The organism is Vibrio sp. Makdt (assembly GCF_027587015.1).
Lineage (GTDB): Bacteria > Pseudomonadota > Gammaproteobacteria > Enterobacterales > Vibrionaceae > Vibrio > Vibrio chagasii_B.
The window spans coordinates 115,344-173,014 of sequence record NZ_JAPPTH010000012.1 but is presented as its reverse complement, the minus strand read 5'-3'; the positions used below and the strand labels follow the sequence as shown (position 1 = coordinate 173,014).

General features: G+C 44.0%; 56 protein-coding genes and 1 pseudogene (2 of these 57 cut by a window edge). 22 read left to right on the top strand and 35 right to left on the bottom strand.

What is annotated here, in order from left to right; all coding sequences use genetic code 11:
* The 3 genes from OH460_RS16315 to OH460_RS16305 form a co-directional block, all read left to right on the top strand.
* Positions 1–79 carry the 3' end of a hypothetical protein gene (locus tag OH460_RS16315; RefSeq protein WP_269998665.1) on the top strand. It extends 785 nt beyond the left edge of the window, so the window shows 79 of its 864 coding nt (coding positions 786–864); the start codon falls outside the window, past its left edge; the stop codon is at positions 77–79.
* A 107-nt stretch (positions 80–186) separates the two neighbouring features.
* Positions 187–732 (top strand): hypothetical protein, encoded by a 546-nt coding sequence (locus OH460_RS16310; RefSeq protein WP_269998663.1) that lies wholly within the window; start codon positions 187–189, stop codon positions 730–732.
* Positions 733–870: 138 nt separating this feature from the next.
* Positions 871–1,068, top strand: a complete 198-nt coding sequence (locus OH460_RS16305; protein ID WP_269998661.1) for a hypothetical protein — start codon at positions 871–873, stop codon at positions 1,066–1,068.
* A 222-nt stretch (positions 1,069–1,290) separates the two neighbouring features.
* Here OH460_RS16305 and OH460_RS16300 read toward each other — a convergent pair whose 3' ends face one another.
* On the bottom strand, positions 1,291–2,247 hold the full coding sequence (locus tag OH460_RS16300; protein WP_269998659.1) for an IS110 family transposase: 957 nt from the start codon (positions 2,245–2,247) through the stop codon (positions 1,291–1,293).
* A gap of 415 nt (positions 2,248–2,662) precedes the next feature.
* Here OH460_RS16300 and OH460_RS16295 point away from each other — a divergent pair, with 415 nt between their 5' ends.
* The 10 genes from OH460_RS16295 (at position 2,663) to OH460_RS16250 (ending at position 7,215) form a co-directional block, all read left to right on the top strand.
* On the top strand, positions 2,663–3,079 hold the full coding sequence (locus OH460_RS16295) for a hypothetical protein (RefSeq protein ID WP_269998658.1): 417 nt from the start codon (positions 2,663–2,665) through the stop codon (positions 3,077–3,079).
* Positions 3,080–3,234: 155 nt separating this feature from the next.
* Positions 3,235–3,690 carry a GNAT family N-acetyltransferase gene (locus OH460_RS16290; RefSeq protein ID WP_269998656.1) on the top strand — a complete coding sequence of 152 codons (456 nt, stop codon included), beginning with the start codon at positions 3,235–3,237 and terminating at the stop codon, positions 3,688–3,690.
* A 73-nt stretch (positions 3,691–3,763) separates the two neighbouring features.
* Positions 3,764–4,318 (top strand): nucleotidyltransferase family protein, encoded by a 555-nt coding sequence (locus tag OH460_RS16285; protein WP_269998654.1) that lies wholly within the window; start codon positions 3,764–3,766, stop codon positions 4,316–4,318.
* Between the two features lie 30 nt (positions 4,319–4,348).
* Positions 4,349–4,483 (top strand): hypothetical protein, encoded by a 135-nt coding sequence (locus OH460_RS16280; RefSeq protein ID WP_269998652.1) that lies wholly within the window; start codon positions 4,349–4,351, stop codon positions 4,481–4,483.
* Positions 4,484–4,586: 103 nt separating this feature from the next.
* The gene (locus tag OH460_RS16275) at positions 4,587–5,225 is read left to right on the top strand and encodes an RraA family protein (RefSeq protein ID WP_269998650.1); all 639 of its coding nucleotides are present in this window, start codon (positions 4,587–4,589) and stop codon (positions 5,223–5,225) included.
* Between the two features lie 164 nt (positions 5,226–5,389).
* The gene (locus OH460_RS16270; protein ID WP_269998648.1) at positions 5,390–5,812 is read left to right on the top strand and encodes a hypothetical protein; all 423 of its coding nucleotides are present in this window, start codon (positions 5,390–5,392) and stop codon (positions 5,810–5,812) included.
* Positions 5,813–5,856: 44 nt separating this feature from the next.
* Positions 5,857–6,264, top strand: coding sequence for a hypothetical protein (locus OH460_RS16265; RefSeq protein ID WP_269998647.1), 408 nt, complete (start codon positions 5,857–5,859; stop codon positions 6,262–6,264).
* Between the two features lie 70 nt (positions 6,265–6,334).
* Positions 6,335–6,583, top strand: coding sequence for a hypothetical protein (locus OH460_RS16260; RefSeq protein ID WP_061034089.1), 249 nt, complete (start codon positions 6,335–6,337; stop codon positions 6,581–6,583).
* Positions 6,584–6,609: 26 nt separating this feature from the next.
* Complete coding sequence (locus tag OH460_RS16255) at positions 6,610–6,942, top strand: YnfA family protein (RefSeq protein ID WP_269998643.1); 333 nt, start codon at positions 6,610–6,612, stop codon at positions 6,940–6,942.
* Positions 6,943–6,999: 57 nt separating this feature from the next.
* The gene (locus OH460_RS16250; RefSeq protein WP_128160630.1) at positions 7,000–7,215 is read left to right on the top strand and encodes a DUF6434 domain-containing protein; all 216 of its coding nucleotides are present in this window, start codon (positions 7,000–7,002) and stop codon (positions 7,213–7,215) included.
* 86 nt (positions 7,216–7,301) lie between these two features.
* Here the strand turns inward: OH460_RS16250 and OH460_RS16245 are convergent, their stop codons facing one another.
* The 21 genes and pseudogenes from OH460_RS16245 to OH460_RS16145 form a co-directional block, all read right to left on the bottom strand.
* Positions 7,302–8,804, bottom strand: coding sequence for an efflux transporter outer membrane subunit (locus tag OH460_RS16245; protein WP_269998640.1), 1,503 nt, complete (start codon positions 8,802–8,804; stop codon positions 7,302–7,304).
* Positions 8,805–8,816: 12 nt separating this feature from the next.
* Complete coding sequence (locus OH460_RS16240; RefSeq protein WP_269998638.1) at positions 8,817–11,927, bottom strand: efflux RND transporter permease subunit; 3,111 nt, start codon at positions 11,925–11,927, stop codon at positions 8,817–8,819.
* A 9-nt stretch (positions 11,928–11,936) separates the two neighbouring features.
* Positions 11,937–13,078, bottom strand: a pseudogene (locus tag OH460_RS16235) (efflux RND transporter periplasmic adaptor subunit).
* A 99-nt stretch (positions 13,079–13,177) separates the two neighbouring features.
* Positions 13,178–14,056, bottom strand: a complete 879-nt coding sequence (locus OH460_RS16230; RefSeq protein WP_269998636.1) for a LysR family transcriptional regulator — start codon at positions 14,054–14,056, stop codon at positions 13,178–13,180.
* A 217-nt stretch (positions 14,057–14,273) separates the two neighbouring features.
* Complete coding sequence (locus OH460_RS16225; protein WP_269998634.1) at positions 14,274–14,933, bottom strand: sugar transferase; 660 nt, start codon at positions 14,931–14,933, stop codon at positions 14,274–14,276.
* A gap of 9 nt (positions 14,934–14,942) precedes the next feature.
* Positions 14,943–16,130: a glycosyltransferase family 2 protein gene (locus OH460_RS16220; RefSeq protein ID WP_269998632.1), complete on the bottom strand. Its 1,188-nt coding sequence runs from the start codon at positions 16,128–16,130 to the stop codon at positions 14,943–14,945.
* On the bottom strand, positions 16,127–17,227 hold the full coding sequence (locus tag OH460_RS16215; protein WP_269998630.1) for a glycosyltransferase: 1,101 nt from the start codon (positions 17,225–17,227) through the stop codon (positions 16,127–16,129). The genes OH460_RS16220 and OH460_RS16215 overlap by 4 nt, the downstream gene beginning before the upstream one ends.
* Before the next feature lie 279 nt (positions 17,228–17,506).
* On the bottom strand, positions 17,507–18,931 hold the full coding sequence (locus OH460_RS16210; RefSeq protein WP_269998628.1) for a GumC family protein: 1,425 nt from the start codon (positions 18,929–18,931) through the stop codon (positions 17,507–17,509).
* The gene (locus OH460_RS16205) at positions 18,928–20,046 is read right to left on the bottom strand and encodes a glycosyltransferase (protein ID WP_269998626.1); all 1,119 of its coding nucleotides are present in this window, start codon (positions 20,044–20,046) and stop codon (positions 18,928–18,930) included. The genes OH460_RS16210 and OH460_RS16205 overlap by 4 nt, the downstream gene beginning before the upstream one ends.
* Positions 20,039–20,824 carry an acyltransferase gene (locus tag OH460_RS16200; protein ID WP_008217838.1) on the bottom strand — a complete coding sequence of 262 codons (786 nt, stop codon included), beginning with the start codon at positions 20,822–20,824 and terminating at the stop codon, positions 20,039–20,041. Before OH460_RS16200 ends, OH460_RS16205 begins: the two co-directional genes overlap by 8 nt.
* A gap of 93 nt (positions 20,825–20,917) precedes the next feature.
* The gene (locus OH460_RS16195) at positions 20,918–22,291 is read right to left on the bottom strand and encodes an O-antigen ligase family protein (protein WP_269998623.1); all 1,374 of its coding nucleotides are present in this window, start codon (positions 22,289–22,291) and stop codon (positions 20,918–20,920) included.
* A 197-nt stretch (positions 22,292–22,488) separates the two neighbouring features.
* Positions 22,489–23,619, bottom strand: coding sequence for a glycosyltransferase family 4 protein (locus OH460_RS16190; protein ID WP_269998622.1), 1,131 nt, complete (start codon positions 23,617–23,619; stop codon positions 22,489–22,491).
* Positions 23,600–25,108 carry a sigma-54-dependent transcriptional regulator gene (locus OH460_RS16185; RefSeq protein WP_269998620.1) on the bottom strand — a complete coding sequence of 503 codons (1,509 nt, stop codon included), beginning with the start codon at positions 25,106–25,108 and terminating at the stop codon, positions 23,600–23,602. Before OH460_RS16185 ends, OH460_RS16190 begins: the two co-directional genes overlap by 20 nt.
* Before the next feature lie 205 nt (positions 25,109–25,313).
* Positions 25,314–25,718, bottom strand: a complete 405-nt coding sequence (locus OH460_RS16180; RefSeq protein WP_269998618.1) for an Hpt domain-containing protein — start codon at positions 25,716–25,718, stop codon at positions 25,314–25,316.
* A gap of 372 nt (positions 25,719–26,090) precedes the next feature.
* Entirely contained in the window at positions 26,091–27,323 is a 1,233-nt protein-coding gene (locus OH460_RS16175; protein WP_008217849.1) for a quaternary amine ABC transporter ATP-binding protein, read from the bottom strand.
* Positions 27,316–28,215, bottom strand: coding sequence for an ABC transporter permease (locus OH460_RS16170; protein WP_008217852.1), 900 nt, complete (start codon positions 28,213–28,215; stop codon positions 27,316–27,318). Before OH460_RS16170 ends, OH460_RS16175 begins: the two co-directional genes overlap by 8 nt.
* A gap of 154 nt (positions 28,216–28,369) precedes the next feature.
* Positions 28,370–29,362 (bottom strand): ABC transporter substrate-binding protein, encoded by a 993-nt coding sequence (locus OH460_RS16165; protein WP_269998615.1) that lies wholly within the window; start codon positions 29,360–29,362, stop codon positions 28,370–28,372.
* Positions 29,363–29,892: 530 nt separating this feature from the next.
* Positions 29,893–30,582: a chromosome partitioning protein ParA gene (locus tag OH460_RS16160; protein ID WP_269998613.1), complete on the bottom strand. Its 690-nt coding sequence runs from the start codon at positions 30,580–30,582 to the stop codon at positions 29,893–29,895.
* The gene (locus OH460_RS16155) at positions 30,582–32,681 is read right to left on the bottom strand and encodes an SLBB domain-containing protein (RefSeq protein WP_269998611.1); all 2,100 of its coding nucleotides are present in this window, start codon (positions 32,679–32,681) and stop codon (positions 30,582–30,584) included. Before OH460_RS16155 ends, OH460_RS16160 begins: the two co-directional genes overlap by 1 nt.
* Complete coding sequence (locus OH460_RS16150; protein ID WP_269998608.1) at positions 32,678–33,511, bottom strand: OmpA family protein; 834 nt, start codon at positions 33,509–33,511, stop codon at positions 32,678–32,680. The genes OH460_RS16155 and OH460_RS16150 overlap by 4 nt, the downstream gene beginning before the upstream one ends.
* 63 nt (positions 33,512–33,574) lie before the next feature.
* Positions 33,575–33,904, bottom strand: coding sequence for an STAS domain-containing protein (locus OH460_RS16145; RefSeq protein WP_061034070.1), 330 nt, complete (start codon positions 33,902–33,904; stop codon positions 33,575–33,577).
* Between the two features lie 331 nt (positions 33,905–34,235).
* Between OH460_RS16145 and OH460_RS16140 the strand changes: the two genes are divergently transcribed.
* Complete coding sequence (locus OH460_RS16140; protein WP_269998604.1) at positions 34,236–35,081, top strand: DNA ligase; 846 nt, start codon at positions 34,236–34,238, stop codon at positions 35,079–35,081.
* A gap of 132 nt (positions 35,082–35,213) precedes the next feature.
* On the opposite strand, the gene OH460_RS16135 is transcribed toward OH460_RS16140, so the two are convergent.
* Positions 35,214–36,584 carry an MATE family efflux transporter gene (locus OH460_RS16135; protein WP_269998602.1) on the bottom strand — a complete coding sequence of 457 codons (1,371 nt, stop codon included), beginning with the start codon at positions 36,582–36,584 and terminating at the stop codon, positions 35,214–35,216.
* A 142-nt stretch (positions 36,585–36,726) separates the two neighbouring features.
* Here OH460_RS16135 and OH460_RS16130 point away from each other — a divergent pair, with 142 nt between their 5' ends.
* A complete protein-coding gene (locus tag OH460_RS16130; RefSeq protein WP_269998600.1) occupies positions 36,727–37,335 on the top strand; it encodes a riboflavin synthase subunit alpha in 609 nt (202 codons plus the stop codon).
* A 105-nt stretch (positions 37,336–37,440) separates the two neighbouring features.
* On the opposite strand, the gene OH460_RS16125 is transcribed toward OH460_RS16130, so the two are convergent.
* Both OH460_RS16125 and OH460_RS16120 read right to left on the bottom strand, forming a co-directional pair.
* Complete coding sequence (locus OH460_RS16125) at positions 37,441–37,644, bottom strand: CPXCG motif-containing cysteine-rich protein (RefSeq protein WP_008217868.1); 204 nt, start codon at positions 37,642–37,644, stop codon at positions 37,441–37,443.
* Between the two features lie 58 nt (positions 37,645–37,702).
* Positions 37,703–38,569 (bottom strand): fructosamine kinase family protein, encoded by an 867-nt coding sequence (locus OH460_RS16120; protein ID WP_061034066.1) that lies wholly within the window; start codon positions 38,567–38,569, stop codon positions 37,703–37,705.
* Between the two features lie 506 nt (positions 38,570–39,075).
* Between OH460_RS16120 and OH460_RS16115 the strand changes: the two genes are divergently transcribed.
* Entirely contained in the window at positions 39,076–39,420 is a 345-nt protein-coding gene (locus OH460_RS16115; protein WP_008217871.1) for a DUF3802 family protein, read from the top strand.
* A gap of 114 nt (positions 39,421–39,534) precedes the next feature.
* Here the strand turns inward: OH460_RS16115 and OH460_RS16110 are convergent, their stop codons facing one another.
* Positions 39,535–40,020, bottom strand: a complete 486-nt coding sequence (locus OH460_RS16110) for a C40 family peptidase (RefSeq protein WP_269998596.1) — start codon at positions 40,018–40,020, stop codon at positions 39,535–39,537.
* 104 nt (positions 40,021–40,124) lie between these two features.
* On the opposite strand from OH460_RS16110, the gene OH460_RS16105 reads away from it, so the two are divergent.
* Positions 40,125–42,170 carry a methyl-accepting chemotaxis protein gene (locus OH460_RS16105; protein WP_269998594.1) on the top strand — a complete coding sequence of 682 codons (2,046 nt, stop codon included), beginning with the start codon at positions 40,125–40,127 and terminating at the stop codon, positions 42,168–42,170.
* Positions 42,171–42,285: 115 nt separating this feature from the next.
* On the opposite strand, the gene OH460_RS16100 is transcribed toward OH460_RS16105, so the two are convergent.
* Entirely contained in the window at positions 42,286–43,095 is an 810-nt protein-coding gene (locus OH460_RS16100) for a sterol desaturase family protein (RefSeq protein WP_269998592.1), read from the bottom strand.
* A 68-nt stretch (positions 43,096–43,163) separates the two neighbouring features.
* Between OH460_RS16100 and OH460_RS16095 the strand changes: the two genes are divergently transcribed.
* Positions 43,164–43,910 (top strand): tRNA-uridine aminocarboxypropyltransferase, encoded by a 747-nt coding sequence (locus tag OH460_RS16095; protein ID WP_269998590.1) that lies wholly within the window; start codon positions 43,164–43,166, stop codon positions 43,908–43,910.
* 163 nt (positions 43,911–44,073) lie between these two features.
* A complete protein-coding gene (gene nagK, locus OH460_RS16090) occupies positions 44,074–44,982 on the top strand; it encodes an N-acetylglucosamine kinase (RefSeq protein ID WP_008217891.1) in 909 nt (302 codons plus the stop codon).
* Between the two features lie 128 nt (positions 44,983–45,110).
* On the opposite strand, the gene OH460_RS16085 is transcribed toward nagK, so the two are convergent.
* The 6 genes from OH460_RS16085 to OH460_RS16060 all read right to left on the bottom strand — a co-directional run bounded on the left by OH460_RS16085 (position 45,111) and on the right by OH460_RS16060 (position 50,405).
* Positions 45,111–45,377, bottom strand: a complete 267-nt coding sequence (locus tag OH460_RS16085) for a DUF2960 domain-containing protein (protein ID WP_061034061.1) — start codon at positions 45,375–45,377, stop codon at positions 45,111–45,113.
* A gap of 217 nt (positions 45,378–45,594) precedes the next feature.
* The gene (locus OH460_RS16080) at positions 45,595–47,412 is read right to left on the bottom strand and encodes a bifunctional molybdopterin-guanine dinucleotide biosynthesis adaptor protein MobB/molybdopterin molybdotransferase MoeA (RefSeq protein ID WP_269998585.1); all 1,818 of its coding nucleotides are present in this window, start codon (positions 47,410–47,412) and stop codon (positions 45,595–45,597) included.
* Complete coding sequence (gene mobA / locus OH460_RS16075) at positions 47,412–47,996, bottom strand: molybdenum cofactor guanylyltransferase MobA (RefSeq protein ID WP_017112061.1); 585 nt, start codon at positions 47,994–47,996, stop codon at positions 47,412–47,414. The genes OH460_RS16080 and mobA overlap by 1 nt, the downstream gene beginning before the upstream one ends.
* Positions 47,974–48,693 carry an energy-coupling factor ABC transporter ATP-binding protein gene (locus tag OH460_RS16070; protein WP_008217897.1) on the bottom strand — a complete coding sequence of 240 codons (720 nt, stop codon included), beginning with the start codon at positions 48,691–48,693 and terminating at the stop codon, positions 47,974–47,976. Before OH460_RS16070 ends, mobA begins: the two co-directional genes overlap by 23 nt.
* Positions 48,694–48,703: 10 nt before the next feature.
* Positions 48,704–49,402, bottom strand: a complete 699-nt coding sequence (locus OH460_RS16065; RefSeq protein ID WP_008217899.1) for an ABC transporter permease — start codon at positions 49,400–49,402, stop codon at positions 48,704–48,706.
* A 196-nt stretch (positions 49,403–49,598) separates the two neighbouring features.
* Positions 49,599–50,405 carry a substrate-binding domain-containing protein gene (locus OH460_RS16060; RefSeq protein ID WP_061034058.1) on the bottom strand — a complete coding sequence of 269 codons (807 nt, stop codon included), beginning with the start codon at positions 50,403–50,405 and terminating at the stop codon, positions 49,599–49,601.
* A gap of 303 nt (positions 50,406–50,708) precedes the next feature.
* Here OH460_RS16060 and OH460_RS16055 point away from each other — a divergent pair, with 303 nt between their 5' ends.
* From OH460_RS16055 to OH460_RS16045, 3 genes are all read left to right on the top strand, one after another.
* Positions 50,709–52,172 carry a sigma-54-dependent transcriptional regulator gene (locus OH460_RS16055; RefSeq protein WP_269998575.1) on the top strand — a complete coding sequence of 488 codons (1,464 nt, stop codon included), beginning with the start codon at positions 50,709–50,711 and terminating at the stop codon, positions 52,170–52,172.
* A complete protein-coding gene (locus OH460_RS16050) occupies positions 52,162–54,189 on the top strand; it encodes a sensor histidine kinase (protein ID WP_269998573.1) in 2,028 nt (675 codons plus the stop codon). The genes OH460_RS16055 and OH460_RS16050 overlap by 11 nt, the downstream gene beginning before the upstream one ends.
* 259 nt (positions 54,190–54,448) lie before the next feature.
* Positions 54,449–56,068: a methyl-accepting chemotaxis protein gene (locus OH460_RS16045; protein WP_269998571.1), complete on the top strand. Its 1,620-nt coding sequence runs from the start codon at positions 54,449–54,451 to the stop codon at positions 56,066–56,068.
* 142 nt (positions 56,069–56,210) lie between these two features.
* Here the strand turns inward: OH460_RS16045 and OH460_RS16040 are convergent, their stop codons facing one another.
* A complete protein-coding gene (locus OH460_RS16040) occupies positions 56,211–57,101 on the bottom strand; it encodes a mechanosensitive ion channel family protein (RefSeq protein ID WP_061034054.1) in 891 nt (296 codons plus the stop codon).
* A gap of 1 nt (position 57,102) precedes the next feature.
* Positions 57,103–57,671: the final stretch of an ATP-binding protein gene (locus OH460_RS16035; RefSeq protein ID WP_269998569.1), read on the bottom strand. The gene runs 1,777 nt beyond the window's last position; only the last 569 of its 2,346 coding nucleotides appear in the window; its start codon lies beyond the right edge, outside the window; the stop codon is at positions 57,103–57,105.

Sequence of the window (57,671 nt, the reverse complement as noted above, 5' to 3'; positions counted from 1 at the left end):
GTTTAAACTAAAGATTAAGGACAAAGAACAACTTACAAGGAAAGAAATTGAATACGACTACTTGAAAGTAATGGGCTAACAAAGCATTTAAGAGTGATTCGTAACGCTTGGCAGTTTCGCTTCACACAAGTATAGCCAAGCGTTGCTCACACGTTAGTCGAGCGTTATACATAGAGAGGATAGAAAGTGATTCGTGCTTTATTAAATTTTGTTAGAAACCCTCAAAACGAACCAATTTCGAGCTGGGTTCAGACATTACTTCTAGCTATCGGTGTTGTTTATGGTCTTGTGCAACTTACATATATATCAGATTCTTACACTCAAAAATTAAACGAGAACTACTTAAAACACTATGAACACTATAACAAGGCGGTATTTGTAAAGTTAACTGAGTTAAGCAATTTTTATTTTTACCTCAAAGACGATGAAAGTAGCGTTAAACGAATAGCCCAGCAGTTTGAGGATATCCTTCAAAAAGAGGATGAAGTTGACCAATTTTTTAATGATATATCGTCTTGTGCAAAGTTTGGTCTATGCCCCCAGGACAAAGTTGATTCTTTGGTTTGTGGTGATGTAAGCCAACTACATGCAGATATAACAAAGGCAATGCCGCAATTAATCCAATACGGTAGTCATAAGTTTCAACGGATACCCTCAAATTATGAAAGATTAATTAATTCACATTGTGGGTTCTTTGATCGTGTATATCACTGGTACTTGAGGAATGTATAACAAGTGCTTTAAATTGACTGCCAAACTATGGCATTTTTAGTACGATTTTCTTCAGTGATTACGGTGGTTTGTTCGAATGTCGTGGCGTTGGCAGCAACTTAAGCAGGCGTTATGTGATATCGATTTTGGAGGTAAGTTTTGAAAGAGGTAGAAATATTGTATTCGCTGTTGGCTAAAGAGATTGAAAGTCTAAATAGTGAATTGAACATTGCGCTAGTCCTAAACCAGCCAGAAAAAGTCAAAAATCACATCAGTTTAAGTGGAGCCAATGTTAGATTATGGGTTTCTCCGTCAAGTGGTGGTTATGATGTTTCAATTAGTGTTGCTTCATTGTAACGGAAACTAATGCCTTTTTTGAAAGCTTATTTTGAAAGCTTATTTTGAAAGCTTATTTTGAAAGAGAGCCTGATGGTTTTAAACAAAAGAACTCAAATAAAGGTTTCTCCCGCCAGCCTTACTGGCGAACTCGGAATTTTGGTGATGTTCAGTATGCTTGCCAACTTTATGCCCAAACTTTCAAATTAAACATCACATAACAAGAGACTATGGCGTCAATAGTTAATTTTTGACGCTATCTTTATCCCACATTGCGCCGTCTCTTAGCATTGAATTGAGTGTCACAACCATCTTTCTCATGCAGGCAACTATCGCTACTTTTTTAGGTTTTCCTGCCGCAAGTAATCGTTCATAAGTAGCCTTAAATACAGGGTTGCATTGGATAGCCGACATCATTGCCATGTACATGACTGTTCTAACTTGAGGTCGACCTCCTTTTATCATCCGTTTGCCTTTGAAGCGTCCGCTCTCTCTTGTTATAGGTGCGACGCCAATGAGAGAAGAGGCTTGCTTGTTAGTGATAAAACCGAGTTCGGGTACATTGCTAATTAGCGAGGCGGCTAGGATCTTTCCTACGCCAGGCATGCTTTGAAGGATGGTGTTCTTAGCTTGATATTCAGGGCAGCTCTCAATCAGCTTTTCTATCTTTGCCTCTACTTTTTTAAGCTGATTTTTTAGAGCGGTTAGAATCGGAGTAATAGTCGATGAGATGTTTTTGGGTAATATTTGTAGTCGGTTTCTTTCCATGGTTTGCATGGTGAGTAGTTGGTTCCGCCTCGTGACTAAGTCACTCATAAGGCGTATGTTTTCGCTTTTTAGCTTGGTAAGTTCGGGCTGAACTCGTTCGGCATAATGTGCGATGAGTTCGGCATCTAAACGATCGTTCTTAGCTCGTTGACCAATGGCTTCAGCAAATCTTTTAATACGTAGTGGATTGGCAACGACATAAGGCAATTTGGCTTTACCACAGGCGAGTATGAAGGGCATTTCTAATCGACCTGTAGCCTCGATGACGACGCGTTGAGGTTTGTGTTTCTTAATGATTTTAATGGCATCGCTGATGCCTTTATCGGTGTTTGGTACGGTGAAGTAAATGTCGAGTGGACGGACATAGATGTCTAATTGTGACTTACCAGTATCAACGCCAACATTAATGTTTTGAAGTGTGTTTGTATTCATAATAAGCTAACTCTTGCTTGCAAATGCGGGCTCGAGACCCAGAAGACTATTCGAGTGTGGTGCTTGGAGTTCTATCTGACGTTCGTACTTGTTACCGGTCTCTCAATCGAGGAGCCATCGTTTAATCGAACTACCAGATAGAAGAACTTTAGTTGCAGCTAAAGTCTGGGTCTCACCTTACCCGGTTGGAGTGCTTATTATCCATACAAAGCGTTTAAGACGGATTCGCAACGCTTGGCATTTTCGGTTTGATTCAACTTTAGTGTTTACGGCACAATGGTTCAAGTAGGATGGTAGCGTTGCTCATAACTTAATTGGGCGTTAGACAATTGTGGAAACTAACTGAGAAAATATGTGTTGTTTTGAAATTTGTAATTGTCGCTGTAGCGATACAGACGAAAGTTTCGATCGTGTATTGTCCACGGAGACAAACTTTGGTTTCAGTCTATCTCAAATATCGAAATCGAATATTGGTTGGTTTACAGACGAAACCATCGCTGATCATCAACTTGAGCTCTGGGGCATTGGAAAACAATCTGGTATCTATATGCTTTGGCATAAAGAAGACTATTGTACCCAGCATGACCGTTATCACATGACATGTCTGTATGTTGGTAAAGGTTACGTCAATTCTCGGTTGCGCTCTCATTGGAAAAAGAAAAACTTCTCAGATGAGATGCTAATTTACTTCTCATATTTTCCTTGCACTAACAGGCAAGCTAAATACATCGAGCAATTGTACCTAGATTTGTACGATCTACCTCTAAATAAGGCCGAGAATGGCGGTGAGCTTATCTTATGTCAACATTGGCCAGAGTGGGACGTTAACTAATTTTTCTAACTTGGCATTTAAGATAGATTCTCGCCACATGTCATTTTCCACCCCATAGTTGAGTTCGATTTTTACGATGGTAAGGTGAAGCTTTGTAGTCGCATTGCTCATACTTTTATGCGGCTTTAGCAGTCAGAATTAAAAAGGACCTACAGATGGAATTAAAGTATCGTTCAGCTGAATTTAAAGATTTGGAAAGTCTTGTTGCTTTGCTTTCAAATGACCCACTTGGTAGTAAAAGAGAAGATGCGTCTATACCGTTGAATCGTGGCTATATTGAAGCGTTCGAAGCGATTGCGCGAGACCCAAACAACGAATTACTGGTTGTTGAACTGGAAGGCGCTCTGGTCGGGATGCTTCAACTAACCTTTATTCCGTATCTAACGCATATTGGTAGTTGGCGTTGTCTTATCGAAGGTGTTCGAATCCATAGTGACTATCGTGGACAAGGTTTCGGTGAGCAAATGTTCGGACACGCTATCGAACTGGCAAAAAACAAAGGCTGTACAATCGTTCAGTTAACAAGTGACAAGCAGCGCCCTGATGCCATCAGGTTCTATGAAAAACTTGGATTTAAAGCAACGCATGAAGGGTTCAAACTCGCGTTGTAGGCTGTTTGCTCATAATCTGCTTCAGCGATTCAGTTCAATCATCTTCACCTTTAGCATGCTCTAATAGGCCAATATGAACAAACAGCTTGAATATCTAATCCATCAAGTTCCTGAGTTAGTTGAGACTGCTAAAGTATGTCGAGAAGTAGGGGTGCCAAACTTCTATATTGCTGGTTGCGCTATTACTCAGGTAGTCTGGAATAGTATTGAAAATAAGCCACTTCTCGATCAGGTGAAGGATTTTGATATCGTTTATTTCGATAGTTCTCAGCTCACCAGTGAAGATGGGTTTAAAAGTCGCATTTGCTCGCGGTTAAGTCATATCGTAGATATTGATGTAAAAAATCAGGCAACTATCCATGAACGCTATTCGACGAAGTTCGGATGTTCCATTCAGCCATATGAGCGTGTTGAGCAAGGTATTGAATCTTGGTTATCTGCTTTTGCTATTGGCTTCACCATAGAAGGGTCAGATCACATCAGGATATTTGCACCTTACGGATTAGAGGACGCATTTAACATGTTGATCAAGCCAAATAAGCGAGCAATGACCGAACAGAACTACAACACAATGACGGCGGGCTACAAAGCTAGATGGCCGCAAGTACAAGTCTTAACTTGGGATTGATCTACCAATAAGTGTATATGGAGTGAATAGGTGGGAACTGTAATAGGCTTGGTCGTTTTAGCGGCGATAGATTGGTATCTGGTTCGTAGAACAGAGCTTCATATTCATCAATGGATTTCTAATAAATACGCAGAGCATCAACAGAATAAGCGCGACAGTAAGTAACATTAATGAAGTACGAAAATTCAAAGTGTATAGAACGGGGTTGAAATGAGAGTCCGTGACTTGTATTTGAGGCTTAAGGATACCCTGGACAAGGAGTGTAAATATGAAGCAAGACTTTTCTACATTAGCGACAACCGAGTACGGAAACATATTGGGTAATCAGTACTTTATGGATTTCAATATTGGTCCTCTTTGGCAGGACATGCCGCGAATTTGTGGCGAAGCTTTTACGGTTCAATTAGCTGCTGGTGATAACTTAATGCTTCATTCTGCAATATATGAAGCACCAAAAGGCTCAATTATTGTCGTCGATGGTGTTGATAGCGAATATGCAGTTGCAGGAGGCAATGTATGCGCAGTTGCTAAGCGTAGAGGCATAAAAGGTTTCATTATTGATGGTGTTATTCGGGATTTGGCTGAAATTACAGACATGAAATTCCCAGTTTTTGCTAAAGGTGTTCATCCAGTTCCGGGAAAAAAAGAGATCTATTCTGAACTAGGTACTGAAATTAGATGTGGAGGCGTAAACGTCTCAACCGGAGATATCATTGTGGCTGATATCGAGGGTGTTGCTGTTATTCCTAAGTCCAGAAAAGATGAGGTATTTTTAATGGCTTCAGATAAAGCTAATAAAGAAGCCTCGTTAACATTGGCTCAGTGGGAAGAGAACCATAAGGCGAAGATTAAGCAAGCAATAATCGGTGCGAAACAAAAACAAAGTGCGCAAAATGATGTAGGTTGACCCAAAGACTTAAGACTTGCGTTACATGAGATTCACCGAAGACTGAGTTTTCTATCGAGTTGTTGAGATATAAGTACGTTTCAGATGCTCAAATTTTGGTAATTAACGTTCCCTGTCGATTATCGAATTTTTCTTCAAGCTAATTACTAAGACAGGGAACTGAAATGAACAGATTAACGTGGACTGCACTTGTGCCGCTTTTGCTATCAATGGCCATGGTGTTTAGCACTTATAGTTACGGAAGCCAGAGTGGGTTAGAAGCGTTCACTGTCTCTTTGGTGTTGTCTGCGCCTTTAATTTTTACCTTTTTGCTCGTTTTCTCATTTTGTCGAGATGGCGCTGCTGACAGGCATGCGTTATTTGGAACCATTGCCATTTGTATGCACTTATCTACGGTATTGTTACATGTTTGGTGGAATGGATTCATGTTCACCGATGTGACCAGAAACGACGGTTTAGGGCCAGCACAAGGGTACTCTGGTTTGATACTTTGGTTGGGTAGCATCAAGGCAATGATCATTGGCGTCGCTGTTGGTGTTTGCGCACATTTCGTGACTCGAATGGTTAGAAGGCTGGCCTTTAGATAAGATTACCTAGCTTACCAACACCGGTAGTGAAAGGAGTTTGAAGTATGTTTTATAGCAAGGAGCTCAACAAAGGGTTGCTGCTGATCTTCATTGTGCTTAGCGTGTTTATTGTATTTACATCGAACAATGGCTTCGGTTCCTTGTTTGCCCTGTCGATCAACGCTTTAATTGCGATTCTCTTTTTCTCCATGACAATTGAGCTCAAAGGTGACACGCTGACTTGGTATTTCGGTTTTGGTTTTTGGCGTAAGGTTGTGAAGGTATCTGATATTGTCGACACATCGTTTTATCAAACTAAGTGGTATCAAGGTATTGGTATCCGAATGTTGAGCGATGGATGGCTGTATAACGCATCGACAGGCTCAGCAATAAAGCTAAGCTTAAGCGGTGGAAAACACATTTATATTGGTTGTAAAGACGCACAAGGTTTGAAGGCTGTCCTGAAACCATGATGAGTTTATAATAACGAAAAGATAAAGACGTTTTAATACTCAACAAACATACGTTAAAAGGGATAAGGATATGTCTGTTAGCGAGAAGATATTGCATTGCGGGAACTGCAATAAAGAGACGCCCCATATAAGGTTAAGTTCAGCAGAAATTGAAGCGAAACAACTAGATAAAAATACGTTGAAGTCGCATGTGTTGAACATCGTGTTCGGTGTGTTGTTGGGAACTCAAAAGTCTAAGTCTCAAATTAGTTATTTCAAGTGCTCAGTGTGTCACGCAGAGTATGATAATGATGAAAATGTTCCAAATGGTTGGAGCTAGTGGGTTATAAAAAGTAAAGGTAAGTTGTGATTGAATTCAAAACGGTAGGTCTTTTTGTCGTTACGGCGATAGCGGAAATAGTAGGATGTTATTTACCTTACCTTTGGCTAAGGGAAGACAAGAGTGCCTGGTTACTGATCCCGGCAGCAATAAGCCTTGCAGCATTTGCTTGGTTGCTGACGCTGCACCCTACAGCGACAGGGCGTGTTTATGCGGCTTACGGTGGTGTGTACATCTCGGTCGCGCTGGTATGGCTGTGGCTTGTCGATGGTGAGAAACCAACAACGTGGGATCTAGTTGGTGGTTCGGTGGCGCTGCTTGGTATGGCGATTATTATGTTCGCACCAAGAAACGTGTAATTAGACGCTGCTGTGGTGCAATTTGAATCGCTTATTTTCAAGGAGGAATCAGAGTACATGGCAAAGGTTGATTGGCACAAAAATCAGATAGACGAGAATACGTTAATCACAGATAGCTATAAAACGACTCAGAATGTCCGTCGATACTTTAAATCCCAACTTGGTGAGCAGTTTAAATTTGATCGTGATTTCATGCTTTGGATGAAAAGCTCAACAGGATTAACGATGGGTGATGCCGTACAAGAGTGGGCGAAGCGCAACCAAGCTAAATAGTCACGTTTGTATGAATAGAAAAATACCGCTGATTGATTCAGCGGTATTTTTTTGCTTATTGCTTCGGTGAATTGCATGTCGGTCTTTTAGTTCACAGCAGCTAACTCGACACTTTCTGGATTGTTAGAGACTTTCCAATCACCACCGAGGGCTTTGTATACAGCGATAGTGGTGTTCGCGGTTTGCAGCTTAGCGGCCACTTGGCGGTCTTGCATCATCTTTTGTTGTCTTTGTGCATCCAATACCGATAAGTAGTCAACTAAACCTGCTTTGTAGAGTGACTTAGCTTTGCTGACGGCGTTATCGACGGCGAGGGTGGCTTCATCAATGCGCTTTTGATTCTCTTGGCTGCGGCCGTATGCGAATAAGCTAGAATCTACCTCAGCGAATGCGCTGTCTACCGAATGTTGGTAGTTAAGTGCTGCTGAGCGGAATCTGGCTTCATTCATCTCAACCATAGCTTCACCACGGCCACCATCAAACACATTCCAACTAATACCTGCAGACGCAGCCCAACCAAATGAGTCACTGCTAAATAAGTCGTCAAAACTTCCAGCGGTAACGCCAGGTGTGCCTGTTAAGAAGAACTTTGGATAACGATTGGCAATACTCGCACCAAGTTCTTCGTTGATAGCGGCCATTTCACGTTCTGCGATGCGAATGTCTGGGCGCTGCTCCAATAAATCTGAAGGGATGCCTGTCGGGATAACATCTTTCATTCTTGGAAGAGTATAGTCACCCGCTAAACGCTGATTAACGTCCGAAAGTGACTCACCTAGCAACACTGCCATACGCTGTTTGTGAACTTGTTCTGCAATTTCTAACTGAGGAACAATGGATTCTGTTGCAGCGAGCATAGCTTTGGTTTGTGCTAAATCTAACTCAGAGCCATAACCGCTGCGAACCACTTTGGTTACTAACTCAAGTGTACGTTGTTGGTCTTGTATGTTCTCCATTGCAATTGCTTTGCGTTCTTGTGCGCCACGGTATTGAAGGTAGTTGTGGATCACGTCTGCGGTGATTAAGGTATTTAACCCTGATTGGAAGATTTCGGCTTGTTCGACACGAATCGAAGCTGCGTTTGCTTGTCTGTCGATGCGTCCAAACAGGTCCATTTCCCACGCGATGCTCGCGCCAAGAAAACCGCCATCGTGTTGTGCCTCCAGCAATGACATACCGGTTGCTGATTCAACCGCATCAGATGCACCAAATACGGGGCCGAGTAGGGAGTCATTCTCACTCAGCTGGTAATTGTAGTAACCACCACCGACATTTACGGTCGGTACTTTAAAGGATTCAACGACACTCTTATAGGAGTTCGCCATATTGATCCGTTCAGCAGCGAGTTTGAGTGGTATGTTTTGGCTTTGCACATCAGCCACTAACTGATTGAGTGTCGGATCATTGAACTGAGTCCACCAATGATTCTGCTGTTGATTCGTCTCACTGTGGCTTTCACTGTCTTGGCTGTACAAGAAGGTTTCTGCCATTGTGGTTTGTGGCTCCTCGTAATCTGGGCCAACCGCACAACCGGTAAGTAACAAGGCTAGGGCAATAGGAGCCACTTTAAACTTAGGTAATCGATACATGTTTACTGCTCCTTATTGAGTGACGTTAGTTTGTTGGTTATCTGTATTGCTCGGCGTCGCATCAAGCACAACAACAGCATCCTTTATCGCATCTGAAATACTCACGGTTTCTTCGGCACGATAGAATAGTTTGTATAGCGCGGGCATCACGAACAGAGACAACACGGTCGCAGCCGCCAAACCACCAATAATCGTTGCCGCCATCTGGTCGAATAGGAGGTCCGTTAGTAGCGGGATCATACCTAGAGCCGTTGTTAGTGCGCCCATAGAGATCGCCATGGTACGGTTCACTGTTGCTTCTTTAATGGCATCCGACAGCGTACGACCATTGGTGCGTTCCAGTTCAATTTGGTCCATCAGTACAATACCGTTTTTGATGATCATGCCTGTTAGAGTGACTGCACCAATCAAAGCCATGAAGCCGAAAGGTTTATCCAATAACAACAAGCTGAATGTCGCGCCCGTTGCTGCAAGCGGTAGAGTTGTCAGAATAATTACAGGTTGCTTAAAGCCGTTAAACATCGCGACTAAGATAATCACCATCAACAACATCGCTTTAGGCAGCTGTTTTAGGATGTCACTGACCGCTTTATGCTCATCGTAGTATTCGCCGCCCCATTCAAGGCTGTAGCCTGGTGGAAGTGCGATGGCTTCAATGTCATCGATTACTGAGTTTCTTACGGCAGCAGGAGTGGTGTAACGGCCAACACCGGCTTGTGCAGTAATGGTTTTCACACGATCACGCCGCCAAATCATAGTTTCTTCGCTTGTTAGTTCAAAACCATCCACCACTTGCCCTAAAGGCACGCTGTGCAAGCCCAACAGTGAACGAACAGGCAATGTTTCTAGTGATTCTAGGTTTCGGTCTGTGCCTCGAAGCTGAATGGTGATCAGCTCATCGTTTAGGTTCAATCGACCCAATGGCATGCCTTCAGAAGCGCGCTTCATAGCGAATGCGATGTCTGCTCGGTTGATACCAGCCTGACGAATCTTGTCTTGGTTGATGATTGGCTCAAGCACTTTGCTTTTTTGTCGCCAATCGTCACGCACGTATTTGGTATCAGGGTGCGCTTGTAAGATGGCTTTCGCTTGGTTCGACAGTTCATGCAGCACGGCAACATCTGGGCCTGAAAAGCGAGCTTCGACACTGAATTTATCTGAGGTCGCCAGTTTTAAACCTCGGAATCGCGGATCGGCGTCAGGAAACTCTTTCGCTAGCCACTTGTCACCACGAGCAATCACTTTGCTGAGTGATGGATAATCAACAGCGTTGATCAAGATCTGACCATAAGCAGGATCGAACGGTTCAGGCTCAATGGTTACCGAGAAACGCGGTGCACCAGCGCCCACATAGGTTGAAATACTGGTCACTTCTGGCTGTTCAAGTAGCCATGCTTCAATGCGTTCCATGTCTTGTGAGGTTTGCTCTATCTTCGCACTATTCGGAAGCCAGTAATCAAGGAACAAGATAGGGCGATCCGCTTGCGGGATGAAGTTAATTGCTATGTTCGGAATTGCCAACGCGGTGACCAGAATAAGCGGGACGAGGGCAGTCAACGCTTTGATTGGATTATCGACCGTCCAGTTGACGCTTTTACGGTACAAGCTTACTTTGGTGTCGGTCTTTTGTTTGGTTGGTTTGATGAACATCCAGCACATAAGAGCAGTAAAGGTCATCGCGACGAGCCAAGACAATAACAACGAAGAGGCGATGATAAGGAATACTGAGCTTGAGAACTCAGCCGCATCGGTTTTTGAAAAGATAACAGGGCTGGCACCCATAATCGCGATAACTGTTGCACCAAACAAGGGAGTCGCGGTCTCTTTAACAGAATCAATGGCTGCTGCAGTTCGGTCGATACCTTTGTTGATCTTCACGATCATCATGTCGGTAATCACAATTGCGTTATCAACTAACATGCCGAGCGCAAGGATAAACGTACCCAGAGACACTCGATGCAAGTCGATCGCCGCAATGTTCATGAAGATAAGCGTGAGTAGAATCGTCAATAGCAGGCTTGAACCAACAATCGTTGCACTCTTTAAACCCATGAAAATCGACAACACAACAAACACAATCGCAACACTTTCAAGCAGGTTGCTTACGAAGTTATCTATCGATTTCTGAACTTCTTCAGGCTGGTTTGCAACGGTCGCGACTTCAACACCTAAGGGCAGTGATGCTTGGAACTCGTCAACCACACGATTGATGTCGTCACCCAGAGATACAACGTTCACGCCAGAGACTGGGCTCATTGCAAGAGTGACAGCTGGTACGCCGTTGTAACGGTTTTCCGTCATCATTGGCTCTTGGTAACCCATGGTCACATCAGCAATGTCACCAAGTCGAATTAAACCCGTCCCTAAATCACTGACACCACCTTTGATCATCAGGTTGTTAATATCAGCGATCGAGGTGAATTGGCTCGATTGCTGAACACGAATGCGTTCGTTGCCTGCCGCGAATTTACCCGCATCAAATGTCGCGTTTTGTGTATTGAGTTGACTCCAAACCTGAGCCATCGACAAACCATACTGCGCTAAACGCTCGTCCGGAATATCGATATGCACTACGCGAGGTTGAACGCCATGCAGCTCTACTTTTTTAATGCCGTCTACGGTTTTAATGCGACGTTGTAACTCTTCTGCATAAGTTCGTAGTTCTGAAGGAGAAGCGTCTTCGCCGTACACAGAGAAAAGCATGCCGTACACTTCAGAAAACTCGTCTTGTACGATGCTGATTTGTGCTGTGCTCGGTAGAAGCATTTTCATGTCAGATACTTTTCGACGCAGTAAATCCCAATCTTGTGGCAGTTCTTTTGAATTCAAAGACTCTTTTAAATCGACAAATACCATCGACATGCCCGGACGAGACAAAGAGCGCAGGCGATTTAAGTTCGCCATTTCTTGAAGCTTTGTTTCAACCGTATCTGTTACCTGTTGTTCCACTTCTTCGGCTGAGGCTCCGGGGTAGAGCGTAACAACAACGGCCGTTTTGACAGTGAAGCTAGGGTCTTCGAGCTTACCGAGGTCAAAATAAGAGTACAGGCCAGCGATAACACTTAATACAGTGAAGAACAGGACGAAGGTTCGTTGCTTTATGGCAAAGTCAGCTAAGTTCATGGTGCGTACCTACAGATCTTTTACTTGGATTGATGAGAAATGTTGACCTTCTTGAACATACTGCGCGCCACTCACCACCACATAGTCGCCATTGTGAAGTTCTGATTCGACACACGCGGTATTTTTATCGAATGACGCGACATTGACGGGCACAGAGATAGCCTGTGAGTTTTTGATGGTGAATACCTGTTCGTTGCCTGACTGGTTGACGATAGATGAATAGGGCAGGCAGAAATTATCGCTGCTTTCACCCAGTTGTGTGGTGAGGGTAACCGCTTTACCTGGCAACAGACTGAGTGTGTCATGATTTGTCAAATCGTCTAGACGATAGGTGACCGAATAGGTTTGATTGAGTGAGGGAGTGTAGAAATCTCAGTCGCATGACCAGTAATAGGCTTCTTTGCGTGATACCAGCTGATGGTGGCTTGTTGTTCGGCTTTGAATTGATGAATCAGATTTTCAGGTACATCAATGGTCACCTCAAGCTGTTCTGGCTTGTGGATAGTGAAAACTGAAATGCCCGGCAGGACTTGTTCAAACTGATCGAAGTTAGATGCAGCGACCACGCCGTCGAATGGCGCGAGCAGTTGGGTGTAACGAATCGAATCTTTTGCGCGGCGTATGTTTTGTTCGACTACTTTAACCGCTGCTTCACTTCTTTCATAACCGCTGATTGCGCGGTCCAGATTAACATCAGCAATCGCGTTGTCGGCAATGGCTTGTTTCACTCGAGAAAGTTCAGTTTTAGCTAGCTTATGTGCGGATTTTGCTTCAAGAGAACGAGCTTGCAGCTCTTCCAACGCCACTTGGTAATCATGCGGGTCGAGTTGTGCCAATGGTTGACCTTTCTTAACTGAATCGCCAACGGAGACCATCATCTCTTGAATAGTGCCGGGTACACGAAATGCGACGCCAGCCATTTCTGATGACTGCAATTTGCCCGTGAACGATTTTTCAACTTGATGAGAGAGAGGCTCAAGTTGGATAACTTGAATTGGACGCGTTTGTTTTTTAGCTGTCGTCGCCTCAGAGTCATTACAGCCAAAAAGAGCGGTTAGGCTTAGTGCAATGACTGTGTATTTGAAGATAGGTGTCTGTTGAAAGATAGACGAACGCTGCAAAACAGATGAATGTTGAGATATAGGCTTCATGGATTACTCCTGTCAATTTATGGAGTAATTCTATCTTTCCGTTTTGTTTAGATAATCTAGTCTATTCGCGAAACACTGTCATGATATTCATTACAATAACTAGAGGTTTGGAAGTTCTTGTAATAGAAAATCAATCAAAAGTTGAGCAGAATGACTCAGCGTTTTGCGTTGAGGGTAGAGTAGCCAAGCTTCTTCTTGTTGGAGGTTCTGGTCAGGGAACAGGTTAATCAAAGTTCCGTCTTTGAGTTGTTGTCGTACCAATAGTTCAGGCAGTAATGCGATGCCTCTGTGACGTGTCGCGCCACCGATCACGAAGCCGATACTGTCACTCACCACCGAAGGTTCGACCTTGATGATGTGGTCTTTGATGTCCCATTGCTTGTCGATATCACCACTTGGCCATCGAAAGCACACAAAGGGGTAGTTGGTGATTTCTCTTAAGCTTGAAGGCGTGCCTTCTTTCTCTAGAAACTCAGGGCTGGCGACAAAAACACGCTGTAAAATCATGAGCTTGCGCGCTACTACATTCGCGCCACTCAACGTACCACCGTGCATTGCCAGATCTAACCCTTGTCGGTACATATCGACAAAACCATTACTGATGGTACGAATATCAAGCTCGACCTTCGGGTACATATCTTGGAACTTAAACAGCGTCGATTGCATGATGTCGCTGGTTTCTGGCAATAAGCCAATCTTAACTTGCCCGTGTGCAACTTCTGATAGGTTAGAGGCGATATGGTTCGCTTTGTCGAGCGCACTTAACGCATTAAGAAGCTCTTTATAATAAAGCTCGCCAGATTTCGTTAAGGAAAGGCTGCGAGTAGTTCTAAAGAACAATTGAATACCAAGAGACTTCTCAAGGTCGTTAATTCTGCGGCTAACGTTAGCCCGGGGAAGGTCAAGTGCATTGGCAGCGGCAGTAAAACTACCCAGTTCGACAACGGTGGTAAACAGCTTAAGATCTTCAATTTTCATAACTACGGTATTGAATCGTTTTTAGAACAGTATGTTGGCATCGTATACCAATTGGATTTTAAAATCGAAGCGTTCTTGAGTTTGGCTTGTTTTGAGGCAGTAAAAAACCAGCCGATAAATCATTATCAAAGCTGGCTTTGTGCTCACATCGAGCAAGACTGCTCTATTTACCACCCTGGACTAAACAGCTTGCTCTCTTACCTTAGACCATACTGGTTTAGCGACCTCGACCATCAACCATCACAACAATCGTCTTAGTGATAATGCTTAGGTCAGCAGCGATCCAAGATTTGATTGAACACAGGCTCAATGCATAGCTATGGTCGAATCCAACTTTACGACGAACATCGTCAATACACGTGTCGTAACCTTGATTGACTTGCGCTAGACCCGTGATACCAGGCATTACTCCATATGTACGGTCGGCAAAGTAAGGAATTTCGTTCTCTAGTTTGGTGTAAAAGGTAGGGCGTTCAGGGCGCGGGCCAATTAGAGACATTTCACCTTTCAATACATTGATCAGTTGTGGCAGTTCATCAAGACGAGTCTTTCTCAAAAAGCGGCCAACAGGTGTGATTCGTGGGTCATTCGCGGTAGCCCAAACTGCACCAGAGCGAGTTTCTGCATCTTCGTACATGCTACGGAACTTCATGATCTCAAAGATTTCCATTTTCTCAGGTGTCGATTTACCCACACGCAGTTGACGGTAGAAAATAGGGCCACGAGAAGTGAGTGCAATCGCCATCGCAATCAATGGAAATACGGGCGCTAGCAAAATCAAAGCAATCAGTGAGCTTACAAAATCAAAAGTACGTTTAGCACGTGAGATTTTGTATTGGTATAGGTTTTGGGTAGATAGCTGTTCAATGTTCATCATAATAAGTCCTTAATGATTTGCTCGTGTCCAAGGTGAGTTTTCTAGTCCGATTAGGTAACGAATGCCACCAATGAAGTTGGCATAGTGTCCAACGATCAAATAAGAGATTAATGAAATAGGTTTGTTTACTAAGCGCTTTGGCAAGATGCAGCCAAGTACGCCAATGATATAAACAGCAACTTGAGCCCATAACAGTGCTTCAAATACCAAGTAGTTGCTAAGTAAGATTGAGCACACTAAGCACACAATCATTAAATAGGGCGTGAGTAGGCGAAGTCCTTTTCCTGAGAAGAACGCAAACGCGATGCCTTTGAACTTCGGGCTAAACAAACCGAACAGTCGTATCGCTTGCTGCATGTTCCCAGCGGAGATACGTAAGCGACGTTTGAAGTCAGTATCTAGGTTCGACTCTTCAAGCTCTAGCGCTACCATTTGCGTTTCATATTCAGCGATGTAGCCTTGTTTAACTATTTGCATTGGAAGAATGAAGTCGTCGTTGATGGTATTGGCAGGCAACATCTCGAACAAGTGCGTTCTAAACAGGTAAAATGCACCGTGCGAACCAAGGCTTGAGCCTAACGACGCCTCTGACTCTTTTACTGCTGTTTGGTATTGCCAATAGGTGTTTTCACCTTCGTTACCTGATGGGCAAAGCTGGTAAGTGGCATTCACTACACCAACCTTGTCACTTTCAAAGTGAGCGGCTGCGATTAGTAACGCATCAAGTGATATAAGGGCTGAAACGTCACTTAGGGCGGTAATGTCACTCTTAATGTTTGTCACTTCTTCATTAATAACCGCTACTTTACCTCGGTTCTGTTTGTGGTCGTGTATTTCAACATGTATGTCGCTGCACATAGCTTCTTGAATCGTCATCTGAGCAATGTCGACAGTACTATCAGTGCAGCCATCACACGCGATAATCACTCGCAGCTTCTTTTTTGGATAGTCCAGAGAAGCAAGGTTACGGACTTTATCCGCTATCCATTGCTCTTCGTTAAATGCCGGTACCAGAATAGTGATGCTTGGTAACGTACAATCTTGTTTTTCATCTTTGTAGCAGCGATGGCTTTCTTCTACTTGACGTACTGGATGGCCTTTCGCATACCAGCGTAAAAGGATCGGATACGCTGCATGGTGATAGACAATCAACATTCCGGAAAACAAACACAAACCGGCTAATACCCAATCAATCATCCGCAAGCTCCTTGAGAAATATTGTCGTAAGACGCGACCATTTTGACTAAATCGAAGTTGTCGAGCACATATTGGCGCGGTGATAGGAAGCGTTGTTGCTGACCCTCTAGCAGCGCGTTGGCTAACTCAATAATGTTTCCTTTTTTTACCAGCGTGCCACTAATTGGACATAGCGTTTCATCCACTGCACCAACATCCATTGCTACCGTAGGAATATTGCAAGCTTGCGCTTCTAACGTAGATAGGGGCAAACCTTCGTGTCGTGAAGGAAGACAGAAAGTATCGAGCGAGCCATAAAATGTGGTCATGTCTTCAACTAACCCCAGAAATATTACGCGTTCTTGTAAACCAAGTTTTGTCGTTAACGCTTCTAATTGGGTTCGCTTTGAGCCGTCACCTGCGAACGCAACAATGAAATTAGCCGGAAGAAAGGAGAGCGCTTTAATGAGTTGGTCTTGTCCCTTCACATGTTCTAAGCGTCCAGCACAGCCAATGATGTGTTTATCGTTAGGTAATTCGAGCTTTTGTCGAGCAATCGCTTTGGGCGTTGGCTTGAATTTATCGCAATCGACACCGTTTTTTATGGTGATGATATTGTTGTATGAAAAAGTATGACGAAGTTGGTCATAGACACGGGTCGCGTCGGCAACTAATGTCGGTTGAGCGACTTTTAGAGCAAGGGCTTGAAGTCTTCGACGTTTGTTGTTTTTTAAATGCCATGCGTCGTGCTCTGTATGGATACGTGTTGGGACGCCTGAGACTCTCGCGGCATATCCAGCGTAGAGCAATGGACCAATGTGATGCGTATGGACGACGTCCGGGCATATTGCTTTAAAAGCTTTAATGAGTTTGACGATGATGCCGAATTGAACGCCCGGTGCTTTATCTAAAAACACGATCTGATTTTGATACGGTTGTAGTTTCGGCCAATTTTTTATCGCCTCATCTTTGGTTCCTTCTAAGCTAACGATTAGTACTTGGTCGAGTGGCTTTGCAAGACGTAATAAGTCGAGAGTGAGTGTTTCTAAACCTCCTGGCGCTAGGTGCTGAACCACATGTATGACTTTCTTACGTTGGTTTGTATTTGGCTTTCCCATAATGCGGCTCCTTGCACTGACGTTTTAAGTCTTTTTGCTAAACATATTTGTTGTTATGACTGCAATGTTGCACGTGCCGTGCCAGAAAATTAACTGATTTTAATCAATGACTTACTTGGGCTTGGTGTCTGTTGGTTTTACATTCTCAAAATAGGAATCAAAAGACAAACGACAGCGAGAGGAATCGGCTCAAATCTCCTATGGAACAACAATGGTGTTTATCGCAAAAAAAAAGAGCACCAACATCAGGTTGGTGCTCGTTTCTTTAATAGTGAGCCTTTAGTTCATTTTCGGGATGACCGTTAAAACCGAAACGCCCATGATCTCTTCAATATCACTTTTTCGTTTGATCGATGAGTCAAACAATTCGAACAGTATCGCTAACCCCGCACCTAAGCCAATGCCTGCGATCAGACCTGCTAGGATGAATATGAAGGTCGGCATATTGGATTTGATACTCGGGGTGTAAGGTAAGTCGATAATCTTTACACGTTTATTTTCTTCGAACACACCTAGCGAACCAGTTAACTGAGCCATCTCATAACGTTCATTAAGTTCATCGAATAGTTGTCGCTTAACTTCTACATCACGCTGCAAACGGTACATCTCTTTTGCGTTGTCACCGAAGTTGTTTGCCTTGTGTTCCAATTCAAAAATCATGGTTTTAAGGCTTTTTGTCTCTTCTTTTAATGACTCATAGCGCCCCCGAACAAGTTGAAGGTTATGAAGTTGAGTCACTAAAAGAGGTTGCGTGTCGGAGAGTTTGTCTAGTGAGGTGCTACTCGCTATATCCCACAATTGGTCACTGTTCATTCCGGGTTGCTTCTGTGCAAGCAGTGTTTTTCTTTCGTTCTCAAGACGTTCCAGTTCAAGGACCTTCGCCTGTACAGCACTGTGTTTATTGGTGTACTTTGCTTTTAGTAAGGTTAACGAACTTTGTGTGTCAATAATCTGATCTTCTAATCGGCCGATAACAGGATTGGTTTTTGATAGTTGTTGGTCAATCGACCCTAGGCTTTTTTCAACGCCTGATAACTCGGCTTCTTTCTCGGCTAGGGTTTGCTTTAATGAAGCCAATCGATTCAAGCTTTGGCTTTGAACCTCAGGAGTTGAGTGTACATTTTCATTAATATATCTCGCTAACTCTTCTTCCGCCTTTGCCAGTTCGGCGCTTCGCTCATCGATGTGAATTCTAAGGAAACTACTCGAGTCTTGGATCGACGAACGTTCTGGAGCCAATATTTGCTCTATAAAATGCTCGCTGACGGAACTAAGTGTCTCTTCCATACCGATCGGCGTGTTAGAGGTAAGACTTATTTTTAAGAAATCTTTACCCATTTGAGTAACAGATAAACGTTCTGACAAATCCGTAATGATCTCTTGTTTTTGAACTTCCGACATATCTGGTTTTGTTAGCTGAAGCTCATCTGCCACCGAATAAAGAACGTGACGGCTGTGTAACAGGGTTCTAAGTGCACTCATTCTGTCTTTAAGCATGGTAGAAACGGCGATGTCCTCAAGAAACGGATTCATTTTCGCGGTTTCTTGTATCAGCATACTGGTGTGCGAATCGTATTTTGTTGGCGCAAGTTTACTCACACCAAACCCCACAAATGGCAAGATAAGAATAGGGATTAGAATCACGTAGCGCTGACGCCACATCCCGTTCAATATGCTTAATAAACGCAGCTTGAGATTGTTCATAATAGCTCCAGCATCCAATGTACGAAGTTGCCACGGTTTTTCCAGCTGTCTTTTTCGACGATAGAGATAGGCGAGTGAGTGAGTTGACGAGCGTTGTTAAGTGCTTGGATCATTTCCTGGGCATTGTTGATGGCTGTAACGTGCTTCTGATAAGACGCCATCGCAGGGAATGGTGTTGTTACGATGGGTGTGCCTGCAGCTAAGTATTCCATTAGCTTAAGTGGGCTACACGCTTGTATTTGCTCATTGTCTACAAAGGGCAGCAAACTAATATCCCAATGTTGTGAGTAACTTGGTAACGTGTGATGTGGTCTTGGGCCAAGGTAATGGACATTGTGTAACTTTGGTAACATTAACGTATCAAGCTCGTTGGGCCCAATGAATACAAAATCCCATTCAGGCATTGCGTGAGCAACATGTCCGATCATGTCATAGTCTAGCCACTTCGACAGGCTGCCATAAAACCCTGCAATCGGACGATGACTACTTGGCAGGTCTTCAGCTCTGGCTACTGGTGTAGAAAATAGCTCAACATCAACGCCGTGTGGAAGAAGCTGTGTTTTACATTTAGGAAACTTTTTCACTAACTCTTTACTCGCTGCGAAAATCAGATCCGCTTTATCGATAAGTTTAGATTCGTGCTCAGCGACAGTTTGGTGGTCAACGCCTGCGAGCGCACTGAAATCATCGCCGCAATAATAAACCACAGCAGATTCACCCAGATGCCCACACAGGTCAACTGCAGTAGGAAGCGACGTCCACAGGATTGGGTCTTGTAAGTTAAGCTCTTCAATCATTGGTTTTAACTGTCGCAACATCATCAATTGAGCGAGCTTGCGCGAAGCGTATGATGCAGGAGCAGGGATGGTTCTCAAGTTGACGACTTTAATGTTGCTGAGGCCCACAGAGTCCGACATGTTCTGGGTGATTGCGTTAGTCTTACCAAACAACTTATTGAACGCACGCGTTACATCTTTCACGCTTAAGCGCGGTTGTCTAAGACCAATGGAGTTAATCCAAAGTACTTTATGTGTTTTAGCTAGTTGGCGAACTAAGTGCTGGGTTGACGATGGAAGTCCGCCAAAGTCTTCACCGAATACAATGAGATCACGCATGGTCACCTCCATGAGTCTCAAATGCATCAAAAACATCTGACTCTGTCACTTCTACGGATTTTATTTGACCAACCACTCGTGCAGGATTACCTGCGGCAATAGAGAATGGGGCAATACTTTTGGTTACAACGCTACCGGCAGCAATCACGGCACCTTCACCAATTGTCACGCCGCCTTTGACAGTTACATTGGTCCCTAGCCACACATCTCGTTCTAGTATGATGTCGCCAATCTGTTGTGGGTCATCACCTTCACCGTTTGCACGACGTGTCGCATCAAGTGGATGGCCAGAATAACCAAAAAGAAAGGCACCGCCAGCAATTCGGACGTTGTCGGAGATAATCACTCGTTTGCCGACCGCGATAGTTGATTGCCAACCCACATCAACATTATTACCAATTGACAGTAACGGATGTTCCAAACCGTCGAGCGGCTGCGTACACCCTGAAAATGTGGTGTGACCCGATATACGACAGTCATTCCCAATTGAAATTTGCAGTGGTCCACTTACGAAAGGTAGGCCTCCATACAAATATAGGCGCTTACCACACTGTGCGACTCTGCCTTTGAACGCTGGGGTCCAGTAGCAAAAGCGAGTAAATCCCCCGATGACATTCACAATCAATTTGTGTGTTTGGTACAGGCAACGATTGAAGATCTGAGGAGTAGGGAGCTCGGCGCTTCTGATGTTTTTCAAAATGAAAAAAACATTTCTAATTCGAGAATTAGGGTGAAACTTAAGCCAGTGTTTAAATTGATGGATGCTTGCTGACGTCATAATGAAATTCCTTCTCTGTTGTTATATAGAAGTACTTTCATATTGCGTGCCATATAGTAAAACCCGTATTTTCAATGGGTTAAGGTTTGGCTTTTAGATTTTCTCATTTTGACAAGCAGTTTGAGATACGTTTGAAACGCAAACTGTGAGTGCTGCAAGGATGTAAATCGGCCAGTTGAAGCCTTGAGTTAGAAAAGTGCCGGAAACAATGGTACCGATCAGGCCTGCGTAGACCGCGTAGGCGACAGCATTGAGTTCTGGTGGGACATTGGAACCCGCAGCTTTAAGTTGCGCCAAGGTGGCACGAGAGGTTTTGATCAGAGATACGATAAGCCCTACGAAAATGATCAACCCAATAAATCCAGTTTCAGCTAAAACGCCAAACCAGGTGCTGTGCACAGCATGATTTAATCCATCCCAATAAGCGCTATAAAAAAAGTAATTAGAATAGAAGTTATTTAAGCCAACCCCAGTAAGAGGGTTGTCTAATGCCATTTTGAAAGCGGCTTCCCAAGCGTATATTCGTCCCATAGCGGATTCATCAATCCCTTCTTCGGCCGCACCACCTGAAGCTCTGTCTGATATTCCAGCAACTAAGTAAAGGACAACTGCGGCAATTGCTCCTCCGGACATTAACAAGAGTTTAGAGTGAACCAACTTCCAAGCAAATATACCAATCACGGCAATACACCCTAATAGTCCACCACGGCTCTGCGTTGCGATGATAGCAGCGAGCAGTAGCACGCAAACGAAGCCACTGATAATTCGTTTAAACAATGGGATTCCGGAAGTGCTGGCTTGACTGATAGTAAATGCGAGGGGGAACATTAATACCAGCGCCAAATCGTTAGGGTCTCCGAGCATTGACCCAAAATCACGACCTATGGTTACGCGTGTGCCTTCGACCAAACCAATACCGTTGATTGAGTTGTAAACGGCGATGGTGCTGACCAGAGCTCCCGCGTATATGATCGTCATCGCCGTTTTCGCTAAGTCTTCCGTGGTGTTCACGAGCCAAGTAATGGCAAGAGTCATGACAATAATCTTCCAATAGATACCTTTAAATTCAGCTAACGCGATCGGTCTATTAGAGGCAAAAACAATCCCAATGATCGTGAGAATCCAAAAGATAACCAGCCAATTCAGAGAATGATGCCAAGAGATTTTAAGCTCTCTACTGACCAGTGAGTGCCACAGCAATGCCGACAATGCCCCCATGGACAGTAACAAAGGGATCTTCATTGGATAGAGTACTGGTAATGCTTCATGAATCCTGAAAAAAGAGAACACAACAAACAGAATTACAAACCAAAATGCCTTATTGATGACGAACAAGGCACCAAGCGGGATAAAGGCGAGTCCGATAGCCACTGCCGGGTGAGGAACGAGATACCAAGCAGCACCAAGAACAAGGCTTAGGAATGAGAGCCCTAAAATTAGCGGTGTTCGATTAACTTGGTCTCTCATTGTATATCCCTAGCGTTTTTTATTATTCAACTAAAGACATAGCAAGGTGAATGCCACATATCGACTGACACTAAGTTATTGTATTTATGCCCAATTTAGATTTTTCTAAAACGTTGAGTTGAGGTGGGTCAAAATGAGAATCAAATTGGAAACGCGCTTGCCATTGCTATTTGGATTGAATCTATGGTGTGGCAACGTTATGCACTGTAGCAGGCTAGGATCTGGGGAATAACAGCTTGTGGAGAGTAATGCTCGCGGATGGTCGCTTTGGCTTTCATTCCCATAATCTGCTTGTCTTGAGAAGGGAGGTCAAACCAACTCGTTAAACATGCAGTGAGTTCGCTTTCATTTGTCGCGATGTAACCATTGGATTCATGCTGAATCAGTTGCGATAGATTACCAACGTTGGTCGCTATAACCGGTATGCCGCGAGCCATGGCTTCTAATGCCGCCATAGGTAAACCTTCGTAACGAGATGGTATGACTAAAACATCAATGGTTTTCCATGCATTGTCCATACTGGTTTGGTGTCCATGGAACGTTAAGTTATTTGGTTTACTCTTTTCGAGCGTTTGCCTTTCAGGACCATCTCCAAATAGGTGAAACTTATGATTAGCCGCAAACTGTGCAAGAGCAACAAAACGGTCTGGCGCTTTTTCGTGGCTTAAACGGCCAACAAAACCTACGTGATAAATTTGTTTAATGTTGCTTTCGTAAATTAAATGTTGAGCATTCGGAGAGCTGTCTGGGATCGCAATGAAATTATTAAGCAGGGTAGTTCGTGACGGGATCTTATCTTGTATTTTGTTGCTGACAACAAAACAGTGATTGGATAGAAATCCAGTATATCTATCTAAAAAATCGTAGAGCCAAACTTTGCCTTTAGGTGTTTCGCCTGCGTGATACGTCGATATTTGACGAGGCTTACAATGGCTTGGGGTAACTAGCTTCACCAGTTTACTCACAATGCTTGCTTTGTAGCCATGAGCATGGACATGCGTGGGCTTATATTGCGTGATTGCCAGTTTAAGTTGCGAAACTGAGTTGGTTTTACTTGGTGCTAAGTCGTTAAGGTGACTGTAAGGCAGGCCTAAGTCTTTTAAGCGTGTTATCACTGGGGGAAGAGGAGCAAACTTGGTGAGCAGGACGACTCTAGCTTTACGGTTATGTTTAAGTAAACCAAGGGCGAGCTCAATGACATGCGTTTCGATTCCACCAAAGGTTTGGCTATCGATGAGTAGCCAAATCTCTTCAGGTTCAGGAACTAAATGCCCCTGAACCTGAGTTGGTTGAGCTTGAGTATCCAAATTAGGCTTGGTTACACTCATCTTCAGACTCCCAAGCCTGTTTCTTACGGTAAACAGTGGAAGGGCTCAGCTCCAATAAAACGGCAGCGTTTAACACATTTCCATCACAATGATTGATAGCATGTTGAATGGCTTCGCGTTCTATCTGCCACATTGGACGAATCGCACCGTCACTAGTGGTAAATGCCGGTGTCATTGGATCATTTGTGTCTTGAGAGACAGATGAACGCTCAAGCTCTTCTGGTGTGACTGGAGGCAGCTTACCTTCTTGAACAACTGGCGACACGGCTTCCACAACAGCGCTACGTATTGGCGTAACGCTTTTTGAGGTTGTAGCGTCTGCTTTATTGATCGGAGCAGGTAACATCTCTTTGGTTACACTGGTTTCATTGTTTAACACTACGATGTTACGAATGATGTTTTGTAGCTGACGAACATTGCCCGGCCATGGATAGCGCTTAAGTAAACCTTGTGTCTCTTTATCGATAGACTTGAATTTCTTCTTGTCTTGTTTGGCGTAAAGTTTCAAAAAGTGGTTAGATAGAGTGACAATGTCACTTCCCCTTTCTCTCAGCGGTGGCATCTCAATAGGCACCACATGTACACGATAGTAAAGGTCTTCACGAAATCGACCTTCTTCTACTTCGACGAGAGGGTCACGGTTAGTCGCACAGATGATTCTGACATCTACTTTGATTTCTCGGTTGCCACCTAACGGGGTAAAAGTCCCGGTTTGTAGGAATCGAAGGAGCTTTTTCTGCATTTCCAATTCCATTTCACAAAGTTCATCCAGAAACAGTGTGCCACCGTGTGCTTGCATTGCAGCACCTTTACGATCGGTTGTAGCACCGGTAAATGCGCCTTTGACATGACCGAAGATTTCGCTTTCCATTAAGTCGCGGGGGATAGCACCACAGTTGATGGCAACGAATGGTTTATCACCACGCTGACTCTCTTGGTGAATAGCCTCTGCGCATACTTCTTTACCTGTCCCGCTCTCGCCATTGATGAACACACTTGCGGTTGTCGGAGCAACTGAGTCGATGATTTTATAGACGGCTTGCATCGGTAAACAAGAACCGATGAAGTTATGGAAACGGTCACGATCGAATTTGCTTTGAATATTGTCGACTAGATTTTCGAGTTTGGCTCTGCGCAGATGCAGGTTAACCGATGTTTTGAGGCGGTCGGCTTGAATTGGTTTTTCCAAGAAGTCTTCAGCACCGCGCTGAATTAGGTCAACGGCAATGTTCACTGAACCATGGGCTGTCGCGATGATTACAGCGGTTGGGATGTCGTTATCACTGATCCAATCTAATACCTCTTCACCTGGCATATCAGGCAGTTTAAGATCGAGGATAACCAGTTGTGGGACGTGTCTCTCTATAAATGTTTTAGCTTCAGCTCCAGTTTCGACATGAAATATGTCGTATGGCTCGTCTTTTACGTACTGCTTGTAAAGTACGGCGAGGGAGGTGGAGTCTTCAACTAACAATACCTTAGGGCGCATTGTGTAATTCCTTTTGAAACTTTATCCTAACCAATCAATAACATAGTGATGTTTGAGCGTAGATACGAGTCGACGGTCTTTGTTACTTACTGGGCGCGCTGTCTTATTTGAGTTTAGTCTGTTTACGCGAACAGATGACCATGAAACGTAAATCGGTAATGACTATGTTGAGCTTTTTAACTAATTTATATCTGGTGAAAGAGCGTTAACTAAAACCGGCCTCTTTTCTTTCTAATAACGCGTTGATTGAACGCTCTGCAAGTTCGATTAACTCGCCAACCTGCAGAAAGGCTTGTTCATGATGCGCTTCTAAACACTGCTGTTCTAATGCTCTTGCTAACTTACCTAAAGGCCGGTTACCTAGCGAAAGTGCGGTACTACCAAGGGTATGGACTTCAAACTCGAGCGTTTGAGCGTCGTTGTTGCTAACTGCTTCTTTAATGGTGAGTAAACGAGCCTGTGACTCTGTCACATAGTGGTCGATTAAAATTGGAATAATCTCCGGACTGGTATCTCGAACCATCTGTTCAAGTACGCTTTCATCCACAAGCTCATCATTTTTTTGCTTATTTTCACCTGAAGGTGTGTCTGACGTTAAAGTCGAGTTCATCAAACTAAGTCCTTTTATTGAGCTGTAAATCCTTACATCATCGAGAAGTCTAATACTCGTTTGCACTCTTAAGTTTTAGTCATTTTCTGGAATAATTTCAACTGGTTGCCTTATAAACAGCAGAATAAATCGACATTAAGCCATGCTTGTGGCTATCTTTGTGATAAACCTAACGGATTGATTATACGTATTTTTACTTACAAAATATGAACTTAGGTGTGTAATAGGAGAAGGGCTTGGACTCTAGTGCTAAAAAACCTCATTGCCTCTAAATCTAGCAAACTAAATAAAAAGGCCACCCTGTTGCTGAATAGTGGTGGCCTAAGTGATAATAAAGTAATTGGTTACGCCTTTGTCCAAGTTGGACTTGGACTAAGACGCTTTGTCAATTTTTGGCTTTGGGATAGGTTCTACTTCTTCCTCGCTTGTTTCTGAGAAGATGTCGGCAACAGCGCTTCTCTCTAGTTCACCTTTGAGGTTCCCATCTTCGTCCACGACCGGAAGAGAATAGTCGCAAGACATGGTGTCTGGCAGAACTTCTTCAATCACTGCATCAGGTAATACCGCAGGAACTTCTTCATAGATCTCATCACTGAAATCGTGAACCGAAGAATCTTCAACTGCGTCTTGTAAGCTCTCTTTTGTGACCAAACCTTGATAGCCATCGTCAGTAACGTGATAAGCGTAATCGTGCTTGAGCATCTTCATTTGAGCCAATGCACCTTCGATGGTCTCTGAGGTGATTCGATACAAAGGAGGCTGCATAACTGTTTCTACAGTCAAAGCACGAGCGCGATTCACGTCTTTAACGAACGCCTCAACGTAATCATCGGCAGGGTTAAGTAGGATTTCATGAGGCGTGCCTTGCTGCACTAACTCGCCATCTTTAAGGATAGCGATGCGGTCACCTAGGCGGAGGGCTTCGTCTAGATCATGGGTGATGAAGACAATGGTTTTATGGAGTTTCTCTTGAAGTTCAATTAACTGATCTTGCATTTCGCTTCGAATGAGAGGGTCGAGTGCAGAAAAGGCTTCATCCATTAACAAAATTTCAGCGTTAGTACACAAAGCGCGTGATAAGCCGACACGTTGTTGTTGACCACCGGAAAGTTGTGCAGGGTACTGATTGCCATACCCTTTCAAACCTACGGTTTCCAACCACTCATTTGCTTTTGATAGGCGCTCATCTTTTTTGATACCTTGGACTTCCAAGCCATAGGCGACGTTCTCAACCACAGTTCGGTGTGGCATCAACCCAAAGCGTTGAAATACCATCGACATTTTGTGACGACGAAACTCTTCCAGTTCTTTGGTATTCAAGCTCATTACGTCGATGCCTTCTACCGTAATTTTACCTTGAGTCGGGTCAATTAAGCGGTTGAAGTGACGGATGAGTGTTGATTTACCTGAGCCTGAAAGCCCCATAATCACAAAGATTTCACCGCGATTTATCTGAAGGTTAATTTCTTTAAGGCCAACGGTATGACCGGTGTCGGCGAGAATCGCATCTTTATGCTCGCCATTCTTAACGCGGTCCATTACGGACAGAGGTTTAGGCCCAAACACTTTGAACAGGCCACTAATTTCGATTAATGGTTTAGTCATGTTTGAACCCTCCTAGGTGGGCATTGGTTCTACGCGCATAAGCCTGTGACGCTCGGTCAAACAGAATCGCGAGTGCAACAATGGCGAAGCCGTTCATCAAGCCTAGAGTGAAATATTGGTTGGTAATCGATTTAAGAACCGGTTGTCCTAAGCCCTTAACACCAATCATAGACGCAATAACCACCATTGATAGGGCCATCATGATGGTTTGGTTTATACCTGCCATGATTGTTGGCATTGCCAGTGGTAACTGAACGCCCCATAAACGCTGTTTCTTGCTCGCACCAAAAGCAGTCGCAGCTTCTAACACTTCTTTATCGACTAAACGAATACCTAAGTTAGTTAGACGAATCACAGGGGGGATTGCGTAAATAACCACGGCGATAAGACCTGGAATTTTACCAATACCAAGCAGCATAACGACTGGGATTAAGTAAACAAACGCAGGCATTGTCTGCATAATATCCAGCAGTGGTGTAACGATCGATTGTGCGCGATTAGAACGCGCCATGGCGATACCAATAGGAATACCTAGGAAGATAGAAACTAAGGTACACACAGTGATGATACTGAGTGTCCGCATTGTGTCTTCCCACATACCAAAGTAGCCGATGAGAAGTAGAGAGAGCACACAACCTAGAGCCAGTTTCCAAGAGCGACTAGCGGCATAAACTAAGCCCGTGCAAACGCCAAGAACGATCAGCCAAGGGGTAGAGATTAGAAGTTTTTCAAACCAAACTAGGAAGGAAAGAAGAGGGTCAAATAATGATTCGATCATTTCTCCATATTCACGGGAAAACTCACGATATGCGCCGTCTAGCGTCTTTTTGATTGCTCGCAAATCAGAGCGTTCCATTTCTGGGAAGCTCGATAACCAATTGCTGTCAGCCATTTTATATCCTTATAGTTCGGAGCCACTTGTTCAACAACTAAAATGCGATGTGAACAAGGCTCCGAATTACGAATAACATCAAGTATAGCGACGTTATTTCCATTGTATTGAAGCGTAGCCATAGATAAATATAACTACTCTCTAAGCATTGTTATTAAAGCTCAGCTTCAACCTTTTTTGCGACTTCTTCAGAAACCCATGGGTGCCATACTTCTGGGAACTCACTCAAGAAATGTATGCTCGCTTCTTCACCATCCGCTTGGTAGTCTTCCATCCAAGCGAGTAAAGCATTCATTTTTTCATTGGTGAAACCACGCTTCGTAAAGTAGTCGTACGCTTCCGGTGCGCGCGATGCAAAACTTTCAGTGGTAATAGTGTGGACAGGAGAAGGCGGGTACATGGTTGCTTTAGGAGATTCACAGCCTTCTTGGGTCGTACAGCTGATAAATTCTTCTTTATCAACACCACTGCCAAAGTCGACTTTTACCATGTCATATTTACCAAGAACTGCAGTTGGTGCCCAGTAGTAACCGAACCAAGCTTCTTCACGTTCATAAGCCTTCGCGATAGATCCAGATAAACCAGCACTTGAGCCAGGGTCTACGATGGTAAAACCGCTCTCTTCTAGGTTAAGTGCGTCAAACAGGTTAGCGGCACTGATCTGACAGTTCCAGCCTGCTGGACAACTGTAAAATGCGGATGTATCTGGGTCTTCAGGGTGCTTGAACAACGCAGCGTTCTTACGTACACCTTCGATTGTTGCCATTTCTGGGTTTTGTTTAACTAGGTAAGCAGGAACCCAAAAACCCTCTTCGCCACCATTTACAAGAGCTTTACCTGCGTAGCGAAGACGTTTCTCTTCAACACCTTTATCAAGAGCGTCTTTTAGGCTGTTACTCCATAGTTCCGGTGCAACATCTGGTTGGCCTTTTTCAATCATGGATGTGCCGGTTGGCATAGTGTCGCCAGGGATGAGTTCGGCATCACAATCGTAACCATGCTCAAGGATGAATTGGTCGATGTTGGCGATAAGAGTTGCAGAGTTCCAGTTCATGTCTGCGATTGTTACGCTGCCACATTCTCCAGCGTTAGCATGACCACTGGCTGCTGCAACTAACAAAAATACGGAGCTTAACTTGTATTTCATATTGAGTTTCCTTTCTCTTTAATAATACAACCAAGCTAGTCAAGGTCTGTTGACTAACTGAATTGCTCGATGGTGATCCTTTCCGTGTTTTGAACCATTTGAGCAGAAGGAGGGATGGGGGAAGTGTGTGAACCAATCAGCAAACCAATACGGCAACAAAGCATAAGTGTGATTTGCTTGATTTATCCACGGTGTTTCACCGCCATCGGATAACTTTGTCAAACTATTACAAATTCGTCAAAAACCACCTCTATTTATAATCTTAGGGAATATTCGTACGAATTCCATCTTTGACGCTATTTACATGGCACTTTAACAGGCTGTGTCACATTACCGCCAAAGTTAGCCGGTTTGTGTTGATCTTTGAGGCGTTTTCAAGGTGAGATGACCACTAATTATGTGTATGAAATGCATTGAATGGTCGCAAAAATCGTATTTTCTATATTAAATTCGCCAAAAATTAGAAAATACGATTAATGTGCGATTTGAGGAAGTAATTGGCATTAATTCACCTGCTATCAGGATACATTCTACATCGGCAGGTTCAAAAACTCGTTCCGATAGAGTTTATTAGCTAGACGCTCACGTAGCTTAACCGGGATAAACTTCATTCGGTTTAACTGTCGAACCAGCTCCTGTGCAAAACTTGGCGTATGCTTCATATTCATTATGCAGCCCGTTAAGGAAATAGTCTGAGCATCGAGAAGCTTCTTAGCTTGCTCAAGATGATGAGACGATGTGTCTCCGTAAGCGACAACAAGAAGCGTTGAATCACAGGCGCTTGCTACTGATTGAGCTGGGATATTGCCTTTATTTATGTTGAGTAGCGGCGAAGTATCGATGACGACACGGTCGTATTTAACTAGCCATTGAGCAACAGCCTGCTTTAATGTCGATGGATCTTTGTATGCTAACTGCGTCGATGCGACTTGCGGTGCAGGTACCCCGATAAACGTGCGTTGTGATTCAACATGCTCAATAAGCTGACCTGATTGTTCCTCTTCAAGCATATTGAGATTCTTAAAAGCTGGGTTGAACAGGTTAAGGTCCACATATAGTGTAGAGTGACCCGCTAACAAGAAACGCTCGGCGAGGGCAGTTGCGACCGATGTTACACCGTCACCTGAATGACAAGCAGTAACACAGATAGAGCGTTGTTTGTTTAATTCGGATGCCAAATAGATTTGTTCAACTTCGGCATGCGTTGCTGAAATAGTCATTATAACGCTCCTATTAGTACAATTGTGGTAGTAATACGTAGTATGTCCTCTAGACCTACACGGGCTTTTTCCATAAAACTGTCACGACGGTCTGGAATGTAAATGGTGTCTCCAGCGCGCAAAACAGGTAGGTTATAAATGTTGGCTGTTTTACTAAACTCAACCAGGTCGAAAGTGCGAGCTTGTCCTTGGCAACAAGACATATTTACAATGGTAATCTTCTCAACGTATGCATTGTCAGTAGGGCCAGCCGCTTCAGCTAAGATATCTAAAATCGTCATGTTGTCGTTAAACACATAACGTCCGGGGTTATTAACGGCCCCTAGCACACGCACGGTTTCTTCTTTTGGCTTGTCTAGCCAGTTTTTGTTCTTCTCAGGGATATAGATGGTATCACCAGTAGTGACATTCGGTAGTAACGATTCGTCACCTGTTTCAAAATACAAAGACAGATTAAGCTTGCTGACCTTGGCGTAAGGTTTATCACGATGGGTCACACGAATGTTGTGTATGTCTGCATCTCCAGTAGGGCCGTCGGCCGCAGACAAGATATCTAGGAAATGCATGTCTTTAGTGAAACGGTAACGGCCCGGTGCGTTGACTTGTCCAAAAATGTAAATAGACGCATCAGAGCTTTGGCGAACCCATTGTGATTTATTGTCTGATGGGTCTTGCGGTAAATCGTGTACACGAACGATTGAGCCAGCAGCGATATAGGGCATTTGGTCTCGTGGTGCACCGTTTTTGATAAACTCATCTAAATCGAATACCACGAGCTTTCTGCCAGTCACAATCTCAATTTTTGTAGTATCAGCGCGTAGAGTTGGTCCTCCGACGTGCGCGAGTAGACCCATGAAGTTCATTTCGTCTGACCACTCAATTCGACCAGGTCGGTTTACTTCACCAATCACGTTAACGGCTCTGTCTGGAGCGATCTTCAACCAAGATTTTTCGTTCATATCCGTTTTCTCAGGAACGAAAATCGCATCACCAGCTTTAATGTTTGGTGGGCTTGAGTTAGGTAAGCCTTCGGTATAGGCGGCTAAATCGAATCGAAGTACTCGACCATCGGCTTTGATAACGCGGATTTGGCGAGACTCAGCGAAACGAGTAGGTCCACCGGCGTTAGCCAAGATATCCATGAAGGTCGCGCCTTTTTTACCTTCAAAGGCACCAGGTGCTGCCACTTCGCCCATTACATAAACCATGTTCGCACCAGATTTAATCTCTTCTTCCTGTTTTGGCACAAAAATGGTTGAGCCTGGGCGTAGCACTGGCAGTAGACTTTCGTCGCCAGAATCAAGGTAGCGCTTAAGGTTGAATAGCGTCGGAGTATTGTTTGAGATGACGCGGATTTGTTCGACACTGGCGTAGCGAGTGACGCCGCCAGAGCGCATTAAGACATCAACGAGATCGGTGTTTTCTTTAAAAGTGAATGAACCAGGTGCGTTTACCTCACCGAAGACTTTAATTGAACTTCTTGAATCAGCGCTGTCACCCGAGTTGGCGAGCTTAGCAGGATCAAATTCTTGTTCAATATTACCAACCAGGGGTGAAGCAGGGACAAATAGAGAATCAAGTGATTGCAGTGTAGGTAGGTAGTCCTCATCGCCAGAATCTAAAAAACGCTTGTAATTAAACTCTTTTCTTTCTGCACCGCGTTTGAGGATAAGCTTATCCAATTGAGCCCCAGAACGTAAGCCTCCAGCCGCGTACAGCGCCATTTGGACGCTCGAGCCCAAAGCCAAGGTGTATTCACCTGGTTGCTCAACGTAACCTTGAACGTAGATAATGATCTGTTGTTCTTTCACATAAACAGAAGCATTCGATAGATCTTTATAAGCCGTCGCCAGTGACTCTAGAACGACTTTATTCAACTGTTCTTTATCGTAGCCTGCGACGAACACAGTACCCACTTCAGGTAGGGTGATTCGACCGCGTTTATCCACTTGATAGCCTTTGTTTAACTCGCTCTCTCCAGGCACATTCACTTGAATAAGATCACCGACTTGCACTGCGTCCGAAAAGTCGTCGTCGGCATGTGCCAAGGTCGCGATGAACATCGATAACGTGATAAGTAAAGCAATCAGTAATTTCATAGTGAGCTCCCCATCTTAGCCGCGTTTTCAGGGGAGATGACTTCGATACTCACTCTTCGATTGGTTAAGCGTGTACCTTCGGATTCACCTTCAAATAGTGGTACAGTTTCACCAACCGAGACGGCCTTGATACGGCTAGGGCTTAGACCAAAGATAGTGAGATAGCGCTCAACTTGTTGCGCTCGGCCTAAGGCTAATTTGTCGTTGTATTCTTCTGAACCTGTTGCGTCTGCATGGCCTGTCACTATCAGCTCTAGCGACTTGTTGTCTTTTAAGATGTAAGACGCCTCGGCAAGCTTACCCATGTATTTAGGATTCACTTCGATAGAGTTGTGTGCGAATTGATTGTCGACGTTAAGTAGATCGTACAGTTGTTGAATTATCGACAGCTGCATACGGAATTGGTTTTCGTTCTTGGGAGGTTCACAACGCGCTTGTGAAGTTACATAGTCAAGTTGAAGCTCAAGTTCGTTTAGGCGTTTTCTTTGGATAACCAAATCGTTAGCCGCATCTAGAAGTAGGCCTCCTTGAAGCTCGCGAGCGATGCGATTTTGCTTCTCGATGGCTTGGACAACCGCAGCGGGGAAGCACCAACGCGCGCCTTCTTGAATCAGCGCATCCAAATGCAATTTAGCGAGTTGCCAATCAAAACGTAAGCCATGCTCTGGACCTAACGGTTCGTCAGGCATAACCGGCGAGAAGTCAGAATTCTGATAGTTCATCGAATCATAACTCTCGGCTAGTCCGCCAGTGCCGTGTTCTGGGTAACTTGTGCAACCCAGAACTAGCACAGACAGAGATAGGGCTATGTAGTTTTTGATTGTATTCATGCCAACGTCCTTTGTTTTTCGCTTTTTATTATTATTTTTTGTTACTTCTAGCTTAGTGGATCTTCATGAATTTGTAGGATTTTTTGAGTTAACAGGGATAGCGTGTCCAATTCGTAGGAGATTCATGATTTCCAGTGGTTGGCCTGACACGTTTTCTAGTCGCATGTTACGTTCACGCTCAGTTAGGCGTTTGAACATGTAAACAATCGCACCCACACCTGATGAATCAAGAAATTCTACCTGACTGAAGTCGACTTCGATCTCTTGATGACCGTCATTAGAAATCACGTCATCAATGTCGGTTTGGGCATCGCGACTGCCTGCCGCGTCTAAATCACCAAAAATTGAAAGTGTTAGTGTTGTTGTGTTTAGGTCAATCTTACGTAGTTCCATAGTCTTATCTCCTTGTGTTCATGAGTTTACAAAAGCACTGAATGTGCCAACTTTTTTGTCCCTACATATCAATAACTTATAGTGCATGGTTTTTAGTGTTTCATTTTGAGAAAGGTGATTTCTCAATATGAGAACTAAAATTGGTTGGATTTTTGGGAGGTGTAACGAATTGATTTTGCGAATGAAACGTCATTATGAATAAGGTTGATGTATTGATCGCATCTTAGCTCAAAGATTGAATGATGAATCGCTAGAACACCTAGGATAGAAAGTAGATTTGAGCAAAGTGCTCAATACTTTTAACCGCTCAAGGTACAAAAGGAATTTTGAAATGAGGCTAACCAGATTGGCAATAGCAACACTGTGTGCGTTTTCTACGTTTCCTTCTCATGCTTCGTATCTGCCTCCTGCACAATTGGTTTTAGCAAATACTTATAAGCAAGGTATAGATGTGTCTGAATATTGGACCAGCGAAAAACTCGATGGCATCAGGGCTTTGTGGGATGGAAAGCATCTATATACCCGAAATGGGAATCGAATTTATGCGCCTAAGTGGTTTGTCAAAGAATTACCGGATGTTCACCTTGAAGGAGAACTGTGGGCTGGAAGAGACAATTTTCACTTAGTCCAAACAACAGTCTTAGACCACACTCCAAGTGATACGGCGTGGCAAGAGATCGAATTCATGCTGTTCGATATGCCAGGTGCGGCGGGCGACTATCAGAAACGTTACTACAACATCTTGCACTGGGTAAGAGTGATAAACGAACCGCACATTGGGTATGTGGAGCATACACCGATTGCAAACGAAGAGGCATTGTTTCATCAACTTGATAATGTCGATGAGAGTAAAGGCGAGGGGTTGATGCTTCGTAAGATTACCAGCCGCTATCAAGCGGGGAGAAGTAATGACTTGTTAAAACTAAAGCGACATCACGATGCAGAAGCGACCGTTATTGGCTATAAAACAGGAAGTGGCAAGTATAAGGGGATGATGGGCTCAATTTTAGTACACACAGAAGATGGTGTGGAGTTTTACATTGGAAGTGGCTTTACCGATAAGATGCGCTTGTCTCCTCCGGAAATTGGAAGTCGAATTACCTTCCGTTACAATGGCTTCACTCAAAATGGTAAGCCGAAGTTCGCAAGGTTCGTTAGAGAGAAAAGTGATTATTAAACACTTGTGGATAAGCATCGCGAACAAGCATTGCTGATAACTATTTTGGACACGGAAAAATGTGTACATGGAATAAAAAAGAGCTCTGATAATCAGAGCTCTTTTGTTTAATAAACTTGTTTGAAGAAGTGCTTAGCGAGAGCCGAACTCCAACTGTACTTCATCACTTTGTTTGTGCATCCAGTGCAAACGCATACCAAGCATAATTGCTGCTGAAGACAAACCAATAATGAAGCCGATCCAGAAGCCGTGTGCACCCATTCGTTCAACAACCCAATCCGTCATTCCTAAGATATAGCCAATCGGTAGACCAAGCAGCCAGTAAGCGATAAAAGTACGATTGAAGATTGAACGCATATCTTTATAACCACGAAGTGCACCCGCAGCGATAACTTGAATTGCATCTGTACATTGGTACACCGCGGCAAAGATCAGAAGCTGCATTGCGATGGTAATTACTGCTGTGTTTTCTGTGTAAAGAAGTGACACTTGCTCTCTAAATAACACGGTAAGTGCCGCTGTGATAAACGCTGTTACCAAGCCAACAATAATACCAACGTGAGTCGCGATTTTAGCGCCCTCAGTGTTGTTCTCACCGAGTTTATGACCAACACGGATACTAACCGCAGCACCAATACTCATTGGGATCATAAACACCAATGAAGAGAAGTTAATCGCAACTTGGTGCGCCGCTACGATCAATGAGCCGAGTGGGGCTACTAACAGCGCAACTACTGCGAACAGCGTCACCTCAAAGAAAAGTGCTGCAGCGACTGGGAAGCCGAGCTTGAATAAACGAACTTGAGCTTTTAACTGAGGTTTATGGAATTGACCGAAAATGTTGATCTTAGCTAAGCGCTTAGAAGTCAGCACATAGATAAACAGTAAGCCAAACATGATCCAATAAACGATAGCTGTTGCTACGCCACAACCCACACCGCCAAGCGCTGGTGCACCAAGCTTACCGTAAACAAACATCCAGTTAAGCGGGATGTTTAATAGCAGGCCAATAAAACCAATGACCATTGCAGGCTTAGTCAAAGACATACCATCGGTAAAGCTTCTTAAGGTTTGGAACAACAAGAAGGCTGGCACCGCAAACATTACCGCGTTCATATAGCCGATGGTCTTTTCTGCCATTAGGATTTCAATATCCATCAATTGCAAAATGGCTTGAGTTTGGAAAAGGACTCCAATGATTGGAATCGAAAGTACAAGCGCTAAGAATGCACCTTGCTGAATCTCAAAAGGAATCTTAACTTGGCGACCAGAACCATTTAGTTGTGCGACCACAGGCACTAACGCCATAAGTAATCCGACACCAAACAAAATTGAAGGAAGCCAGATACTTGCCGCTATTGATACCGCTGCCATATCGATAGCACTGACGCCACCGGCCATAACAGTATCAACGAAACTCATGCCAGTTTGCGCGATAGATGCGATCAATACTGGCGTCGCAAGCTTGATTAGATTTGAGGCTTCTTCTTTGTAACGATGCACAAATAACTCCAGATGAGAAAGAAAATAGGACAGGAATGAATATTCAGAAGGAATCAGAGACACTGATCGTTAAGCTTCCATTGGACGAATCATAAAGAAATGTCACAATAACTGCCATAGTAAAACGCTAAATAGGAAACTTATGTTTACAGGTATAGTTCAAGGCATGGCAACACTGGTTGCTATCAATAAAAAAGAGTTGTTTCAGACTCATACCATTGAGTTAAAGGATGAAATGGTACAGGGGTTAGCTATCGGCGCTTCTGTTGCTCACAACGGTTGTTGCCTGACAGTGACTGAAATTTCAGGTAACCAAATCTCTTTTGATTTAATGCAAGCAACATTACGTCTAACCAACTTGGGCCAGTTAAACGTAGGTGACAAAGTGAATGTTGAGCGCGCCGCTAAGTTTGGTGACGAAATTGGTGGTCACAGCATGTCTGGCCACATTTCGTTAATGGCTAAGTTAGTTGAAGTTATCAAAACGAAAAACAACCGCACACTTTGGTTTGAACTACCAGAAACATCAATGAAGTATGTTCTGAGCAAAGGGTATATCGGTGTTGATGGTTGTTCACTTACGATCGGTGAAGTGGAAGATAACCGCTTCTCTGTACATTTAATCCCAGAAACCCTGAATCGCACGCTATTTGGTGGCCGTGAAGTCGGTGACGAAGTAAATATCGAATTTGATCCTCAAACTCAAGCGATTGTTGATACTGTGGAACGTGTACTAGCGAATCAAAAGTAATCAACCGTCACATTTAATCTGCGTTGTTCTATTTACGCGATGACCAAATAAAAAAGAGCATCCTAGGTGCTCTTTTTTGATTTTGTTGCCTGTAAGAAACACAAATTAGAATACCTGCTCATCGTCTGCATCGATCGACAGGTTTATTCTGTCTCGCACTTCGTCGACTTGCATGTCTAGGTGAATGGCATTGCAGCAGGCAGGGCAGTCGTCGTAAAAATCTTGACTGCCATTGGATGCGTCGAGCGTTATATTAATACCGTGCCCGCAATGAGGGCAGGAGACATGTTTCTCTGTGTATTTCTGCATGACAAATTCTCCTCAAGCTAACTTATACCATCTGACCGCTTATCTATTGTGATAAGTATTACACAGCCTGAATCTTCTGAATGCACGCTTCTGTTTGTGCCAGATATTCACCGCCAAATTGATTACAGTGATTAAGAAGGTGGTACAAGTTGTAAATGTCTTTTCGATCAGTATAGCCAACGTCAAGCGGCATGACGCTTTGGTATCCTTCATAAAACTCAGGTGGGAAGCCCTGAAACAATTCAGTGAGCGCTAAATCACACTCATGGTCGCCCCAATAACAAGCAGGGTCGTAGCAAATAGGACCAAATGCTGAATTAGCTACATTACCATTCCAAAGATCACCATGAAGTAATGAAGGGCGAGGGTTGTGGCCAGCAAGTCTCATGTTCACCATCCCAACAATATCGTCAATATCCCCGAACTCGATGCCTTTCTCTTTCAGGAGCTGGAGTTGAAAACCGATGCGTTGTTCAGAAAAGAAACGGCCCCATTTTTTATGCCAGGGATTTGGTTGAAGCGTGCTGCCGATGTAGTTGTCTTGGTCGCAACCAAACTCTTTTTGCTCACCCCACTGATGTAGTTTGGCAAGCTGGACACCAAAGTCATAACTGTTATTGCCTGTCTCGAGTGGTTTGGTAGGCAGATAGTTAAGAATGATAAACGAGCACTCTTTGGTTTTACCAATCAGCACCAGCTCAGGTACGTAGACTGTTGAAGTCTCTCTTAATAAACGTAGGTTCTCAGCTTCAATCTCAAACTTAGGTAGGAACTCTCGCTGATTCACCTTAACGAAATAACGTTCATTACCGTCGCTGATCATATAGCAATCGTTAATGTCACCACCGGGAACCTTAACGCGCTCGGTAATCTGAAAATTGAATAAGAGTGTGTCTGAAAGCTGTTGAGAAATGGCCTGCCACATAGGAAATCCTCAATGAACTGTTGGAGTGAAATACTATCGTTTGATAGCAATAGTTTAGGACAAATCTGAGTGATTTATAGACGTTCTGGTCAATGTTCTCAGCACTAGTACAAGACAGTACGGATCAATTAACAGTTTTGTGAACTCTGACTGTGTGAATGCCTTTGATAAATCAGTAAAAAGTGAATCGCCAATCGCAGAATAGTTGGAACAAATATCACGTGCGACACCAAATAACCTTACTTCCACTAGAAAATCAATAACAGCTTGGTATGGTTGACGCGCTATTGCTAAAGAGAGCTTTGAGATGTTGTGGTTTGAGCAGGACGGGTAATTATTATTGAGTAAGCTGCTTCGCGTATTATTGATTCAATTTTGCACTTAAATACTAACAAAGATCATTTTAATCCTCGTTATAGCAATAAAATGATGACAAATGACTTCATATACATAGTATTAGCCTAATACGTATTAATCTGCCTTAGAGCTTAAAACGGAGATTTATTGTGGTTGTAGAAACCGATGGCTACCTAGCTTTGATCGAGCACTTATCATTTAACCTAGATGTATTTACTAACGGTAACGGTGATACTGGAAACGAAAGTGTCGAAGACATAGTAACTGACATGATTTCAAGCAACATTATGGCGATCTTCGAGCAAAACCCTGAGCTGCATTCAAGTGTACGTTTTCAGTTGCTTAAAGAAGCGGATGCCGTGGTTGCTGATCTAGGGGAAGTGCTTGCAGGCGTGTGGGCTAAAAAAGCGACAAACGAACAGATTGTCTTCTTGGATGAATACATCGCATTGGTGAAGAACCTATTCGATACTGCAGTAGCAAAATACGATTAACCTCTATTTCGTCGTTACTGACTATTTTTGTGGTTAGTACTCCTTATTGATGGACTGAAAGCGTAGCACCTCTATGAGGTTGCCTTTAATTCAATTGGTGGCCTCGCAAATACACTATATGCGCCTAAAGTGCCAAAATTTAGAAGCCCAATATGGGTTATCTAGCCTAGATATGATCACACCTTTCGACGTAGACGCATGTAGGAACTGGTTGTTCCCCAAATACACACCTACATGCCTAACGGTGAAAGACGTCTTGAAAAACACCAAATCTCCACTCTTTGCTTGCTCATAAGCGATTTCAACGCCTTGTTTACTCTGATCTTTTGTCGTTCTTGGTAATGCTTGCTGCGTCGCATTTTGCACGGCAATTTGGACAAAAGCTGAACAATCAACGCCTGTGAATGAAGTTCCACCGAAATGATAGGGTACGCCTTTCCACTGCTTGTACACACTCATATAAGCATTAGTAGTCAACTGTTCTGACTTTGATAGAGGTTTATTTGCAATTTGGCTGTTTTTAGAAGGGGATGGTGCTGAGCTACAAGCTGTTAATGTTGCGAAAGTTATTGTAACTGCAAGCATTTTTCTGAATTTCATATGTAACTCTTCTGAAAGAAAACTGAAATAAAAGCGTAATCAAGGGCTTCTAGTATACCGACTAACTTAAGGATATCTCTTTTTGTAGTCAAACTGGATTTCGCATGACTGACACCAATTTATCGGTAAAACCCTCACGTTATACATTCTCGCTCATTCAAACGGTTAGTGCCGTATTTATTTCGATCCTTCTACTTGTCAGCTTTTTATCTATGGTCAGTATTCGTGGCATAGATCGAGTAGGAGGTTACTTTGATACTCTGTCTGAACAAGCTCTGCCACTCGCTCTGCATAACGCAGAATTAACACAAAGCGTATTAGAACAAGTAAAACTACTCACTTATAGCACCCAATCGACTGACTTAGATACACTAAACCAAACACGTCATTTGATCGATGAACTCGCTGTAGAGAGTAACAACACGCTCGAGGAACTCCTTTTTATCTCCCAATCTTTTCCTGATGCGATTTCTCTTGAACAAAAGCAAAGCCTTATCGACGATATGGCACAGCTACAACAAATGACCGACACGGTTCTTTCTGCACAAATTGAAATACAAAGTAAGCAAAACCTGATCGACAGTAAAATTGGTGAGTTTCGTTACGGCGTAGGATCTATCGGTCCTGAAATGAATCGTATTAGCTCCTTCTTAGTGGAAGATAATCCAGAAGCGAGCGACGCGGCCAACCGCTTTACGTCGAGTGCATCTGCGATGGCCAATACTTTCTTAATGTTGATGATGCAAAACGACCTTGAGAAAGCAGAAGATGAATATCGTCAATTGAGGAACCGAATCGCTGGTCTTAATTTGGCCTACAGTGATTTCTCAGATTGGCACCCAGACATTGCAGAATTCGCGAGCCTAATCGCCCCTTATGAAATGGTAAAAGAGGGCTTTACAGAAGAGGGCGTCATCAAGCAAATATTGCTTAAGCTAGAGCTAGTTAAACAGCAAGAGCAAAACTTAGCGCAAGTGATTGGACTAGCGAATACGGTGATTAACACGCTCAATCAGCTATCGTCGACAGCGTCTCAACTGATTGATGAAAGTGAACTGGTCGTAAACCAGACCATTGCTAACATCGACCGTGTGCTATTTATTAGTGGGTTAGTGATCGCAATGATCATTATTACGTCATGGCTAGTACTGCGTCGTTGGATGAACAAAGGCTTAAAAAACATTACACGTCAGTTAACGTCTCTTGCAGAACATGACTTCTCGAAGCAGAGTGAGTTGCTTGGCCCACTCGAGCTACAAGTCATCACCTCTAAACTTAATACGGTTGTCGATTCAACTGCCGATTCTATACGTTTAGTTACTCGCAACTGTGAAACGCTTTATCAGACCGCAGAAGTAAGTCACGACGCTGCAGAGCAAACCAACTTGAGCCTGCATGAGCAGAATGAATCTCTGCAGAATATGATCACCACAATCACACAACTTGAAGCGTCGATTGGTGAAATCGCTCGTATTTCGAATGCCTCGAATGATGATGCCCAAGTCGCAGAAGACGAGTCAGTGAGTGGTAGCCAGGTTATTGGTTTAAACCAAGAGCGCTTACAAGCGTTAGAGCACTCTTTAAACATGAACGAACAGTCGATGGCTGATCTTGATGGGCGAGTTAAGCAAATTCGTGAAATGGTCGACATGATCAGTGGTATTGCAGAAAACACCAACCTGCTGGCATTGAATGCTGCGATAGAAGCAGCGCGAGCGGGAGAGCAAGGTCGTGGTTTTGCGGTAGTCGCAGATGAAGTAAGGAAATTAGCGAGTGGTACATCCCAACAAACCACTAATATCCGAAACATGATGAATGAGCTGGTGGCTGCGGCGGACCGTTCTCGTACGTCTGTTACTGAATCACGAACTGAGATGGCGAATGCACTTCAAGCGAGCGGCGATGTGAAGCAAGCTTTTGAGAAGATTGAAGTTGCGGTTAACCAGATTAAAGGCCGCGTCGAGCAAATCATGGTCGCAACAGAGCAACAGGCTCGTGCAACTGTTGATGTGACACACTCAATCACGCGCGTATCCGAACAGGGCGAAAATACTAAACTGCAACTTGAGTCCATGATTGAAAGTTCTGAGCAAGTGGGTGAAATCGCAGGCCATCAACAAGCTATGCTTCATAAGTACGTATTGAAGTAGATGTGTCAACGTTGTCCGGAAATGGGAATTGCCGCTGAAGGGTGAAAAGCTACGCATATAAAAATGGCGCAATCTCTTATGAGTTTGCGCCATTTTTTATTATTTTCTTGAGGCGTTAGGTCTTGTCTTCCGAATGAGGGAAGGAAGCGAATGGTTGGCGTAACATCAAGTCAAGCCTTTGTTCTTTTCCGTCTCGTATTTCTGGCACACCAATATTGACCTTGTCATGGCCAAGCTTAGGTTGAGCGCGATACGTTTTAAACCAGATATCCCAAACTGATAAGAAAAACCCAAAGTTAGAGTGGGTCTCTTTGACGATCACTGAATGGTGCACTCGATGCATGTCTGGCGTGACAATCACTTTACGAAGCTGTTTGTCGAACCATAAAGGTAAACGACCGTTACTGTGGTTAAACATTGCACTTACATTCAGAACGACCTCGAATATCACAACGGCTAGTGCGGGCACACCCAATACGAAAATCAACACGACCTTAATTAGCATAGATAAAATCATCTCGATGGGGTGGAAGCGTGTACCCGTGGTGACATCGATATCTAAATCGGCATGATGGACGCGATGAAGTTTCCACAGGACAGGGATACGGTGGAAGACTAAATGTTGAGTGTAAATGGCAAGATCTAATAACACGACACAAAGGAACACGGTGATTTCAAAGGGTAGGCTAATGTTATTGAACAGACCCCATTGGTTTTGTTCCGCAATCAGTGCCGCTTGAAATGCCGCAACAGGTACTAATGTCGCCAATAAAACACTGTTAAGCGCCATTAATGAGAAGTTATTTCCCCAACGAAACCATTTATTTTGAGTCAACGTTTTTCTTGGCGCACGATCTTCCCACAACGCACACAAAACAAAAGCGCTAACAAAGAAAACAAGGCGAAGTAAGGATGGGTCTTGCATGAGAATTCCTTCTATCATTCTAACGATACTGTAAGTACAATCGGGCCACTTTTCTAGATTTACTGTTATTGTCCATGAGAATCCACGCTTTTCACCGTTTATATCAACACCGTTTGTCCCTTTCTACCAAGCCGTTCAATGCGCGCGGGTGTAAAGTGGTTCGATGTGAGTTCTGTAAAATCAAACAAGACAGCTGTATCTGTGAGCACCAACCGAACATAGATACGAATATTGCCACAATGTTGATCTTATCAGATAACGAAATATTGAAACCAAGTAATACCGGTCGTTTGATTGTCGACACAGTAAAAGACAGCCATGTTTACCTTTGGCACCGAACAGAGCCAAACACAGAGATGCTGGATGTTCTGAAGGACGAGCAATATCAACCGGTGATTGTGTTCCCGGAAGAGTATACCGATGACAAATCGCGAGTGGTTCAAGACCTACCACAAATGCGTAATCCAAATAAAAAGCTACTACTGATTTTCATCGATGGTAGCTGGCGTGAAGCAAGACGTATCTTTAGACGTTCTGAGTACTTACAAGATCTACCTGTGTTGTCGATTGAACCTGAATCCGTTTCTCAATACATGATGCGAAAGTCAGACAATGAGCAACACCTATCAACTGCAGAAGTAGCAAGCTTAGTATTAAAACAAGCTGGTGAAGAGCAGGGCGCCAAAACATTACAGCTATGGTTTGAAGCATTTCGCGAAAGCTACATGCTAAGTAAGACTCGTTACAAGTCAGATCCGACCAAACCAAGCCTGAATGCTTTCATAGAGCACAGTAAAAATGAGACGTCACTCTAACCTTTAACCGCTTTGTGCTGACTTGTTGTTCAAACAGACTCAAACACGAGATAAGTTTGTTATCTATCACGGTTTGTAGGGGGAGTGTTATGGATAATGTTCCCCAGTTGTTTTATTTAAAGAGTTTATTTGCCCGAATTTAGGGAAAAATTGGAGAGATTTCATGTATTACGGCTTCGATGTTGGCGGCACTAAAATTGAATTTGGTGCATTCAATGAGAAACTTGAGCGAGTAGCAACAGAGCGCGTTCCAACACCAACAGATGACTATCAATTACTGCTTGATACGATCGCTGGTTTAGTAAAGAAATACGATAGCGAATTCTCTTGCGAAGGCAAAATCGGCCTTGGCCTTCCTGGTATGGAAAACGCAGACGACGGCACTATGCTGGTTGTTAATGTTCCTGCATCAACAGGTAAGCCACTACGTAAAGATTTAGAAGCGCTAATCGGTCGTAGCGTAAAAATCGAAAACGATGCGAACTGTTTCGCGCTTTCTGAAGCATGGGATGATGAGCTAAAAGACGAGCCATCGGTTGCTGGTCTAATTCTAGGTACAGGTTTTGGCGGCGGTTTAGTTTACGAAGGTAAGGTATTCTCTGGTCGTAACCACGTTGCCGGTGAACTAGGCCATATGCGTCTACCTTTGGATGCATGGTTCCACCTTGGGGACAACGCACCGCTTTTAGGTTGTGGTTGTGGTAAAAAAGGTTGTCTAGATAGCTATCTGTCGGGTCGTGGTTTCGAATTGATTTACGAGCACTACTTTGGCGAGAAGAAGAAAGCGATTGAGATCATCCAAGCTTACAACGAAGGTGAGGCTAAAGCGGCTGAACACGTTGACCGCTTCATGGAGCTTTTGGCTATCTGCTTTGCGAACCTGTTTACTGGCCTAGATCCACACGTTGTTGCACTGGGTGGCGGTCTTTCAAACTTCGAGCTTATCTACGAAGAAATGCCAAAGCGCGTTCCTAAGTACTTACTGTCTGTTGCTAAGTGTCCGAAGATCATCAAAGCAAAACACGGTGATTCAGGTGGCGTTCGTGGTGCTGCATTCCTAAACATCAAATAGTGATGGCTTTCAGCTAAACAAGTTACGCAGAATAAATAAAAATGCCGCAATCTCGAAAGAGGTTGCGGCATTTTTTATTGTTTGGTGATTTTAGCTATCGATTAGCAAGAGCGAAGCTCTCTAAGAACTTACTTATTCTTTTTACCAACACCAAGGTTTTCTTTTTGCTTCAGCGTAAGCTTTGAAAAACCTAGCTTACGGAAGTAATTGTCTTGGTAGTTGCGAACTGCTTTAGTATCTGAAATCAACTCAAGCTGCTGCTCTGTTTTTAAATATTCAGTGATGTCGATGCCTTCAGCATCAGCAACCGCTTCTTGGATCGTGCGGTGTTCTTGCTTTGAAAACAGTAACTCTTTGTCTTCGTCTTTGTACGTGTACAGAATGGTACGAGCCATGATGCGCTCCAATAGAATTTTTACTTTGGGCGCACTGTACATAAAAACCGTACGTCGCTCAAGGTAATGGTAAGAAATCTTAAGATTAACTTAGTTAATGGGTTACTTATTAAGGTTGTTCAGAAATATAAAAGCCCCTTGCGACTAAACCATCGCAGAAGGGGCTTCGAACGTTCGAACTTCAGTGTAATCAATACACCTTAGGCCGTTTTATTAATTAAACACGACCTTGCAACGGAATGATCGTCACTGTTTCACCAACTTTCACGGTATCAACCGATGGTGAAATTTCAATTAAGCAGTTTGCTTCACTCATTGAGCGCAGAATGCCTGAGCCTTGTTTACCCGTTGTCTTAACTTCAAGTACACCAGATTCGTTCATAGTGAATACACCACGGCTAAATTCAGTTCGGCCTTGGCGAGAACGTAATTGCTCAGTTGCTACCGCATTCGCTTTTACTGGTGTCCAGTTTGTTTGACCTTGCAGCTTACGAATCGCTGGCTCAACAAAGTTAATGAACGACACCATTACGGCAACTGGATTACCCGGTAAGCCGAAGAATGGCTTGTCTTCAATTTTACCGTAAGCAAGAGGGCGCCCCGGGCGCATGTTGATACGCCAGAAGTTAATCTCTCCTAGTTTATCTAACGCAAGCTTGATGTAGTCGGCATCACCAACAGACACGCCACCAGAAGTCAGAACCATATCGGTTTCAAGTGACGCAGCGTGCAGTACATCCATCATCTTTTGTTCGTCATCTTCAATGATGCCGTAATCAACGATGTCACAGCCAAGCTTTTGCAGCATGCCGATAATAGTAAAACGGTTTGAGTCATAGATAGAGTTTGGTTTTTGCTCACTTCCCGGTGCTTGAACTTCATCACCCGTCGAGAACACGCCCACTTTCACTTTACGCAGAACAGGGCAGGTACCAAAACCCAGTGATGCCATCATACCCATTTCTGGTACTTCGATTCGTGTGCCACGAGTAAAGACAGGTTGGCCGATTTCAAGATCTTCACCCGCCATACGGACATTTTGTCCTACTGAAATTTTCGCATCTAGGAAGCTAACGACGTCACCTTCTTGAACAGCCTGCTCACGCATCACAACCACATCAACACCTTCCGGCATTGGTGCACCTGTCATGATCTTAACCGCTTCACCTTGTTGAACGGTCTTGTTGTAGCTGTGTCCTGCCATCACTTCAGCAACAACATGGTAGCTATCCAGATCTAAATCTTCACTACGAATGGCGTAGCCGTCCATTGCAGAGTTAGTGTTCTGAGGTACATTGATTGGTGAAATAACATCTTCCGCCAATACGCGACCATACCCTTGTTCTAAGGCAACAGATTCCGTCAGCTCTAATGCATCAATACTATCAACAATCTTTTGCTGACCTTGAGTCACGGTAAGACCTGCAGGAGAGAAAGAGTCACAACACACAACTGGCGTGTTGTCTTTTGAAGATGCACACGAAGCGACTTTACTTGTTTTCGAAACTGGATCGAACGATTGTGCATAGTCGATGATGAAATCACGAATCGCTTCTAAGTCGCTGATCGCCATTTGTGGCAGGTCAGATTCGACTTTGCTGTCGGCTGCGATAGCAATGATGTTGTCATCATTTGGATAAAGCCAAGGTTTACCCACTTCATCACGGTGAAGCTCGATTTTAGGAAAAGCGATGTTCTTGCAGCCTTCAACCAAAATCAAATCCAACGTGTTGGTATCGAAACGGGTAAGCAGATAATCAAAATCAGCTTCGGCTTCTGGCGTTTCTGTCATCATTACATGACGGTTACGAGAGCTGATCAACATTTGGTTTGCACCAGCTTTACGTAAGCGATAGCTGTCTTTGCCCGGCTTATCGACATCAAAATCGTGGTGAGCATGTTTAAGAACGCCAACGTTCAAACCTGCGTCGGTTAACAAAGGTAACAGGGCTTCAAGTACCGTTGTTTTACCTGTGCCGCTGTAGGCAGCAAAACCTAATAACGGCAGGTTAGGGCGTTGTTTTGAATCTTTCATTATTGAAGCGTTCCGAATTGGGTGAGTTCTTCTGGCGTATTAAGGTTTACAAAGCAGTTTGGTGCATCGCTGAAGTCGACGTACTCAGTGACGCACTCTTTATAGAGCAAGATTATCTTGCGATCGCCACGCTCTAAAAAGGCTTCTAGCTTTGGAAGAACACGCTTGTGGAATAGGGTAAACACCGGTTGTTTGAATTCGCCATCGTGAGCCACAAGAATGTCACTGTCTTCTTTTACCGCCGCACAAAAGCGCTCTACAAGATCATCACTGATTTGTGGACTGTCACATGGGACAAAACCGACCCAATCAGTGGTCGCGTTTTTAAGGCCAGCATGAATACCGCCCAATGGCCCCGGATAATCAGGGAACGAATCGGAAACAACCGGAGCGAATGCTTGGTAACTGTCGAGGTTACGGTTGGCATTGATGGTGATGCTGACATCTTGTTGTGACAGCTTGTCTATAACGTATTGAATAAGCGGGGAACCGTTGAGCTCAACGAGTCCTTTATCTTTTCCGCCCATACGGCTGGCTTGTCCGCCAGCCAAAATAACCCAACTAGTTTGCGTTGGAAGCAGCATAAATATTCTCTTGTGCTTTGTTCTTTTTAATTACTTGCAGAAGCGGTGACTCAGCTAGCGTGTTGTCTTTGATCCACCATTGCTTCTTGCACAAATCGGTTAACGCGTTGGTTTGGTGACTGGTAATGACTAAACTCGCGCCTCTCTGAAGAAGATCTTCGGCCATAATCACCAATCTTTCAATAGATTCTTTGTCTAAAGAAGCACTTGGCTCGTCCATCAGCAAAATTGATGGCTTGAGAATCCAAGCTCGTGCCATTGCTACGCGTTGACGTTCACCACCAGACAACACAGAAATGTGTTCATCTGCTAGGGTTTCTAAACCTACCATCCTCAACGCATTAATTATTTGAGCTCGCTTATCTTTTTGGCTCTCTTTACTAAAGCGAATCCCATAAGCGACATTTTGGTACACAGAACCATCAAATAGGTAAGGTGTTTGATGTAGATAGATGATGTCTTTAAATTTTAGTCTAGGGAACAGGTTATGTTGCCAACTTTGTGTCGGTGACTGAATACGGCCAGAAGTCGGCTTAATCAATCCAGACAGAATTTTTAATAGAGTGGTTTTTCCTACACCGTTATCGCCCTTAAGATAAATCGCATCGTTTGGACCGATCGACAATTCAGGGATGTGGAACAAAACACGCTCTTTGTAGCGCATTGAAATTTGCTGCGTTGTTATTTTTATACTCATGACAGCGTTCCTAAGTTCTTAAATAGCCTTTTCCTCTCACACTAGAAAGGAAAAAGTTAAGGGCTAATGCCAATGCCAATAAAACCATGCCTAACGCCACACCTTGAGCGAAAGCACCTTTGTGACTTTCCATTGCAATAGCGGTAGGGATGTTTCTTGTCATTCCCATAATGTTTCCGCCAACCATCATTGAACAACCAACTTCAGTGACGATACGAGAAAACGCAGCAATGACTGCCGCCAGTAGAGGAAAACGAGTTTCCCAAATCAAGGTGCAGGCAACGCGAGTGGTTGAAACTCCCAGAGTGCGTGCCGTTTCGACAGCTCGGCGATCACTGGCTTGCAGCGCACCGTGCATCATGGCAACTAGAATAGGAAAGCAGATCAGCATCTGACCTAGAATCATAGCCTTTTGAGTGAACAGCAATTGCCAGTCGCCCAATGGGCCAGAACGAGAGAGCATCATGTACATCAATAAGCCAATAACCACGGTTGGTATTGCTTGCAATGTGTTGATTACAGAGAGTAACGCCCATTTCCCAGGGAATTCCGTGTAGGCCAATAAGAAAGCCATGATGATAGAGGGAACAATTACCAGAGAGATGGCGGACAAAGATACGCTGAAGGACACCGCGACAATTTGCCACAAGTCGTGGTCAAAATTCACCAGTAAATTCAATGCATCTAGCGTTGTTTGCCATAAGGTCATGAAGTATCTCGTGTGAATCGATAATAGGTTTTTATCGGTAATGACTGATGTTAATCATAGCTGACACAATATTAATGAGCCTTATTGGCCAGCTATTATTTCTTTACTTGTTTGGTTTGCTGACTCGTTAAGCGTAATGCTATTTTGCAAAGAGTGAACCTTTAACCCTATTTAGCACAACCTAGCGAGCGACAAACTACTCAGCACTCGCAACAAACAGTTGCTTGCCGTGCAGCTTAAAGTCGTTAATCAGTTTTTGACCTTTAGGGTTAACCAACCAATCGCTGAACGTTTTTGCTGCTTGGTAGTGAATGCTTGGGTAGCGCTCTGGGTTAACTAGAATTACTTGGTAAGGGTTGAATAGGTTTTCGTCACCTTGGAAAAGGATTTTTAGATCCAATTTATTTTGGTAAGCCAGCCAAGTGCCACGGTCAGTCATTGTGTAACCTTGCATCTCTGACGCCATGTTTAGAGTAGGGCCCATGCCTTGACCAACGCTGCGGTAGCCGCCAAAGTTTGGCTCCATCTTAGTTTGAGCCCAGATCCCCATCTCTTTCTTATGTGTACCTGAATCATCACCACGAGACACAAACGTTACATTGTTTGTCGCAATCGCTTTAAATACATCCGCCACTGCTTTTTGAGATTCAACTTTCGCTGGGTCACTTTCAGGGCCAACGATCACAAAGTCGTTGTACATCAATTTACGAGGTAAAACGCCGTAGCCTTTCTCAACAAAGTTAGCTTCTGCTTTTGGTGCGTGTGTCATCACCAAATCCACATCACCGTTTTCACCCATGCGAAGTGATTTACCAGTACCCGCTGCTAAAACATCGACTTTGATACCCGAATCTTTTTCGAATTCAGGCAGTAGATAATCCAGTAAGCCAGAATGATAAGTGCTTGTCGTTGTCGCAAGCTTGATATGAGTGGTGTCTTCTGCGCTGCTAGCCGAGTAACTGACGATAGATAGAGCTGCAATAGTTAGGGGAATTGCTTTCATTATTATTATGTCCATTTTGTTAGAAATGAATGACATGTCTTCAGTTTTAAAGGGCTCAAAGAAGGACATGTGCATAAGATGCTAATTATAGTAATTAGAAATCCTCTCCCTATAAGCAATCTTAATGCCAACAAATAATGCATCAAGTCTCATTAAATTGCTGTTATTTCGGACAAAACTGCGTCATTTCGCTAGATAAAATCAACCAAAACATGAGCTAGGACAAAATGTCGCACATTGTCCCTGTTGAACAAAAGGTTAATTGGTACACTCTGTCCCAACTTTCCCTTTCGGCTGATCATTATGTCTTTACCTAGTTCAAACGCCTCTAACCTCAATCCAAACACCTTGACTCAATATCAGGCGTTTTCGGTCCTGGTGGTCGATGATGAAATTGGCATGCAGGCAATTTTAAAGAAAGCACTAGGTAAGTACTTTGGCAAGGTGTCGAGTGCAGGCTCTGTAGAAGAAGCAGAAACGCTACGTTGCAATGAACACTTCGACCTGATCGTTCTCGATATTAATCTTCCTGGTCGCTCTGGTATTGAGTGGGAAGAAGCCTTCAATGATAGCGACCGAAAAGCAGATGTTATCTTTATGACTGGCTATGCCGATCTGGAGATGACCATATCAGCACTCAAGCTCGGTGCTTCAGATTTCATTTTAAAGCCATTTAACTTAGAACAGATGATTCAAGCTGTACTTCGTTGTATGGATAAGCGCCTTGACCAAAGAATGCAGTACGCGTTGAAGCGTGATGTCAGCCGCCACATCAAAACCGAGATTATTGGTAACTCAGATAAGACCAAACAACTTAAGCTTCTTATTAGCCAGTTTGCTCCATCAAGAGCGTCCGTGTTGGTAGAAGGTGAGTCTGGTACCGGTAAAGAGTTGGTTGCACGAGGTGTTCATGAAGCCAGTAAACGAACTGGACCATTTGTCCCAATCAACTGTGGTGCGATTGCTCCAGAGCTTCTTGAAAGTGAATTATTTGGTCACACCTCTGGTGCCTTTACTGGCGCGAAGAAGAATCGCGAAGGTTTATTCAGAGTGGCTAACGGCGGTACGCTATTCCTTGATGAAATTGGCGAAATGCCGCTGCCTATGCAAGCTGCACTGCTGCGAGTGCTCGAGCAACGTACCATTCGCCCCGTCGGCAGCGAGAAAGAGATATCCGTAGACGTTCGTGTTGTCGCGGCAACCAATAGGAATCTTCAGGAAGAGGTCGAGAAAGGGCACTTCCGCCGCGACCTATTTTACCGACTCAATGTACTTAAGATTGATGTGACTCCGTTACGCGAACGACCATCCGATCTGATTGAGCTTGTTCCATATTTCACGCGCCTGTTATCGAGTGAATTAGGTATGCCGATACCTAATTGGGCACATGAAGATATCTTAGCGATGAATGAATACGAATGGCCGGGCAATATTCGCGAGCTTAAAAACCTCGTGGAGCGCTGCATTCTGTTAGACAAGCCACCAGCTCACTATTGGCGAGATATAAATGGCGACCCTGCACCTGCGAGCATTTCAGTGACGGTGTCACATGGTGCTGAAGTGCCGAACTTGAATACAACGGACGCTGCTGAAGGCTATCCAAACACTTGGACACTTAAAGAAGTGGAGAAAGCACATATCGAACAGCTTGTGAGTTTTCACGATGGTAATAAGTCTGCAGCGGCAAGAGACCTTGGCGTTGCTCGTAAAACCTTAGAACGCAAATACAAAGACTGGAACACAGAAGGCTCAGAATATGCCGATTAGACGTCAGTGGTGGGCAAAGTGGGCGTTCCGCTTCAAAACCATGGTGCGCTACCGTTTACTGTTTCTCACGTCAGCACCGATCTTTCTTACACTGTGCGCGCTCGTTGCGATCACCTTTTATTGGTCTGTTCACTATACGTGGCAAGGCGCTTTGATCGATGTTGATGAACGTCTCGACGTCGCAGACAACAGTATTCATCTGATTCAAAACCAGCAAGCTTATAACGTGCGCGCATTTGCTGAATCTTACAACTTTCGAACGAAGCTTGCGAGCGACGTGCCTCAAGATGAACTCATTCGTTGGGTCTCAGAGAATAAGTCACGATATGAGCTCGATTTTTTACGCTGGCGCAGCGTAGAAAGCATGGAAAAGAAGCTTGAATATCTGAATCTCACACATAAATCATCGTTTTTCAGTGTGTTAGACAGTAATGAACTCGATTACTTAGATCGTGATCTTGCAAAAAAGGCAGAGGTTCCGATGCTTAATGGTCATGATGTTGAAACACGTGGCTTGGTTAGCCGTACTGTCGTATCCATTAAAGATAAACATGATCATGTGATCGGCTTTCTTGATGGCGGGATCTTGTTGAATAACAGCACTCAGTTGGTCGATCAAATCAGCAACCTGATCTATCCACAGAGAGAGGGCTTCAACCGTCATGTAGGAACCGTCACCGTATTTCTTGACGACCTTCGTGTGAGCACTAACGTGCCATTAAGCAGTGAAGACAGTGCAGGGCGTGCAATTGGTACGCGAGTTTCTCACGAGGTTCACTCTAAAGTCTTAAACGAGGGCAAAGAGTGGCTCGACAGAGCATATGTATACGATGCATGGTACATCACGGCTTATCAACCAATTCACGACCAGTTTGGCAACGTGATCGGCATGCTATATACCGGTTACCTAATCTGGCCGCTCATTGAAACCTACCTGACTAACCTTGGCGAAATCAGCATTACTATCGTTCTGTTGTTGCTTGTTTCAGGTTTGATCGTTCACAGAGGTGCGCGCGATCTTTTCAACCCTATTGAACGCATTCATAAAGTGGTGAAGCTAGTACAGATGGGGCAAGACAAGCGAATTGGTACGTTAGGACTGGATGATCAACATGAGCTTACCTTACTTGCTAAACAATTCGACAAGATGTTGGATCTGCTGCATGAGCGCAATCAAGAGATTCAACAAGCGGCGTTAGAACTCGAGTGTAAAGTCCATTCTCGCACCGCTAGTTTGAAAGAGAAAACCGAAGAGCTCGAGCTGCATATCAAGCTGCTAAACCAAGCCAGAGATAAGCTGGTGGTCAATGAGAAGCTGGCAGCGCTCGGTGAGCTAACCGCTGGTATTGCTCACGAGATCAACAATCCAACAGCGGTAATCCTTGGCAACGTTGAGTTGATGAAATTTGAACTAGGGGATGAAGTAAGCCGTGTCGAAGAAGAAGTCCATGCCATCATGGAGCAAATCGACCGAATCCGAAATATTACGCGAAGCTTGCTGCAATACAGCCGACACGGTGGTGTGCAGGATGAGATCACGTGGCAACACATCAACCCGATCGTCGATGAAAGTATCACGCTCGTGAAAACTGGGGCGAAAAAGCGCGGCATGGTTTACGTTTCGAACTTAAACGCTAAAACATCGGTTGAAGTAAATCGAAACCAATTGCTGCAGATTCTGGTCAACCTACAAATGAATGCGATTCATGCAATGGACGGGCAGGGAACATTAACAATCTCGAGTGAAGATTGGGTAGAAAACGGCGTGTCTCATGGCGCTATCGTGCATGTTGAAGACGAAGGTTGTGGCATCAAAGAAGAGCAATTAAAGCGCATCTTCTCGCCATTCTATACAACGAAACGCGACGGGACTGGCTTAGGCTTATCCGTATCTCAAAGTATCTTAAGTCAAATTGGTGGCGAGATACGAGTAGAATCAGAAGTGGGTAAAGGAAGCCGCTTTAGTATCTACCTTCAGCAAAAAGCGACACCACAGTTATTGGTGTCTAACCTCTAAACCTGCTACGGCTATCGTTCGATGGTTATCCTAGCTCGCTTGGGCTGTTGTTTTTACATTCAGCCCAAGCACGAAAATCCCACACTACTAAACTATCACCAATCAAACCTCAACCTCTGCCAGTTTGACCTATACCTCTTTTTGGTTATGTAACACAGTGTATATTTGGTGTTCTTGATGCATATCATCTGAACTGTACAAAATTTTGATAACTTGGTCGAAAATCCATAATCAAAACAAATAATAAAGTCAGTCAGCTATGAAATTAAGTAACTTATCTATCAAGTCAAAACTCGCCTCAATTGTCGTTCTATCGGTTGTACTGCTAGTAATGGCATCTACATTTAACCTCATGCAGCAAAGAGCCAGCTCTATGGAAGAGCGGCAAGATAAGCTCAGTGCTCAAGTTGAAACCGCAGTAAGCTTAGCCGGCTATTACTACAGCCAACGTAGTGTACTAGGTGAAGAAGTCGCAAAGGAGCGAGCGCTACAAGCCATTAAGACGCTTCGTTATGACAACACCAATTACTTCTGGATCCTCAACCAGCAGCTCAACATTATTAGTCATCCGCTCAAACCTGAGCTTAATGGTACCAACGCAGGTAATTTGAAAGACGGAGCAGGAAAGCACCATTGGCGTGAAATGGTGACGATCTCACGCTCTCCTCAAGAGAAAGGCTTTCTTGATTACCAGTGGATGAGCCCTCAAGGTGAGCTAAAAGATAAAATCTCTTACGTACAACTCTTCCCTGAGTGGAACTGGATTATCGGCTCAGGAATACTGGTCGCTGATATTCAAGAGGCTTTCTACGCATTAGCACTGAAGGAAGGCATGGTCGCAGTTGTTTTATCAGGCTTACTGTTTGCGATGGGTTATGCGATTTCAAATAACATAATCGTCCCGCTTAACAAGCTTATCGATAACACGCATAAAATTGCCGATGGTGACCTTCGTGTCCGTATGAACATGACACGTAAAGATGAGTTGGGCGATATGAGCCACCAGATCGACACCATGCTCGACAAACTGCAAACAACGCTTCGTACAGCAAACGAGTCTGCGGATCTGTCTAGTAATATGGCAAGTCATATCGCGCAGGCCAGTGAAGAGGCAGCAACCAGTGTGAATTCGCAACATGCACAGCTTGAACTGTTATCGACCGCAATGACAGAGATGAGCGCGACTATTTCAGATGTCGCGATGAATGCAGAAAACACCGCTGCGAGTACCAACAAAGTGGTCGATCACGCTAACCAAAATGATGAAAACATGCATGTAACCGCAACGACCATATCTCAAGTATCTGAGAACATTTCAACTGCAAATAACTTGGTCAGAGATCTTCAATCTGGTGTTACAGAGATAAGCCAAGTGGTTGGTGTGATTCGCGATGTGTCTGAGCAAACTAATCTACTAGCGTTAAACGCCGCTATCGAAGCGGCACGTGCAGGGGAACAAGGGCGCGGTTTTGCTGTAGTTGCTGATGAAGTTCGTAACCTAGCAAGTCGAACGCAAAATTCTACCAACGAAGTGCAATCGACCATCGAGAAGCTAACACAACAAGCCGAACGTACATTTAATGCTATGCAAAGCAGCAACGAAAAAGTGGACCACAGCGTGGTTGCATCTAATGAGACACGCCAGCAACTCGATGTGATTGTGAATGAGCTACATAACGCCAATGATATGGTCTCGCAAATTGCTGCTGCGTCCGAGCAGCAGAGCACAGTAGCAACAGAGATGAGTGAGAGTGTTACTGGTATTCATTTGGCCGCTAACGAAGTCCTACAGGCTTCACAATCGCTGGCTGAAGACAGTCAGAAGATGGCAAACACCACTGAACATCTCACAGAACAGTTGAAGTACTTTAAGGTTTAGCGCTTTTCACCAGAAACTTATGGAGCCATAGAGCGGTAAAATTAATAGCTGTTACATAGGCGGCAACCATAAAAAACACCTCCGATTCTTATTCAAGTGCGGAGGTGTTTTTGTTTCGAACAATCGAGTAATCAACCTAAAGCTATGAGTGAGCAGCCACCGAGATTTTAGGTGGGTTGATGTTGTGTTTCTTAAACTCTTTCATGACACGAAGCGTAATATCTGTCTCGAACAGTTTCTCATAGGCTGTGTCCACCACATAAGCCTTACAGGTTAGCTGTATTGCTAGGTAGTTGTCAGTAATGGTCTGTTTCACCAACACCGTCACAGGCTTAGGTAGGTGGATGTAACGGCTTGATGAGGCCGCTTCCTGTATCAGATCACGGGCGAGGGTGATGTCCTCGTCCATACCGACGTAAAACGGAATCACCACCTGCATATCCAGCGCGCCATAGTTACCACTGGTGGTGACTTCGTTTAAGAACTTGTTGTTTGGAATCGTGATGATGTCGTCATTCAAAGTTCTCATACGTACCGAGCGTAAACCGATAGTAATAATGTCGCCGTAGTTACCTTCAAACGTGACACGGTCACCGACTTGGAATGGTCTGTCAATCATTACGGTGATACCCGCGATGAAAGAGGCCGCCAAGTCTTTAAGCGCAAAGCCGACCGACACGGCAAGAGTACCACCAATCAGAGCCAAGATTTGGTCGTTGATACGGAAACTCATCATGAACACGATAAGACCCGTGCTCACATAAATGAAGAACTGCATGAACGATTGAAGCTTTTGCAACAGCATTCGATATTGAACGAACTGACTACCAAAGCTTGTCACCATTGAGTTAATGAACTTCAACAATAACCACATCGCTGCAATGACGATGATGGAGAAGAACACGCCACTCCAACGAACCAAGCTCGCGATCTTAGAAATGTTTTCTACATTGGCTAACTCTTCTGTCGCATAAGTCGGGAAACTTACCGCCGTTGCCAAGCCAACAAATAATAGGACAAATAACTTCTTCATTTTACTTCACCAATAAATGTTGACGGTCAAGAACGTTAGTAATGTGACGGAACCAGTGATCAGAGATTCTTGCCTTATCTTCATTCCAGCCAATGTAACCACGGCTCTCAAAGTAGCGAAGAATACCGGTGATTTCAGCAATACTTAGCTGAGTACATTCTGATAGCACCTCGGTAGACGCGATTTCTAACTGAACGATAGAGCGCAATACCGCCAGCATAGGTTTTGGCATGTTCTCTAGTTCTTGCGCTTCTGGTACATGGAACAACCTGACAACCGCTTGGTCTGTCTCTTTATTTCTATTTAAAGAAAGACGGAAGAAACGCAGTGCAACGGTTGGGTTACCATCGGAGTAGTGCCACAAGATACGATAGAAACCTTGGCGCGCGCGCTCTTCTTCGCTCATGTCATCTTGGTCCCACTGTTTTGGTACCACTAAACCATCAAACGACAATGGCTTATCGAGTTCAGTATTGATACGGCTGGTTAGCAACTCGCCAACTTGTTTCTCAGTCCAGCGTGGAAGGAAACAAACCAAATCAAACAACAGACGCTCGCCACGAGCTCGGT

What these genes read in the sequence shown, in the direction of transcription:
- OH460_RS16300 (WP_269998659.1), bottom strand. Translation starts at nt 2,247, where the DNA reads ATGAATACAAACACACTTCAAAACATTAATGTTGGCGTTGATACTGGT.
- OH460_RS16290 (WP_269998656.1), top strand. Translation starts at nt 3,235, where the DNA reads ATGGAATTAAAGTATCGTTCAGCTGAATTTAAAGATTTGGAAAGTCTT.
- OH460_RS16285 (WP_269998654.1), top strand. Translation starts at nt 3,764, where the DNA reads ATGAACAAACAGCTTGAATATCTAATCCATCAAGTTCCTGAGTTAGTT.
- OH460_RS16275 (WP_269998650.1), top strand. Translation starts at nt 4,587, where the DNA reads ATGAAGCAAGACTTTTCTACATTAGCGACAACCGAGTACGGAAACATA.
- OH460_RS16270 (WP_269998648.1), top strand. Translation starts at nt 5,390, where the DNA reads ATGAACAGATTAACGTGGACTGCACTTGTGCCGCTTTTGCTATCAATG.
- OH460_RS16265 (WP_269998647.1), top strand. Translation starts at nt 5,857, where the DNA reads ATGTTTTATAGCAAGGAGCTCAACAAAGGGTTGCTGCTGATCTTCATT.
- OH460_RS16260 (WP_061034089.1), top strand. Translation starts at nt 6,335, where the DNA reads ATGTCTGTTAGCGAGAAGATATTGCATTGCGGGAACTGCAATAAAGAG.
- OH460_RS16250 (WP_128160630.1), top strand. Translation starts at nt 7,000, where the DNA reads ATGGCAAAGGTTGATTGGCACAAAAATCAGATAGACGAGAATACGTTA.
- OH460_RS16245 (WP_269998640.1), bottom strand. Translation starts at nt 8,804, where the DNA reads ATGTATCGATTACCTAAGTTTAAAGTGGCTCCTATTGCCCTAGCCTTG.
- OH460_RS16240 (WP_269998638.1), bottom strand. Translation starts at nt 11,927, where the DNA reads ATGAACTTAGCTGACTTTGCCATAAAGCAACGAACCTTCGTCCTGTTC.
- OH460_RS16230 (WP_269998636.1), bottom strand. Translation starts at nt 14,056, where the DNA reads ATGAAAATTGAAGATCTTAAGCTGTTTACCACCGTTGTCGAACTGGGT.
- OH460_RS16225 (WP_269998634.1), bottom strand. Translation starts at nt 14,933, where the DNA reads ATGATGAACATTGAACAGCTATCTACCCAAAACCTATACCAATACAAA.
- OH460_RS16220 (WP_269998632.1), bottom strand. Translation starts at nt 16,130, where the DNA reads ATGATTGATTGGGTATTAGCCGGTTTGTGTTTGTTTTCCGGAATGTTG.
- OH460_RS16215 (WP_269998630.1), bottom strand. Translation starts at nt 17,227, where the DNA reads ATGGGAAAGCCAAATACAAACCAACGTAAGAAAGTCATACATGTGGTT.
- OH460_RS16210 (WP_269998628.1), bottom strand. Translation starts at nt 18,931, where the DNA reads ATGAACAATCTCAAGCTGCGTTTATTAAGCATATTGAACGGGATGTGG.
- OH460_RS16205 (WP_269998626.1), bottom strand. Translation starts at nt 20,046, where the DNA reads ATGCGTGATCTCATTGTATTCGGTGAAGACTTTGGCGGACTTCCATCG.
- OH460_RS16200 (WP_008217838.1), bottom strand. Translation starts at nt 20,824, where the DNA reads ATGACGTCAGCAAGCATCCATCAATTTAAACACTGGCTTAAGTTTCAC.
- OH460_RS16195 (WP_269998623.1), bottom strand. Translation starts at nt 22,291, where the DNA reads ATGAGAGACCAAGTTAATCGAACACCGCTAATTTTAGGGCTCTCATTC.
- OH460_RS16190 (WP_269998622.1), bottom strand. Translation starts at nt 23,619, where the DNA reads ATGAGTGTAACCAAGCCTAATTTGGATACTCAAGCTCAACCAACTCAG.
- OH460_RS16185 (WP_269998620.1), bottom strand. Translation starts at nt 25,108, where the DNA reads ATGCGCCCTAAGGTATTGTTAGTTGAAGACTCCACCTCCCTCGCCGTA.
- OH460_RS16180 (WP_269998618.1), bottom strand. Translation starts at nt 25,718, where the DNA reads ATGAACTCGACTTTAACGTCAGACACACCTTCAGGTGAAAATAAGCAA.
- OH460_RS16175 (WP_008217849.1), bottom strand. Translation starts at nt 27,323, where the DNA reads ATGACTAAACCATTAATCGAAATTAGTGGCCTGTTCAAAGTGTTTGGG.
- OH460_RS16170 (WP_008217852.1), bottom strand. Translation starts at nt 28,215, where the DNA reads ATGGCTGACAGCAATTGGTTATCGAGCTTCCCAGAAATGGAACGCTCT.
- OH460_RS16165 (WP_269998615.1), bottom strand. Translation starts at nt 29,362, where the DNA reads ATGAAATACAAGTTAAGCTCCGTATTTTTGTTAGTTGCAGCAGCCAGT.
- OH460_RS16160 (WP_269998613.1), bottom strand. Translation starts at nt 30,582, where the DNA reads ATGACTATTTCAGCAACGCATGCCGAAGTTGAACAAATCTATTTGGCA.
- OH460_RS16155 (WP_269998611.1), bottom strand. Translation starts at nt 32,681, where the DNA reads ATGAAATTACTGATTGCTTTACTTATCACGTTATCGATGTTCATCGCG.
- OH460_RS16150 (WP_269998608.1), bottom strand. Translation starts at nt 33,511, where the DNA reads ATGAATACAATCAAAAACTACATAGCCCTATCTCTGTCTGTGCTAGTT.
- OH460_RS16145 (WP_061034070.1), bottom strand. Translation starts at nt 33,904, where the DNA reads ATGGAACTACGTAAGATTGACCTAAACACAACAACACTAACACTTTCA.
- OH460_RS16140 (WP_269998604.1), top strand. Translation starts at nt 34,236, where the DNA reads ATGAGGCTAACCAGATTGGCAATAGCAACACTGTGTGCGTTTTCTACG.
- OH460_RS16130 (WP_269998600.1), top strand. Translation starts at nt 36,727, where the DNA reads ATGTTTACAGGTATAGTTCAAGGCATGGCAACACTGGTTGCTATCAAT.
- OH460_RS16125 (WP_008217868.1), bottom strand. Translation starts at nt 37,644, where the DNA reads ATGCAGAAATACACAGAGAAACATGTCTCCTGCCCTCATTGCGGGCAC.
- OH460_RS16120 (WP_061034066.1), bottom strand. Translation starts at nt 38,569, where the DNA reads ATGTGGCAGGCCATTTCTCAACAGCTTTCAGACACACTCTTATTCAAT.
- OH460_RS16110 (WP_269998596.1), bottom strand. Translation starts at nt 40,020, where the DNA reads ATGAAATTCAGAAAAATGCTTGCAGTTACAATAACTTTCGCAACATTA.
- OH460_RS16105 (WP_269998594.1), top strand. Translation starts at nt 40,125, where the DNA reads ATGACTGACACCAATTTATCGGTAAAACCCTCACGTTATACATTCTCG.
- OH460_RS16100 (WP_269998592.1), bottom strand. Translation starts at nt 43,095, where the DNA reads ATGCAAGACCCATCCTTACTTCGCCTTGTTTTCTTTGTTAGCGCTTTT.
- nagK (WP_008217891.1), top strand. Translation starts at nt 44,074, where the DNA reads ATGTATTACGGCTTCGATGTTGGCGGCACTAAAATTGAATTTGGTGCA.
- OH460_RS16085 (WP_061034061.1), bottom strand. Translation starts at nt 45,377, where the DNA reads ATGGCTCGTACCATTCTGTACACGTACAAAGACGAAGACAAAGAGTTA.
- OH460_RS16080 (WP_269998585.1), bottom strand. Translation starts at nt 47,412, where the DNA reads ATGAAAGATTCAAAACAACGCCCTAACCTGCCGTTATTAGGTTTTGCT.
- mobA (WP_017112061.1), bottom strand. Translation starts at nt 47,996, where the DNA reads ATGCTGCTTCCAACGCAAACTAGTTGGGTTATTTTGGCTGGCGGACAA.
- OH460_RS16070 (WP_008217897.1), bottom strand. Translation starts at nt 48,693, where the DNA reads ATGAGTATAAAAATAACAACGCAGCAAATTTCAATGCGCTACAAAGAG.
- OH460_RS16065 (WP_008217899.1), bottom strand. Translation starts at nt 49,402, where the DNA reads ATGACCTTATGGCAAACAACGCTAGATGCATTGAATTTACTGGTGAAT.
- OH460_RS16060 (WP_061034058.1), bottom strand. Translation starts at nt 50,405, where the DNA reads ATGAAAGCAATTCCCCTAACTATTGCAGCTCTATCTATCGTCAGTTAC.
- OH460_RS16055 (WP_269998575.1), top strand. Translation starts at nt 50,709, where the DNA reads ATGTCTTTACCTAGTTCAAACGCCTCTAACCTCAATCCAAACACCTTG.
- OH460_RS16050 (WP_269998573.1), top strand. Translation starts at nt 52,162, where the DNA reads ATGCCGATTAGACGTCAGTGGTGGGCAAAGTGGGCGTTCCGCTTCAAA.
- OH460_RS16045 (WP_269998571.1), top strand. Translation starts at nt 54,449, where the DNA reads ATGAAATTAAGTAACTTATCTATCAAGTCAAAACTCGCCTCAATTGTC.
- OH460_RS16040 (WP_061034054.1), bottom strand. Translation starts at nt 57,101, where the DNA reads ATGAAGAAGTTATTTGTCCTATTATTTGTTGGCTTGGCAACGGCGGTA.